Annotated in this window: 49 protein-coding genes (1 of these 49 only partly in view); 15 read left to right on the top strand and 34 right to left on the bottom strand. The window is 59.6% G+C overall.

The features are described 5' to 3' along the window. The 3 genes in view from D8U73_RS14365 to D8U73_RS14355 are tightly spaced (at most 51 nt apart) and all read left to right on the top strand, a layout consistent with a single transcriptional unit that may run on beyond the window. Nucleotides 1-276, top strand: partial view of a universal stress protein gene (locus tag D8U73_RS14365; RefSeq protein ID WP_130904845.1) — the final stretch only. It extends 648 nt beyond the left edge of the window; only the last 276 of its 924 coding nucleotides appear in the window; the start codon falls outside the window, past its left edge; it ends in the stop codon at nucleotides 274-276. A 19-nt stretch (nucleotides 277-295) separates the two neighbouring features. Continuing rightward, nucleotides 296-1,201, top strand: a complete 906-nt coding sequence (locus D8U73_RS14360) for a universal stress protein (RefSeq protein WP_056855344.1) — start codon at nucleotides 296-298, stop codon at nucleotides 1,199-1,201. 51 nt (nucleotides 1,202-1,252) lie between these two features. Further along, a complete protein-coding gene (locus tag D8U73_RS14355) occupies nucleotides 1,253-2,137 on the top strand; it encodes a universal stress protein (protein ID WP_130904844.1) in 885 nt (294 codons plus the stop codon). A gap of 37 nt (nucleotides 2,138-2,174) precedes the next feature. Here D8U73_RS14355 and D8U73_RS14350 read toward each other — a convergent pair whose 3' ends face one another. After that, complete coding sequence (locus D8U73_RS14350; protein ID WP_056855342.1) at nucleotides 2,175-2,600, bottom strand: potassium channel family protein; 426 nt, start codon at nucleotides 2,598-2,600, stop codon at nucleotides 2,175-2,177. A gap of 291 nt (nucleotides 2,601-2,891) precedes the next feature. Here D8U73_RS14350 and D8U73_RS14345 point away from each other — a divergent pair, with 291 nt between their 5' ends. From D8U73_RS14345 to D8U73_RS14335, 4 genes are all read left to right on the top strand, one after another. Next, the gene (locus tag D8U73_RS14345; RefSeq protein ID WP_130904843.1) at nucleotides 2,892-3,812 is read left to right on the top strand and encodes a universal stress protein; all 921 of its coding nucleotides are present in this window, start codon (nucleotides 2,892-2,894) and stop codon (nucleotides 3,810-3,812) included. A 99-nt stretch (nucleotides 3,813-3,911) separates the two neighbouring features. Continuing rightward, nucleotides 3,912-5,291, top strand: a complete 1,380-nt coding sequence (locus D8U73_RS14340; protein ID WP_130904842.1) for an MBL fold metallo-hydrolase — start codon at nucleotides 3,912-3,914, stop codon at nucleotides 5,289-5,291. Further along, nucleotides 5,272-5,607: a hypothetical protein gene (locus tag D8U73_RS29510; RefSeq protein WP_130907571.1), complete on the top strand. Its 336-nt coding sequence runs from the start codon at nucleotides 5,272-5,274 to the stop codon at nucleotides 5,605-5,607. The genes D8U73_RS14340 and D8U73_RS29510 overlap by 20 nt, the downstream gene beginning before the upstream one ends. Beyond that, on the top strand, nucleotides 5,558-5,896 hold the full coding sequence (locus D8U73_RS14335; protein WP_130931790.1) for a hypothetical protein: 339 nt from the start codon (nucleotides 5,558-5,560) through the stop codon (nucleotides 5,894-5,896). Before D8U73_RS29510 ends, D8U73_RS14335 begins: the two co-directional genes overlap by 50 nt. Nucleotides 5,897-6,048: 152 nt before the next feature. On the opposite strand, the gene D8U73_RS14330 is transcribed toward D8U73_RS14335, so the two are convergent. Then, nucleotides 6,049-7,032 (bottom strand): zinc-dependent alcohol dehydrogenase family protein, encoded by a 984-nt coding sequence (locus tag D8U73_RS14330; RefSeq protein ID WP_056855339.1) that lies wholly within the window; start codon nucleotides 7,030-7,032, stop codon nucleotides 6,049-6,051. Nucleotides 7,033-7,045: 13 nt separating this feature from the next. Further along, the gene (locus D8U73_RS14325) at nucleotides 7,046-7,792 is read right to left on the bottom strand and encodes a helix-turn-helix domain-containing protein (RefSeq protein ID WP_130904840.1); all 747 of its coding nucleotides are present in this window, start codon (nucleotides 7,790-7,792) and stop codon (nucleotides 7,046-7,048) included. Between the two features lie 224 nt (nucleotides 7,793-8,016). Between D8U73_RS14325 and D8U73_RS14320 the strand changes: the two genes are divergently transcribed. Beyond that, nucleotides 8,017-10,389: a phosphoketolase family protein gene (locus tag D8U73_RS14320; protein ID WP_130904839.1), complete on the top strand. Its 2,373-nt coding sequence runs from the start codon at nucleotides 8,017-8,019 to the stop codon at nucleotides 10,387-10,389. Nucleotides 10,390-10,395: 6 nt separating this feature from the next. On the opposite strand, the gene ftsH is transcribed toward D8U73_RS14320, so the two are convergent. The 3 genes from ftsH to D8U73_RS14305 form a co-directional block, all read right to left on the bottom strand. Then, entirely contained in the window at nucleotides 10,396-12,273 is a 1,878-nt protein-coding gene (gene ftsH, locus D8U73_RS14315) for an ATP-dependent zinc metalloprotease FtsH (protein ID WP_130904838.1), read from the bottom strand. 86 nt (nucleotides 12,274-12,359) lie between these two features. Next, a complete protein-coding gene (locus D8U73_RS14310) occupies nucleotides 12,360-13,007 on the bottom strand; it encodes a BON domain-containing protein (protein ID WP_056855587.1) in 648 nt (215 codons plus the stop codon). A gap of 336 nt (nucleotides 13,008-13,343) precedes the next feature. Next, nucleotides 13,344-13,886 (bottom strand): Hsp20/alpha crystallin family protein, encoded by a 543-nt coding sequence (locus D8U73_RS14305; RefSeq protein WP_056855336.1) that lies wholly within the window; start codon nucleotides 13,884-13,886, stop codon nucleotides 13,344-13,346. Nucleotides 13,887-14,302: 416 nt separating this feature from the next. Here D8U73_RS14305 and D8U73_RS14300 point away from each other — a divergent pair, with 416 nt between their 5' ends. Continuing rightward, nucleotides 14,303-16,495: a heavy metal translocating P-type ATPase gene (locus tag D8U73_RS14300; protein ID WP_130904837.1), complete on the top strand. Its 2,193-nt coding sequence runs from the start codon at nucleotides 14,303-14,305 to the stop codon at nucleotides 16,493-16,495. Between the two features lie 202 nt (nucleotides 16,496-16,697). Here the strand turns inward: D8U73_RS14300 and D8U73_RS14295 are convergent, their stop codons facing one another. The 9 genes from D8U73_RS14295 to D8U73_RS29675 all read right to left on the bottom strand — a co-directional run bounded on the left by D8U73_RS14295 (nucleotide 16,698) and on the right by D8U73_RS29675 (nucleotide 25,597). Beyond that, entirely contained in the window at nucleotides 16,698-17,051 is a 354-nt protein-coding gene (locus D8U73_RS14295; protein WP_130904836.1) for a hypothetical protein, read from the bottom strand. A gap of 110 nt (nucleotides 17,052-17,161) precedes the next feature. Next, entirely contained in the window at nucleotides 17,162-18,016 is an 855-nt protein-coding gene (locus D8U73_RS14290; protein ID WP_241668520.1) for a site-specific integrase, read from the bottom strand. 16 nt (nucleotides 18,017-18,032) lie between these two features. After that, the gene (locus D8U73_RS29505) at nucleotides 18,033-18,413 is read right to left on the bottom strand and encodes a hypothetical protein (protein WP_241668519.1); all 381 of its coding nucleotides are present in this window, start codon (nucleotides 18,411-18,413) and stop codon (nucleotides 18,033-18,035) included. An 800-nt stretch (nucleotides 18,414-19,213) separates the two neighbouring features. Next, the gene (locus D8U73_RS14285; RefSeq protein WP_130904835.1) at nucleotides 19,214-20,230 is read right to left on the bottom strand and encodes a succinylglutamate desuccinylase/aspartoacylase family protein; all 1,017 of its coding nucleotides are present in this window, start codon (nucleotides 20,228-20,230) and stop codon (nucleotides 19,214-19,216) included. A 14-nt stretch (nucleotides 20,231-20,244) separates the two neighbouring features. Then, on the bottom strand, nucleotides 20,245-21,210 hold the full coding sequence (locus tag D8U73_RS14280) for a DMT family transporter (protein ID WP_130904834.1): 966 nt from the start codon (nucleotides 21,208-21,210) through the stop codon (nucleotides 20,245-20,247). Beyond that, the gene (locus tag D8U73_RS14275) at nucleotides 21,210-21,908 is read right to left on the bottom strand and encodes an ABC transporter permease subunit (RefSeq protein ID WP_056855323.1); all 699 of its coding nucleotides are present in this window, start codon (nucleotides 21,906-21,908) and stop codon (nucleotides 21,210-21,212) included. The genes D8U73_RS14280 and D8U73_RS14275 overlap by 1 nt, the downstream gene beginning before the upstream one ends. Before the next feature lie 18 nt (nucleotides 21,909-21,926). After that, a complete protein-coding gene (locus D8U73_RS14270; protein WP_056855322.1) occupies nucleotides 21,927-22,640 on the bottom strand; it encodes an ABC transporter permease subunit in 714 nt (237 codons plus the stop codon). A 143-nt stretch (nucleotides 22,641-22,783) separates the two neighbouring features. Next, nucleotides 22,784-23,566, bottom strand: coding sequence for a transporter substrate-binding domain-containing protein (locus tag D8U73_RS14265; RefSeq protein ID WP_130904833.1), 783 nt, complete (start codon nucleotides 23,564-23,566; stop codon nucleotides 22,784-22,786). A 27-nt stretch (nucleotides 23,567-23,593) separates the two neighbouring features. Next, a complete protein-coding gene (locus D8U73_RS29675; protein WP_130904832.1) occupies nucleotides 23,594-25,597 on the bottom strand; it encodes an aminotransferase class I/II-fold pyridoxal phosphate-dependent enzyme in 2,004 nt (667 codons plus the stop codon). A 238-nt stretch (nucleotides 25,598-25,835) separates the two neighbouring features. On the opposite strand from D8U73_RS29675, the gene D8U73_RS14255 reads away from it, so the two are divergent. Genes D8U73_RS14255 through D8U73_RS14245 form a run of 3 tightly spaced genes read left to right on the top strand, consistent with a single transcriptional unit; the run spans nucleotide 25,836 to nucleotide 29,539 of the window. Further along, nucleotides 25,836-27,374, top strand: a complete 1,539-nt coding sequence (locus D8U73_RS14255; RefSeq protein ID WP_056855586.1) for a TolC family protein — start codon at nucleotides 25,836-25,838, stop codon at nucleotides 27,372-27,374. Continuing rightward, nucleotides 27,367-28,506 (top strand): HlyD family secretion protein, encoded by a 1,140-nt coding sequence (locus D8U73_RS14250; protein WP_130904831.1) that lies wholly within the window; start codon nucleotides 27,367-27,369, stop codon nucleotides 28,504-28,506. Before D8U73_RS14255 ends, D8U73_RS14250 begins: the two co-directional genes overlap by 8 nt. After that, nucleotides 28,496-29,539: a DUF2955 domain-containing protein gene (locus D8U73_RS14245; RefSeq protein ID WP_130904830.1), complete on the top strand. Its 1,044-nt coding sequence runs from the start codon at nucleotides 28,496-28,498 to the stop codon at nucleotides 29,537-29,539. Before D8U73_RS14250 ends, D8U73_RS14245 begins: the two co-directional genes overlap by 11 nt. 13 nt (nucleotides 29,540-29,552) lie before the next feature. Here the strand turns inward: D8U73_RS14245 and D8U73_RS14240 are convergent, their stop codons facing one another. The 18 genes from D8U73_RS14240 to D8U73_RS14155 all read right to left on the bottom strand — a co-directional run bounded on the left by D8U73_RS14240 (nucleotide 29,553) and on the right by D8U73_RS14155 (nucleotide 52,001). Beyond that, the gene (locus tag D8U73_RS14240) at nucleotides 29,553-30,008 is read right to left on the bottom strand and encodes a YMGG-like glycine zipper-containing protein (protein ID WP_056855317.1); all 456 of its coding nucleotides are present in this window, start codon (nucleotides 30,006-30,008) and stop codon (nucleotides 29,553-29,555) included. Between the two features lie 106 nt (nucleotides 30,009-30,114). Continuing rightward, nucleotides 30,115-30,822 carry an NAD(P)H-dependent oxidoreductase gene (locus D8U73_RS14235; RefSeq protein ID WP_130904829.1) on the bottom strand — a complete coding sequence of 236 codons (708 nt, stop codon included), beginning with the start codon at nucleotides 30,820-30,822 and terminating at the stop codon, nucleotides 30,115-30,117. 9 nt (nucleotides 30,823-30,831) lie between these two features. After that, on the bottom strand, nucleotides 30,832-32,475 hold the full coding sequence (locus D8U73_RS14230) for an ABC transporter ATP-binding protein (RefSeq protein WP_130904828.1): 1,644 nt from the start codon (nucleotides 32,473-32,475) through the stop codon (nucleotides 30,832-30,834). Between the two features lie 2 nt (nucleotides 32,476-32,477). Then, the gene (locus D8U73_RS14225) at nucleotides 32,478-33,305 is read right to left on the bottom strand and encodes an ABC transporter permease (RefSeq protein ID WP_056855313.1); all 828 of its coding nucleotides are present in this window, start codon (nucleotides 33,303-33,305) and stop codon (nucleotides 32,478-32,480) included. A gap of 3 nt (nucleotides 33,306-33,308) precedes the next feature. Beyond that, nucleotides 33,309-34,268: an ABC transporter permease gene (locus tag D8U73_RS14220; protein WP_056855312.1), complete on the bottom strand. Its 960-nt coding sequence runs from the start codon at nucleotides 34,266-34,268 to the stop codon at nucleotides 33,309-33,311. Nucleotides 34,269-34,435: 167 nt separating this feature from the next. Continuing rightward, on the bottom strand, nucleotides 34,436-36,037 hold the full coding sequence (locus D8U73_RS14215; protein WP_130904827.1) for an ABC transporter substrate-binding protein: 1,602 nt from the start codon (nucleotides 36,035-36,037) through the stop codon (nucleotides 34,436-34,438). Nucleotides 36,038-36,135: 98 nt separating this feature from the next. Continuing rightward, a complete protein-coding gene (locus D8U73_RS14210) occupies nucleotides 36,136-37,551 on the bottom strand; it encodes an aldehyde dehydrogenase family protein (protein WP_130904826.1) in 1,416 nt (471 codons plus the stop codon). Then, nucleotides 37,544-38,734 carry an aminotransferase class I/II-fold pyridoxal phosphate-dependent enzyme gene (locus D8U73_RS14205; protein WP_130904825.1) on the bottom strand — a complete coding sequence of 397 codons (1,191 nt, stop codon included), beginning with the start codon at nucleotides 38,732-38,734 and terminating at the stop codon, nucleotides 37,544-37,546. The genes D8U73_RS14210 and D8U73_RS14205 overlap by 8 nt, the downstream gene beginning before the upstream one ends. A gap of 24 nt (nucleotides 38,735-38,758) precedes the next feature. Then, nucleotides 38,759-40,366 carry a 5-guanidino-2-oxopentanoate decarboxylase gene (locus D8U73_RS14200; protein ID WP_130904923.1) on the bottom strand — a complete coding sequence of 536 codons (1,608 nt, stop codon included), beginning with the start codon at nucleotides 40,364-40,366 and terminating at the stop codon, nucleotides 38,759-38,761. Between the two features lie 10 nt (nucleotides 40,367-40,376). Then, nucleotides 40,377-42,476, bottom strand: a complete 2,100-nt coding sequence (locus tag D8U73_RS14195; RefSeq protein ID WP_056855308.1) for an acetate--CoA ligase family protein — start codon at nucleotides 42,474-42,476, stop codon at nucleotides 40,377-40,379. 18 nt (nucleotides 42,477-42,494) lie between these two features. Continuing rightward, on the bottom strand, nucleotides 42,495-43,655 hold the full coding sequence (locus tag D8U73_RS14190) for an acyl-CoA dehydrogenase family protein (RefSeq protein WP_130904824.1): 1,161 nt from the start codon (nucleotides 43,653-43,655) through the stop codon (nucleotides 42,495-42,497). A 42-nt stretch (nucleotides 43,656-43,697) separates the two neighbouring features. Continuing rightward, on the bottom strand, nucleotides 43,698-44,489 hold the full coding sequence (locus D8U73_RS14185; protein ID WP_130904823.1) for an enoyl-CoA hydratase-related protein: 792 nt from the start codon (nucleotides 44,487-44,489) through the stop codon (nucleotides 43,698-43,700). 330 nt (nucleotides 44,490-44,819) lie between these two features. After that, on the bottom strand, nucleotides 44,820-46,232 hold the full coding sequence (locus tag D8U73_RS14180; RefSeq protein ID WP_130904822.1) for an amino acid permease: 1,413 nt from the start codon (nucleotides 46,230-46,232) through the stop codon (nucleotides 44,820-44,822). Nucleotides 46,233-46,438: 206 nt separating this feature from the next. Next, nucleotides 46,439-48,700, bottom strand: coding sequence for an ATP-binding protein (locus D8U73_RS14175; protein ID WP_130904821.1), 2,262 nt, complete (start codon nucleotides 48,698-48,700; stop codon nucleotides 46,439-46,441). Next, on the bottom strand, nucleotides 48,697-49,476 hold the full coding sequence (locus D8U73_RS14170) for a transporter substrate-binding domain-containing protein (protein ID WP_130904820.1): 780 nt from the start codon (nucleotides 49,474-49,476) through the stop codon (nucleotides 48,697-48,699). The genes D8U73_RS14175 and D8U73_RS14170 overlap by 4 nt, the downstream gene beginning before the upstream one ends. Continuing rightward, on the bottom strand, nucleotides 49,476-50,192 hold the full coding sequence (locus D8U73_RS14165; protein ID WP_056855303.1) for a response regulator: 717 nt from the start codon (nucleotides 50,190-50,192) through the stop codon (nucleotides 49,476-49,478). Before D8U73_RS14165 ends, D8U73_RS14170 begins: the two co-directional genes overlap by 1 nt. A gap of 75 nt (nucleotides 50,193-50,267) precedes the next feature. Next, nucleotides 50,268-50,915, bottom strand: coding sequence for a TetR family transcriptional regulator C-terminal domain-containing protein (locus D8U73_RS14160; RefSeq protein ID WP_056855302.1), 648 nt, complete (start codon nucleotides 50,913-50,915; stop codon nucleotides 50,268-50,270). A gap of 291 nt (nucleotides 50,916-51,206) precedes the next feature. Beyond that, nucleotides 51,207-52,001, bottom strand: a complete 795-nt coding sequence (locus D8U73_RS14155) for a class II aldolase/adducin family protein (RefSeq protein ID WP_056855301.1) — start codon at nucleotides 51,999-52,001, stop codon at nucleotides 51,207-51,209. Nucleotides 52,002-52,282: 281 nt separating this feature from the next. Here D8U73_RS14155 and D8U73_RS14150 point away from each other — a divergent pair, with 281 nt between their 5' ends. Together D8U73_RS14150 and D8U73_RS14145 are read left to right on the top strand one after the other, a co-directional pair. After that, nucleotides 52,283-54,238: an FAD-dependent oxidoreductase gene (locus tag D8U73_RS14150; protein ID WP_130904819.1), complete on the top strand. Its 1,956-nt coding sequence runs from the start codon at nucleotides 52,283-52,285 to the stop codon at nucleotides 54,236-54,238. A 166-nt stretch (nucleotides 54,239-54,404) separates the two neighbouring features. Then, a complete protein-coding gene (locus D8U73_RS14145; protein ID WP_130904818.1) occupies nucleotides 54,405-55,001 on the top strand; it encodes a cupin domain-containing protein in 597 nt (198 codons plus the stop codon). Here the strand turns inward: D8U73_RS14145 and D8U73_RS14140 are convergent. Beyond that, on the bottom strand, nucleotides 54,998-55,930 hold the full coding sequence (locus tag D8U73_RS14140; RefSeq protein WP_130904817.1) for a helix-turn-helix domain-containing protein: 933 nt from the start codon (nucleotides 55,928-55,930) through the stop codon (nucleotides 54,998-55,000). The two genes, D8U73_RS14145 and D8U73_RS14140, sit on opposite strands and share 4 nt — an antisense overlap. Nucleotides 55,931-56,091: 161 nt before the next feature. Here D8U73_RS14140 and D8U73_RS14135 point away from each other — a divergent pair, with 161 nt between their 5' ends. Further along, nucleotides 56,092-57,450: a glutamine synthetase family protein gene (locus D8U73_RS14135; protein WP_056855297.1), complete on the top strand. Its 1,359-nt coding sequence runs from the start codon at nucleotides 56,092-56,094 to the stop codon at nucleotides 57,448-57,450. Nucleotides 57,451-57,671: the final 221 nt, after the last annotated feature.

The following is a 57,671-nucleotide window of genomic DNA, read 5'->3' as shown; positions in this document are numbered from 1 at the left end:
GGGATATACGAAATGTTGGGCGCGGCCCAACTTGAAGCCTTTGCAGCCATCGCTGAGCGCCACGGCGTGCCACCGCAGCGCAGGCACTTCATCGAAGGTGTTCCGGTGCCGAGCATCTGTGAATTTGTTGGCGAGAACCATACCGATGTCATCGTCATGGGTACTGTGCAGCACAAGGGCTTGAGCAAACTGCTGGGCACCACGGCTGAGCAACTTCTGCACCGGGCGCCTTGCAGTTTGCTCGCGATCAAACCACAAAAAATGCTGCAATCCTGACGCTGAACGGAGGTGTGTGATGGGAAATTACCAACGTTTTCTATTGATCGCCGATCAATCTTTGCATGAGTCACCTGCACAACAGCGCGCGGTTGCATTGGCCATGGAAGCAGGGGCTGTACTGGATGTGCGAGTCTTTGTCGAACCTGCGCCGGTGATTCATTATTTTGAAGAACAGGTCGACGATGCACAGCAACAGCGTTATGTGCGTCGCTACCGTCGCTGGGAAGCCGAAGAACTGGACCGGCTCAGCGACCTGGGTTTACAGGCAACGGTTAAAGCCGTCTTCACTACCCATCCGTTGCTGGATATTTTGAAGACGGTCGAGAATCTCAAACCCGACCTGTTGATCAAGGATGTCACCCTTGAGCCAGCGCTCAAGCGGGTATTCATTACGCCACTTGATTGTCACTTGTTGCGTGAATGCCCGATCCCCGTGCATCTGGTCAACCAGGTTCGCTACAGCTTGCCGCACAGGGTTGTTGCGGCAGTGGACCCATTCGATCCTTCGACACAAATAAGCGGATTGAACGATACGATCATTCAGACTGCGAACGCCTTGGCCCTGCAATGCGATGCGCCGTTACACCTGCTGTACGCCTATGATTTGTCGCCCGTTTTCAATAGCGACGCACCACTGGCCGGGGGAGGGTGGGGCGTGGACCTGATCGAGGAACTGCGTCAATCCTTGCACCAGGCGTTTATCGCACTGGCGCAGCGCTATAGCGTACCGCCAGAGCGTCGGCATTTCGTCATGGGGTTGCCGGTGCCGGTTATCAGTGAGTTTGTCGAGCAATACCTGGCTGATGTCGTGGTAATGGGCACGGTGCACCGTACGGGTTTTGACCGGCTGATTGGCAGCAACACAGAGCGCGCGCTGTACTCCGTGCCTGGCAGCATTCTGGCGGTCAGGGCCAAACGCTGACGTATCCATAAGCGGTTTGCGTCAAATATTTCCGTCACCCGGAGATTTATCATGAGCCTGTATCAACGCTTGTTGCTGATCATCAATCCGGTACTGCGTCATTCCCCAGCCGTGAGTCATGCAGCATCCCTGGCCAAGGCCTGCGGGGCGAGTTTGCATATCACCGCGCTGATCCCTTCGTTCAAATGGTTGTCGCTGCTTGAGGAGGGCGATCGAACATTGGCTCGCGAACGATACCTGCAGGACCATCGCGACTGGCTTGAGTCTCAGGCTGAGAGTGTGCGAGGCCGGGGAATTGAGGTGACCACGCAAGTGGCATGGGCTGAGGATCTGAAGCAAGACATTATCGATCACGTGGCGGATATGCAGCCCGACTTGTTGATCAAGGAAATTGACCATGCGTCAAGGCTCAAGCGGGCCTTTTTCACGCCTTTGGACTGGCATTTGTTGCGACACTGCTCGGCACCGGTTTATCTGATGGGTAACACCGGCTTGAACCTGCCCAGCAGAATTGTCGCGGCTGTCGAAGTATCGGATGTCGAGTCAACCGGCGACGAACTGAATGAACAAATCATCAAGCAAGCTTGCAATCTCGCCATGCAGTGCAATGCCGAATTGCATTTGCTGTACGCCTGCGATATTTCGGCCGATTTTCTGGCGGACATGGACGGTCTCACGCTCGCTGACCTGACCAAAGCGCTTCGACGAGACCTGGAAAAGTCTTTCCTTCGCCTGGCAGATCAGTTCGGCGTGCCTGCGGATCGTCGGCATTTCATAGACGGTCATCCGGTCAAGGTTTTGTGTGAGTTCGCTGATGAACACAACGTGGATGTGATCGTAATGGGCAGGGTCCAGTCCAAGGGATTAAACAAGCTCCTGGGCAGCACGACCGAGCATATTCTGTATCAAGCGCCATGCTGCGTGTTGGCGGTTTAGAGCGAGCTTGTAGAGCGCCGATGCGAACGGGTGGCAACTATTTTCGTTTCCAGTATTTCTGCATTTCCAGAAACAGGAAGGAGGCTGTCCAGGTAATGAGTACCAGCCCGGTCAGCGCTTGCAGCCCGGTCAAATACTTGATGTCGCCCACGGGTGAAATATCGCCGAAGCCGATCGTCGTGTACGTCGTGAAGGAAAAGTAGACGCAATCCATCAGTGAACCGTCGAAGCTGCCCGTCAGAGTGCCCCATTTACCAGCGTGCACCATGAGGTAGTAAACCAATGCAAAGCACCAAACCTCTGTCGCGTGGGCAACCAGGGCGCCGAATACGCCAACGACAATCCTGAAGCGGCTCCACAACTTGAGCCGGGGCAGCCAATCGTTCAGTCGTAGCAGGCATTCGTAGTGGATCACGACAACGATGATGACCACCAGCATATTGATCAGGGTGACCGCCAACATGGCAAAGCTCCAGGGAGAAGGGGCGGATAGTCGGGGGCACGCGGCATGGCATATGCGCGCTGTGTAGCGATTCCAGTGATTCCTTTCACCTAGCCGCCGCACCGGGTCCAGTGGTCAATGTATTTCTACAGCAGAAAACCGAAAAAAGGTTGAGCTGAATCAACCATGGATGGACTAGCGAGGGCGAATCGGTGCATTTCTCCGGCTGCTGATTCGTTGATAAAAGTCATGTCCCCCTCGGCGTAACGCCAAATAATCGAATGGCAACCATGACCCAGGGCGAGGTATGTGATGCTCAAGCTCAAACGCATTCTATTGATAGCTCCCAGCGAAATGAGCCATACCCCGGCGTTCGAGCGTGCACATGCGTTGGCATGTGCAACCGGTGCGTTGTTGCACATTGTAGCGTTCGATTATGTCCAGGCATTGGCCGTAGCCGGTTTGCTGGACCACGATGCGATGGCCCAGGCACGAGAAGGCTATTTACAGGTGCACCGTCATTGGCTGGAACAGCAAGCCCGTTTTTACAGGTGCGGCGGCCTTCAGGTGAGTACCGAGGCGGTTTGGGCCCGGTCGAGTCTGACCAACCTGCTGGAGTACATAAGTGACTTCCATCCGGACCTGGTAATCAAGGACGCCCATCAAGTGCCAGCACTCGACCGCGTCTTTCACCGGCCTCTTGATTGGCGGCTGTTGCGCGAATGTCCTACCCACTTGCATTTAGTGACCAGTGCCAGAAACCCCAAACCGTTGAAAATCCTGGCCTCGATCGATTTGTCCCATCTCGAGGAGCTGACTCAGGGCTTGAATGACCGAATTGTCGATCTGGCCTCAACTCTGGCGGCCAGTTGTGGCGCCGAACTGCACTTGCTTAACGTCAGTCGCTGGTCAGAGATCAGCGATGCACCGAGGAGTGTGCCGACAGTCAGCCTTGATGACAGTTTGCGGGACGCCATTGAAGATGCCCAGCAAGAGGCTTTCGACGTGCTTGCCGAACGCTATTGCATCAAGGATGCACATCGACATTTGTTGTCGGGCACACCCCACAAGGTCATCGGGTTGTTTGCTCACCAGCATGACTTCGACATGCTGGTACTGGGCACGGTCTATCACCCAGGGCCCGACCGGTTTATCGGCGACACCGTTGAACGCCTGTTAAACCGGGCACCGTGCGGTCTGGTGATCGTCAAACCGGTCACTCCATACGGGTGAACGAGACCCCCATCGAGCCCGCAGTTGATAAAAATCAACTGACCCTGGGCCAAAAGGAGCGATCAATAGCGCTCCTCTGAATGTTCAAGGGCAACGGCCATGCGAATCACATTTCTAGGTGCCGCGGGTACGGTCACGGGTAGCAAGTATCTGCTGGAACATGGCAACCAACATGTGCTGGTCGATTGCGGTCTGTTCCAGGGCTACAAGCAATTGCGACTGCACAATCGCGACCCGTTCCAGCTTCCGGTCAGCGACCTCGATGCCATTGTGCTGACCCATGCCCATCTTGATCACAGCGGCTATCTGCCCGTGCTGGTGCGCAATGGATATCGCGGCCCGGTATACGCCACGCCCGCCACCTGTGAATTGGTGAAAATCCTGCTGTTGGACAGTGGTCGCTTGCAGGAAGAAGAAGCGGAGTTTGCCAACCGGCATGGCTTCTCGAAGCACAGCCCGGCGCTGCCGCTTTACACCGAGCAAGATGCTGAGCGAGCCCTGAAACTGTTGCGGCCCGTGGAATTGCACCACAGCGTTAAAATCCTCCCGGACATGACCCTCCTGTTTCGTGGCGCCGGGCATATTTTGGGAGCCGCCACAGTAGAAGTTAAAGCCGGCGGCCTGGCCCTGGTGTTTTCAGGAGATTTGGGACGTCCGGACGATCCATTGATGTTTGCTCCCGAAAAGGTCGAGGAGGCGGATTATCTGCTGGTGGAGTCTACCTACGGTGACCGTCAACATCCGGTCGAGGCGCCACAGGCGCAATTGGCCGACATCATCACCCGCACGGCACTGCGCCGAGGGATAACCCTTGTGCCATCCTTCGCGGTCGGGCGCGCTCAACTGCTGATGTATCACCTGTATCAGTTGAAGCGCAAAAGGGCGATTCCCGATATTCCAATCTACCTCAACAGTCCGATGGCCACCGACGTCACATTGTTGTACCAGCGCTTCCGGAACGAGCACAGATTATCCCTGGAAGACTGCGAGGGCATGTGCCATGTGGCGCAATTCGTCCACACGGTCGATGAGTCGAGAGCGCTTGATCAGCAACGCACCCCGGCGGTGATTATTGCGGCCAGTGGCATGGCGACAGGAGGGCGGGTGGTCCATCACCTCAAGGCACTGGCTCCCAATCCGAATAACACATTGTTAATGCCTGGCTTCCAGGCCGGTGGCACCCGTGGTGCGCAAATTGTTGCGGGCGTCTCTTCGGTGCGTATCCACGGCAAGGACGTGCCGATCCGCGCCGAAGTGGTACCGATGCAAACATTGTCCGCACACGCCGACGCTGATGAAATCATGCAGTGGCTGCGTGGGTTCAAACGACCGCCAAAACATACCTTTGTCGTCCATGGGGAACCTAACGCGTCGGATGTGCTGCGCCGGCGCATCAGTTTGGAGTTGGGGTGGTCGGTGTCGGTGCCGGAGTATCGCGACAACGTGGAACTCTCTAGCGATGACTTCATTGCAAGTTGATCAAGTGAATCCCAAAAGCCACCGCCGTTTGCAGCAGGATCGCCAGCAAGTCAAGAAGCTGGGACTCAGCTTGGCGGAGGTTGATTCAGATCAAACGGTATTTTTCAGTGAGCGCCATTGTTTTGATAAAGATGGTGAGAGATTCAGTCATGTCAAACCACAAGCTTTTCAGCCGGTGTCAGGCAATTCAGGGCTGGAGCAAGGCAACGGCACACAAATACCTGCACCGGACGGGCACCCTTTCGTGGAAACGCGAGGCAACCCTCTTGCTGTCGGTCTCGATGGCGTTGATGGCGGGCTACTCAACAGTGTTTAACTTCGCTTCTCACGCGATGCGGGATCTGGTCGACACTTGCACCTTGCGATTAGAGATCGAGTTTGCAAATGCTGAAATAGAGTCCCTTCCAGAAGCCCTGCCTCGGTCATTGTGCGAGTGCGTGGCACATTCGCTTCTCGACAAAAACGGCATGGTGCGCCTGGCCATGCTAAATAAACACCTGCTTGATCCGATGGCCCTGGAACCGGTGACGGGAAAGGACGAGGAGGCCTGCATCAACGCCCTGTGGCTGCCTGATATCGAACTGGCAAAGGGAGAGGCGATTTGAGCCGGCGAGCCATGCAGGCTGACACCGGGACGCAAGATGTGCGAGGTGAAGTGATCTTTCGCCTTGGCTTGCCTGAGAAGGAGCATCCCAGCGTACAGCGCTTGTCATGGGACGGGGCGGCGCTCGGTGTAAAGCAATGAATGAGCGGCGAGTCACGGCACCAGCACGATCGCACCGTTGAATTGACCACTGCGCAATAGCGCCAGTGCCTGATTCGCATCCTCAAGGGAAAACCGGGTGGTGTCGCAGTGCACGTGGGTGTGTTGAAGTTCTTTGAAGAACGCTGTGCCATCGTCGCGGGTCAGATTAGCCACCGATCGTACACTGCGCTCGCCCCATAGCAGCCGATAAGGAAAGGCCGGGATGTCACTCATATGGATGCCGGCGCAAATCACGCAGCCGCCCTTGACGGTGACGGCGAGCGCCAGCGGCACCAGCGCACCGGCCGGAGCAAAAATCAGGCTGGCATCGAGCAGGTGAGGGGGAGGCTGGTCCGACGAACCGGACCATTTCGCGCCCAGGGACAGGGCATACGCCTGTCCTTGCGTGTCATCCGGACGAGTGAAGGCGTACACCTCCTGACCGCGTCCCCGTGCGACTTGAATGGCCAGATGCGCTGCAGCGCCAAAGCCATAGAACCCGAGATGGCGGGCGCCTTGTGCCATTTGCAAAGCGCGAAAGCCAATTAGCCCGGCACACAGCAGCGGTGCCGCTTCAATATTGGAAAGGGCCTCAGGGATAGAAAAACAGAAGCGTTGATCGGCCACGACGTATTCGGCGTATCCACCGTCCAGATGGCATCCGGTGAACCGGGCCTGATCGCAAAGGTTTTCCCGCCCGGCCTGACAGAACGAGCACTCCCCACACGTCCAGCCAAGCCACGGAACGCCTACCCGTTGGCCGATGCGCTCGGGGTCTGCATGGCTGCCCACAGCGACAACTTCACCGACGATTTCATGCCCCGGCACCCGGGGCAGCACCGCTTGTGGCAATTCTCCGTCCACCAGGTGCAAATCCGTGCGGCAGACACCGCAGGCCAGGACTTTGATCAACAGTTGGTTGGCACTGGGTGCCGGGATGGGGCGGTCTTGCAATTGCAGCGGCTGACCGGACGAGTGTAAAACCATGGCGCGCATAGGATGACCGGGATCAACAGGCAGGAGGGCGATGGCAGCCGGCAATCAACTGCTTGAGGCCTTCTGGATTAAGGATTTTGACCTCACGGCCTGAAATTTCTACGAGTGCCTGATCCCGCAAATGTGCGATGCCTCGGCAAATGGTTTCCAGGCGCAGCCCCAGGTAGGAGCCGATTTCCTCGCGGCGCATTTTCAACACGAACTCCGTCGATGAATAGCCACGGGTTTTCAAACGTTGCGACAGGTTCAGCAGGAAGGCTGCCAGACGCTCGTCCGAGCTCATGTTGCCCAGCATCATCAGCATGTCGTGATCACGCACGATTTCCCGACTGAGGATTTTGTTGAAGCTGTGCTGCAGCGAAGGCAGCTCATGGGCAAGCTCTTCCAGGTGAGCAAAGTGGATAGGGCAGACCTCGCTGTCTTCAAGGGCAACGGCATTGCACGCATGCAGGTCTGTGCTGATAGCGTCCAGACCGAGCATTTCGCCGGGGATCTGGAACCCGGTGACTTGTTCGCGGCCATCGACCGACAAAAAGCTGGTCTTGAACGAGCCGATGCGTACCGCATAAAGCGAGCGCAACGGATCGCCTGCCCGGTAAAGCGCCGCGCCCTTTTTGACTTTGAAGCGTTGCACGATCAATGTGTCCAGACGCTCGACTTCCTGGCTGGTCATCCCGATGGGCAGGCACAACTCCATCACACTGCAGGTCAAGCACGCAGTTTTCAGGAAATGCACTTGCAAAGCGCGAATGTCTGGCATTGAGAGGTGACGTCAGTAGGAGTGACTCCCTAAGGATAGGCGTCGAGGAAATTTAGACTCACCGGATTTGCGGATCAACCGGTGTAATCGACGAATGGACCTGCCTTTGCACCCTTTACCCGGGTACCGACGTGGGAAATTGATGTAAATCAAGTCTTAAGCTTCCCAGACTCTCAGACTCGTTCAAAGCCTACCTGGAGCCTGGTCCTTCGGCGGAGAAGTTCATGAGCGATTTCCTGAATGCTGAGCAACTGAAGGGATTGGATGCTTATTGGCGGGCATCCAATTATCTGGCCGTCGGTCAGATTTACCTCAGAGGCAACCCGCTACTCAAACACCCCCTGACCCTGGCGCACATCAAGCCGCGTCTGCTGGGTCATTGGGGGACGACGCCGGGGCTCAACCTGATCTATACCCATCTCAATCATGTGATCAACCAGTACGACCTGAACATGCTGTTCATCGCCGGCCCCGGCCATGGTGGACCAGCGGTGGTCGCTCAGACGTACTTGGAGGGCACCTACACCGAATTTTGCCCCGCCGTGGAATGTAATGAAAACGGCCTGCTTCGCCTGTTTCGCCAGTTCTCCTGGCCTTACGGCATCTCCAGCCATGTCTCGGCACAGATACCGGGATCCATCCACGAAGGTGGCGAACTGGGCTATAGCCTGGCACACGCCTACGGCGCGGCGTTTGACAATCCGGATCTGATTGTCGCTTGTGTCATCGGTGACGGCGAAGCTGAAACCGGGACACTGGCGGCCAGTTGGCACTCCAACAAGTTTCTCAATCCGGCGCGCGATGGCGCGGTATTGCCCATCCTGCACCTCAATGGCTACAAAATCGCCAATCCCACCGTACTGTCCAGAATCAGTGAGGATGAGCTTTCGGCCCTGTTGTATGGCTATGGCTACGATCCGTACTTCGTGGAAGGTGATGAACCCATGCAGGTGCATCAGGCGCTGGCGCAAACACTGGACACGATGATTCTGAAAATTCGTGACATTCAGCTTGAGGCGCGTCGGCCGGGCCGATCCACACCGCCGCAACGGCCACTGTGGCCAATGCTGGTCTTGCGTACACCCAAAGGCTGGACCGGTCCGAAATTCGTCGATGGTCAGCGCGTCGAAGGTACGTGCCGCGCACATCAAGTGCCATTGGCCGACTTTAAGCAGCCGTTACATCTGCGCCAACTGGAGGAATGGCTCAACAGCTACCGGCCGGATGAGCTGTTTGATGAAAACGGTGCGTTGTTGCCTGAGATTACGGCACTGGCACCGACCGGACACCGGCGAATGAGCGCCAACCCCCATGCCAATGGCGGTGTGTTGCTGCGCCCCCTGGATGTGCCGCGATTCAGCGATTATGCCGTGAAGTTTGAAACACCTGGCAGCCTGCGCGTGGAGGCGACACGGGTGATGGGTACGTTTTTGCGCGATGTGATGAAAAACAACCTGACCGCCGGCAATTTTCGCCTGTTCGGCCCGGATGAAACCGCCTCGAACCGGCTCGATGCGGTGTATGAGGTCAGCGCCAAGGCGTGGATGGAGCCACTGGAACCGGACGACCTCAATATGGCCGCCGATGGTCGCGTGATGGAGATTCTCAGTGAGCAGGTCTGCGAGGGCTGGCTCGAGGGTTATCTGCTGACCGGACGTCATGGTCTGTTGTCCTGTTACGAAGCCTTTATCCATATCGTCGATTCGATGGTCAACCAGCATGCCAAATGGCTGAAGACCGCCGCCGACGTGCCATGGCGTCAACCCATTGCTTCGCTTAATTTTTTGCTGACATCCCACGTCTGGCGTCAGGACCACAACGGCTTTTCACATCAAGACCCGGGATTCATTGACCTGGTAGCCAATAAAAAGTCGGACATAGCGCGGATTTATTTGCCCCCCGATGCCAATTGCCTGCTGTCAGTGACGGACCACTGCCTCAGAAGCCGCGATTACATCAACGTCATTGTCGCGGGCAAACAGCTGGAATGGCAGTGGCTGGATATCGATGCAGCCACTGCGCATTGCCAGAAGGGTATCGGTCGGTGGGACTGGGCGTGCCGCAATGATGAGGATCCCGACGTGGTGATGGCCTGCGCCGGTGATGTGCCGACCCTGGAAACGCTAGCCGCTGTCACCTTGTTGCGGGAGTACGTGCCGGATTTGCGGGTGAGGGTGGTCAACGTTGTGGATCTGATGGTGCTGCAGCCGTCGTACCAGCATCCCCATGGCCTGCCGGACAGCGAGTTCGATGAATTATTTACGCGGGACAAACCGGTGATTTTTGCTTTCCACGGCTACCCGGCGTTGATTCACCGTTTGATCTACAAACGCACGAACCATGAGAATTTCCATGTGCGAGGCTTCAAGGAGGAGGGCGCCACGACCACCCCCTTCGACATGGCGGTGATCAACAATCTGGACCGTTATCAGCTGGCACTGGACGTCATTGAGCGTGTGCCTCGTCTGCAGGATCACATGCTGCTCGCCAGGGCGCGATATTGGTCGACGATGGAGCGGCACAAGCTTTATCTGATCGAGCATGGGCAGGACATGCCCGAGGTCTTGAACTGGCAATGGACGCAAGTGGAATGTTGACCGTCGTCAGTGACGCCGCTGCGTATTGAAATCGAGAGTGTCTACACACGTCGTCAGGACCGGGGCACGATTCACCGTGGCGGCTTTGAACGGCAGGATCGGTGGAAACTCTTCAGGCGTGAGCGTTTCTTTCTCCAGTAGCAGAAGTGCACCAGCGTCCAGATCTGCCCGACGACCTTCGAGCAAGGCCGTTGCCCGATGGTAGCCTTCGTCGAGCAGGGCACGAATCTCCAGGTCGACCTCCCTGGCTGTTTGTTCCGAATAATCTTTATCCATGGCGCTCGGCATGTGTTCGCCAAGAAAGGACGCGCTTTGCCGCTCCAGCACCGACTGGCCGAGCGTGGCACTCATGCCAAACCGGGTTATCAGCTGTCGGGCGATATCAGTGGCCCGCGCCAAGTCATCAGCCGCCCCGGTGGATATCTGACCAAACACGAGGTGTTCGGCGGCGCGTCCTGCCATGAGAACGACAATCCTGTCCTTGAGCATTTGGCAACTGATGAGGAAGCGGTCTTCGGTCGGTCGCTGCAGCGTATAGCCCAGTGAACCCACAGCGCGGGGCACGATTGAGACCTTATGGACCGGGTCCATGGCTGGCAGGCCGCTCGCCGCCAGGGCGTGCCCCATCTCATGAAACGCCACCACTCGACGTTCATCGGGGCGCAGCACGCTGCTTTTGCGTTCAACCCCGGCAACGATACGCTCTACGGCAGCCGTGAAGTCGTCCAGGTTGACCGCATCAGCACCGCGACGTGTCGCCACGATGGCGGCTTCATTGACCAGGTTGGCCAGATCGGCGCCGGTAAAACCCGTGGTGATGTCAGCAATGCGGTCGTTGTCGAGGTCCGGCGAGACCGTTATTTTTTGCAGATGGACCTTGAGTATTGCCTGACGACCTTTTCGGTCCGGGCGGTCGATCAGCACCTGGCGGTCGATTCGTCCAGCACGCAGCAGTGCCGGGTCCAGAATCTCCGGTCGATTGGTCGCGGCCAGCAATACAACGCCCTCACGAGGGTCGAATCCATCGAGTTCGGACAGTAACTGATTGAGCGTTTGTTCTTTTTCGTCATTGCCACCAAAGGCACCGACGCCCCTCATCTTTCCCAGCGCATCCAGTTCATCGATGAAGATGATGCAGGGGGCGGCCTGACGTGCCTGTTCGAACAGATCGTGGACTCGAGCGGCCCCCACCCCAACGAACATTTCGACAAACTCAGATCCCGAGATCGAAAAAAACGGTACGCCGGCTTCACCGGCAATAGCTTTAGCCACCAAGGTTTTTCCGGTTCTGGGCGGCCCAACCAGCAGTGTGCCTTTAGGGATGTGCGCTCCCAGGCGCGCATATTTTGTCTTGTCTTTGAGGAACGAGACGATTTCCACCAACTCAGCCTTGGCTTCATCGATACCCGCCACATCGGCAAACGTGATGCCGGTATCGCGCTGGACGAATACCTTGGCCCTGGACTTTCCGATGCTCATCAGGCCACCGAAGCCTTGTTTTTCTGCCAGACCGCGGAACAGGAAATGCCAGATCACCATGATCAAAACGAAAGGCAGCAGCCATCCGAGTAATCCGATCAGGTGCGTATTTTCCTGTACGCCGGTAAACCCGACCCCCGAATGGGCGAGATCCGCCGCGAGTGCCGGATCTACTCGGACGGTTGAGAATTGAGTATGCCCATCAATGGGTACCTGCAGTTTGCCGCTGATCCTTTGCTGTTCCACTCGCAAATCGCTGATCTTTTGCTCGTTCAGCAGTTGCAAAAAGTCGCTGTATGGGATGGGCTGAACGACATGGCGTTCAACAAAAAGAAACTGCAGCAGACCAAACACGATGAAGGCGATCGCAAAGTAAGACAGGTTCCATTGTTGATTTTTCTTCATGGCCTTGGCTCGCGGAAAAGGCAGTGTGGAAGGGCACCCAGTGTCAGAAAAGCCCGGAGGAAACTGGATCTCTCCGGGCCATTGGTTCAAGCGATAAGCAAATGATCTTCCACCTTGTTTACGCCGGGTACCGACCAGGCGGCACGCTCCGCGATTTGACGCTCACGCCACAGATGCACCTTGCCTTCGAGTTTGACTACATTGCCTTCAACCTTGATATGAATCCCCTTGGCGTCAACTTCGGCATTGCGCTTGAGCGCTTCTTCGATGCGTTTTTGAATATCGCCCACGTCAACCCGGGGACGAAGCGTGAGACGGTTGTCCACGCCCACCACACCGGACAGTTTGCGCACGGCCCGCTCCACGATTTCCTTCTGGTACTGCCAGTCGACCTGACCTTCCAGGCTGACCCAGCCGTTTTCCACAATGACCTTGACGGCGCCCACGGGAAGATCGGAACTCCAGTCGATGATGTTCAGCGCACGATTGGCGATGGTGTCGTCCGCCGTGCCGGCTCCCTTGTCCAGTCGTACCTGAATTTCTTCGGCCAGTGCACGCACGCCTGTAACCGCCTTGACTGCTCGCTCGGCGCTGACTTTCTGAGCGTAGTTGGTGACGTGGCCGGTCAGGGTGACCACACCTTTGTCTACGGCGACGCCAATGTGGGCGGCATCAATGTCGGGCTGGAATTCGAGCTCTTCCAGAATGGTTTTTCGCAGGCTCAAGTCGTTCATGACGATGTCCTCGGTTGAAGGGCGGTATTTGCCCATTTCCCTTTTTTACGCCTGGGCACCGTCGGGGTATTGAGTTAAATCAATAAGGTGCCAACGTACGTGCCAGTCGGAAGAAGTAAGACGTTTCGCGGGTTTTGAGTCCATGCGCCTCTGCAAATCTTATCCCCGCCTATCGTATGTCCTGCGCCGACGTAACTGCTTGAATAGAGTTTGACGTGCAAGTGTTTACGAGTAGCGACAGCGTCTGATTCAGCGGTATCGAACAGCCTTGATACCGATGATGTTAACAATATAAATCCCCCGGTCAGTGTACCTGCCGGGGGCGAGTTGTCTGGTTCAACCGGCTTTGATCGGTACGACTTTGTCCGCTTTCATGGCTTCCGGCTTTTTCGGCAGCGAGAGGCTCAGCACGCCTTTGCTGAAGCTCGCCTCGATCTTATCGGCATCGACGCCTTTGGGAAGGTTGAAAACCCGCTCGAAGGAACCATAGTGACGCTCGCTGAGGTAGTAGCCTTTACGTTTTTCTTCCTTGTCTTCTTTCTTTTCCCCTTTGATGATCAGGCTGCCATTGGACAGTTTGACCTCAATATTTTTCTCATCCATGCCGGGCAGTTCGGCCGTGATTTCGAAACTCTTGTCTTTTTCGGTGATGTCCACGGCAGGCAGACTGTGACCGATGTGTTCTCGCCGCCAGAGCGGATCGACATCAAACAAGCCACGGCCAAAGGGTGACAGGCTTGAATGGTGATTGAAGTCTTCGAACAGGTGATCGACGTGTTGCCGGAGTTGTTCCAGAGGGCGCCAAAGATCAGTGACCACTGAATGCTCACGGGCTTTATCGTCGTGAGTCACGGGCATTTTTTTCGCGGAATTGCTCATGTTTACATTCCTCTTAGATGAAGGTGGCTGCCGGCATCACATCTGTCGATCCACTTTGAAAGAACAGAGCGAAGGCCCAAGGGCTGCACCTTGTAATTGCGTGGTCATGGCACTCTGCGCCTGACGCGAGGTGTGCAGGCATCGAATCTGATGACGCAACGACTGTCTCTAATTTCTCCTGAACGACCCAAGCGTGTTTGATTTAAATCAGAAAGAGGGCACACACCTGTTTTTTCCATATGCCGCCTTCACTCGGCTTGTGTTCAACTTCAATCAATGAGCCCCATCGGACACGTCAGGCATTCCAGACCTAAGCTCTGCAGAGGCGTCGCTGACTTGAGTCGTTGATGTCACCCTCACGTTCAAGCCACCGGCGGTATGTGCAACGCCAATCGTTTTTTCAGGTACTCGCTTCGATGCTCAGTAAATGGCCAGACCCAGCGCTGTTGTTGCTCACCGCCTTGACGTTGCTGGTGGGGGGCGCTGCGCACCTTGGGCAGAAACCTGACTGGGCATCACTATGCTGGGCTGCAGGAAGCGTGGTGATGGCGGTGATCCTGCTCGTCGAGTTTGCCCGGCGACTGGCTCGAGGGGAGGCAGGTGTCGACTTGATCGCATTGCTGTCGATAGTCGCTGCGCTGCTGTTCCAGCAGACATTGGTCGCGGCGGTGATCGCCTTGATGCTGGCATCCGGGCGGACGTTGGAATTTTTCACCACACAGCGCGCCGAACGCGAACTGCGAGCCCTCGTCGACCGCGCGCCACGGACGGCCTGGTTGCAGGAGGAGGGCGGCTTACGCCAGATCCCTGTCGAGCAAATCCAGCCACATCAAACAATTCTGGTACGGCTGGGAGAGGTCGTGCCAGTCGACGGCTGCCTTCTGAGTGCGGCAGCCATACTGGACGAGTCGGCACTGAGCGGGGAGTCGTTACCGGTCACCCATCAGGAGGGAGAGTTACTGCCCAGTGGGGTATCCAATGTGGGTGCACCCTTCCTGCTCGCGGCCACAAGAACGTCAGCGCAAAGCACCTATGCCGGCATTGTCCGGCTGGCCGAGGCCGCGCGCCGTTCGCGTGCTCCTTTTGTGCGATTGGCTGACCGCTATGCGTTGTATTTCATACCGCTGACGTTGCTGATTGCCGCAGTGGCCTGGCAAGTGAGTGGTGATCCCTTGCGAGCATTGGCGGTGCTGGTGGTGGCTACACCTTGCCCGTTGATCCTGGCGGTACCCATTTCCATCATGTCTGGCATTTCGAGGGCGGCACGGCGCGGGATCCTGATCAAGGATGGCGCGACGCTGGAAGCACTGGCCGGGGTAAAACAGGTATTTCTCGACAAGACCGGCACGCTGACCAGCGGCCATGCCCGCCTGCAGTCGATAGAGATCAATGGACTCGGCGATCCGCAACGCCTGCTAGGCCTGGCGGCTTCGCTGGCGCAAGCCTCGACTCATCCCATCTCCCAGGCCATTGTCGAAGCGGCGCATCAGCGCCAATTGCCCCTCTGCGTGCCGCAGGACGTAGAGGAAAACCCGGGCTCGGGGCTTTGTGGGCGCGTCGATGGCGTGCAGGTGCGTTTCGGTACGTTGTCTTTTGCTGATGACGACAACCCTGCAACCGAATGGGCCTCAGCCATGCTGCGCCACATGGATTACCTGGCGTGCAGCGGAAGCTTCATTGACGTGGATGGAAAACTCGCCGGCCTGCTCGTTTTCTCGGACAACGTTCGGCGCGAAACCCCGCAGACTTTGCGTCGACTGCGCAACAGAGGTATCGAAAAGATCGTCATGCTCACCGGCGATCGGCTGGAAACCGCGCAGATGATTGCGCTGTCTGCCGGGATTGATGAACTGCGTGCCGGGTTGACCCCAGAAGAAAAAGTGCGTGCTGTTGAGCAAGGTTGCCTGCGTGCCAGCACGCTGATGGTTGGCGACGGCATCAACGACGCTCCCGCACTGGCAGCGGCCAACGTCGGTGTGGCCATGGGGGCCGGCGGTGCCACTGCTTCTGCGCAAGCCGCTGGAATTGTGCCACTGGTGGACCTCAAGGTTGAGCTCAACGGCCAGTCGCAAAGTAAACAGGGGTTGGGCGACATCATCTTCGGACCGGCGCTGGGCTTTCATCACAGCGAAAAGCTGCACAGCATTGTCGCCCTGGATTTTATTGCGCCATCAGGTGACTACGATCGCGGAGACCTGGCCAATATCGGGCGCAATTATTGGGTGGTTGAACCGGTGGTGGCGGTGTCCTATATCGACCCGAACGGGCTCAACGTCGATGTGAAAACCATGTATGACTTCAACCTGCGCAATAAGGCTACCGACTACCGTTCGGGCCAGGAGCTGCATGCAGATTATGCAGTGGGTTGGGGCTTGGGTAATGGCTGGGTAGTCGGTGTGGGCGGTTACATACTCCAACAGACCACAGACGACCGGCAAGACGGTGATCGTGTCGAAGACAATAAAGGGAGGACGATAGCGATCGGCCCTTCTGTGAAATACACGAGCGAAAAGGGCTGGTTTTTAACAGCCAAGTGGGAGCAGGAGACCCAGGTTCGTAACCGTGCAGAAGGTAATGCGTACAGGGTGAAGCTGACGATCCCTTTTTGATCAGTTCTTAGGTTTTTAAGGACTTTTGACGGCGGGGAGCCCGATACCCACTACAGTTTCGAACTTCAACGTCGGGTGCGCCAGCACTACTCCACCATCGGCCCCGGGTATAAGCGAGACATGGACAAAATTGATTGCCCCAAAATGCAAGGGCCGGGCTGGGGCCGATAACTTCATCAGCTGGATGTTTTGATCCTGCTTGTCAAACTGGAGGCAACAGACACCGGTTTCTATCAACTCCCCAGCGATAGAGCCTGCGGAACCCGATAAGATTATGTCTTGAACGTTTGAATCCATCTAATTGCGCGATTAAATTTTGATGATCCCAAGGAAAGTGACGGGCGAGGTTGGTACCTGATAAATAGGCAAGAGACCTTACAAACATGAACGCTGTCTGGGGAGCATACTTTTCCAGCGCGTATGCCATAAAGCCTTTAGCTATTTCATTAAACTCTGGAGTTAAGTCAAGCTCGGCCCAATCAATTTTCAGTGCGACCCCACCGTCGTACCATGTCCACACATTCAACCGGGTATTTGACATAGCGTGGCTGGTCATTGGTACGTGTTCGAATGGCAACTTGGGCCGGGCCCTGAAACACATAAGCAGCTAAAGAGAAGGCGGGTGAAGGGTGACCTCGACCGGCGGATTTAGACAAGCAAACCTCCTTAATTTTCACGGCGGGTCCAGGCTGCCGAGGCTCGTTCGGCGTTATGACGATTGGCCGACTCTGCTAGATAACGACTCGCATAGCGTCGTGGAATGGTCGAGGCATCGGACCAGCCGCATACCCGCCGGAGTTCATCCGTAGCCCGCTCCAAATCATTACCGCGTGTTTCGACCAGATAGGCCAAGAAACGGTCTGCGAAGGTGTGGCGAAAGTCATGCGCAGAGAGTGTAGGCAACAACCCAGGATGAGCCAGTTCAATGGTCAGAAATAGCCGATCTAGGACGTTAGACAGTGCGCGAATCGACAACGGGCGGCCTCGGTCAGAGATGAACAAATAGCGATACAGCAATTTCATCGATTTTCCATCACGCAATGGGCGACGCTCGCTCTGGATATAGCGCTCGTAGACCTCATACAACTGTGTGGAGATACCTACAGTCCGCCCGTGTGTTTTCAGTGCAGGCTCTTCAGCGTGCGGGTCACTTGGGTCATGTTCGCGGTCATTGATGCTGAGATAAGCATGCTGAGAACCCTGATTGATGTCCGTGGCGTAGAGCTTCAGAAGCTCTACGCGGCGAATACCAGTCTCCAGCAGCAATTTAATCATTAGCCAATTGCGCAACTGCAGTCGTTCCGGAAACGGATTCTCCGCAGCGCCCGGGACAATCAATTTGCGAATGATCTGGAGTTGCGTATCTGTCAGGCTGCGGTAACGAGTGCGGTCGGGACGAACATTGATGATATGGCTCTCAAAGCGCCGCTCAATGACGTCGGCGACATCTGCAAATACAACTTCGATGTGAGCCAGGGTGGTTGAGTTATGACGGGCGCGCGGATGTAACGAGTGACGCACCAGGACAGGAACTGTTTCAGCAACCGCAGGTACTGGTCACGGGTACGCGGATCGATCTGCGGAAAGCTACCGTTTCAGCTTTGCCGATTCGCGCGACCAGATTGTCCGCTTGACGGCCGCTTTGGAGCCAGATGGCGTAGCCGTCTAGTAAAGACAGAATCGCCTCAAACTGGCAGGCCAAGATGGCCTCATCGATATCCAGATCTCGGCTTCTGGCATAGGCATAGAAAGCCTGGATAGCACGTAGGTGCGCTGCGGTAGTGTTAAATGCACGATGCCTGAGCTTGAGCTGGACATAGATGAACGGAACGAGCTTGGGCAACGGCGCCGCATCTCCGGTCTGCACGAGCAGCGGTACACGCTGACCAGAAGCGTAACGGCACTGAATCAGCTTCATCGGCAGCCACCTCATACAATGACGCGCCATGAACACGAAGTACATGGCCCGTTGAGAGAGTGGACGGCAGAACCGGGTTTGTCGAATCAGTGCCTTAAGAGTCTCATGAACATTTCTAACATAGCATCTGGTTTAACATAATATACATTATGCGCAACATGATATTTCAGAAGCAGGCTCGTTGCACAGGGATTTCAACGCTCTAATCGTCCCAAGGAATACTCATCGAATTGCCAGCGTATCAATCAACTGCAGTTGTTCTGAAAATTGCTCTACCAGTTTTTGTTGGCTGACGATTTCCATATCGGCAAAAATCAAGCCCTGGCGAAATGGCTTCGCTGGCCAGACCGAATCCTGATGAGCCCGTCATCAGCCGATGACGCTTTCCAGATTCCGCCAGCTATGTGCATTTGCAAACTCCACCCGGCAACAACGTCGTTGCGTTTTCAATGTGCCGGCTGGGAAAATCAGTGAGTACTCGATGGCGTCACCCAAATGGTAGTAATGCATCACGCCTGACTGGTTGGGGGAAAATGTCCTGTGGGCGAATCTTCAGCCATCCGCAATATCGTGAGCCGTCCCTGTTGGTCGGTATGGCTTGATTGTCGGAGCGAAACGTCGATGGTATTCGCTGCATCTGGCGTAGTGTCAGTTCGAGCGCCACGATCAATTGTCCGGCTGAGTCCGTCGCACACTCCTAACGTTTTTTTGGCTTGTATTTACGTGTTTTCGCCGACAATCGGCGATTAACTCGACTAAACAGGCATTTAGCGTAGTTATAAAATTCATCCCTTCCACGCTCAGTTCGGATCCAGCAACCCGCCGCTCCAGTTGCGTGAAACACAGCTACCGGTGAATTTGGCCACTACCGCGCCTTGCGGGATCAGGCGATCGCGATAACGCGTGACCATGCGCCCGGTTTGTTCGGCCAACAAGACGACTTGCGAAGACGGATCTCCCGGCCGGCGCAGGATTCGCGCAAACCGCTGGCCTTGCTCCACGACATCACCCAGTTCTTTTTCAAAGATCAGTACGCCCGATTGTGGCGCGAGAATGGTCTCCATCTGCGCCATGTCCCTGACCTCAACAGGCCATTCGGCCAGTGCGGTCACTTCGTCGATAATTCCGTAGCCACACAGCCAGGCGTACAGGCCATCGGCGTCTTGCGTGGCGTACCGGTCGTTGACGTCGCCCTGCCCTCGCAGCTCCAGGGTAGCGGCCATACGACCGTGCGTCGTACCTTCGCGCAACCACGGTGCGATGACGGTTTCTTCGAATGAGCCATCGCCGCCATTGTCCCAGATGATTGCCACGTCCATCTTCATCGCTGTCGCCAGTTCGTGACCTCGGGGCCAGAAACTGCGATGCACGTAGAGATAGGGAAGTGCTTCGTCATCGGTATGCAGATCAAGCACCACGTCTGCCGACGCGGCCAGTTCTACCAGTTTCTTTTGCCATTGCTGGACATTCGTAGCCGGTTGTTCCATCGCGGCTGATTGATCGAAGCCCCGGTTGAAATTATGGCCGGTAGCATCGTGAAAGCGCCCCAGAATCCGACCTTGGCGAAACTGGCCGATGCCCAGGGGATTGGCCTGTGGCACCACGGTCACGCTGCCCTTCAGTCGGCTCTCGGCCTCGGCCACTGCAAGTCGTTGCATCAATACGTGCAAGACCAGCATTCCGGCAATTTCATCGGCATGCACCCCAGCCTGCAAGTGCACCTTCGGCCCGGTATTGTCGCCTTCGAAACGCCAGGCACCGACCTGCACCGCGTCACCATTGTTGTTAAGAACGCTGAATGAAACGTCCTGCGCCATGCCCTTCCCCTCTGTCATGAACGTATTTTTTCAGCCTGGTCAACGGGTTCCACATCTGCCGCTGCTGGATAAAGGGGTTGCGACACGGAGCATTCAGCACCGACGACGTCCTGTGAGGGATGCCGGCCGAAAATCATCGCCAGGGTGCCACTGACCGCGATCAAACCGGCGCCGATCATCAACGACACATCCATCAGCGTGCCCCAGATCAGGCTCGACAGCAGGAACGCCCAGATCAATCCCGTGTACTCGAAGGGTGCCAATACCGTCGCGGTGGCGCGCTGGAAACTGGCGAACAGCAGGAACTGGCCGATGCCGCCCAACAGGCCCGCTCCCAGCATGCCTAGCCAGGCCGGGGTCGGCGCTGGCGTATGGGTCCAGGGCAATGCCACCGCCATGCAAATGACGAACACCACGTTGGTGATCAGCATCTGCTCCAGCACCGAGGTCTGGTCATCCACCTGGCGCAGCTGGATATAGGTGAATGCCCAGCACATCGCCGCCAACAGCGTCAGCACAATCGGCAGCGGATCGGCCAGATTGTTGGGGCGACAAGCAATCACCACGCCGACAAAACCGATGAGCAAGGTAAACCACTGCCAACCGCTGACGCGTTCCTTGAGTATCGTAGTCGCCAGCACCGTGACCATGATCGGCGCCGAAAAATACAACGTGGTCATTTCCGCGAGCGTCAGGTCCCGGGCTGCCGTGTAATACAGCAGCCACGCAGCGATCGACAGCAACCCGCGCACGACCAGCAAGCGGCGACTGGACGACTGCCACGCACGGCGCACCAGCGACAAACGCCCGATCAGCAAGCACGCAACCGCAACCACCAAGGCTCGCCAGAACAAAATGCTGACCACCGAATAGTCGGCCACCAGCCACTTGATGCCGGCGTCCTGCAACGACAGGAACGCGTAGCCCAAAGTGCACAGGCCGATGCCTTGCAGCGAGCGGTCAACCAACGGTTTGTTCATCATGCGGACCTGCGTACCGGCGTTCCCCGGCGCTCGAAAAAGGCAAACAAGGCTTCGATCAGGAACGTCAGACAGACGTAGACACCGGCCACCAGCAGCAACGGTTCGTAGACTTGCAGGGTTTGCGCCCGAACCACGTTGGCCGCCCCCAGCAGATCGATGACCGCGATGGTCGAGGCCAGCGCCGTGGACTTGAGCAGCATCACGGTTTCCCCGGCCAGGGTCGGCAACAGCAAACGCAAGGCCCGCGGCAGCCGCACGCGCAACAGTGCCTGGCGAGCCGTCATGCCAAACGCCGAGGCTGCTTCCATCTCACCCTTCGGGACGGCCAACAGACCGCCGCGGATCACTTCGCCGACATAGGCGCCAACCGACACCACCAGGGCAAACACGATGTACCAGTAACCATCGCGCAGGTACGGCCAGAGAAAACTGCCGCGAATCAGCGGGAACTGCGCAAACAGGCTGCCGAGTCCGTAGTAGAAGATGTAAATCTGAATCAGCAGCGGCGTGCCGCGGGTCACGCTGGTGTAAAACAGGCTGACCCTGGCGATCACTGTGTTCTTCGAGATTCGCGCCAGCGCTACCAAAATCGCCAGCAAGAAACCCAGCACACTGGCAATCAACAGAATCATGAGGGTCGTTTGCAGCCCCCTGATCAACAGCGATGCGTATTCAACTGTCCACGCTGGAATCATTTCATTTACTCAGCCGGTTTAGTCAACAAGAGGCATCCAGCGACGAATACGCCGCTCCAACCGTCCCGACAGGTAGTTCGACACCAGCGTCACCGCGTAATACAACGCCGCGGCCGTGAGGTAGAACAACAGATAGTGACGCGTCGAACCCGCCGCTTGCTTGGCGGTGTACAGCAACTCGTTGGTGCCGACCACGCTGATCAGGGCGCTGTCCTTGATCAGGTTGATCCACAGGTTGGCCATCCCCGCCATTGCGTAAGGGGCCATGATTGGCAACGTGACACGCCGGAACAGGCCAAAACCGTGCAAGCCGAAGGCTTTGCCTGCTTCGATCTGGCCATAGGGAATCGCCTGGATCGCCGCACGGAAAATCTCCGAGGCGTAGGCACCCTGCACCAGTCCCAGCACCACGATCGCCGCCAACGGGCCGCTGACATTGACCACCTCGTAACCCAGCGAGGTCATCAGCGAGTTGAGCAGCATCGAACCCATGTAGTACAGCAACAGAATCAGCAACAGCTCCGGCACCGCGCGGAACAATGTGGTGTAACCGCGAGCCAGTGCTGCAATCGGTTTCGGCGCACCCAACTTGAGGCAGGCCACCAGCAAGCCGATCCCCAGCCCGAGCACGAATGCTCCGGCCGAGATCTGCAGGGTCATCCAGAGCCCCTTGAGCAGCGCCCCGCCCCACCCTTGCTCGCTGAAATTGATCAAATCGAACATTGCAGGCATTTCAGTCTCCCGTAACAACCGTGAACGCACCGCATAGCCTTTGTGGGAGCTGGCTTGCCAGCGAAGGCGGTACGTCAGGCACACCGCGTCGCGTCAATCGCCGGCAAGCCAGCTCCCACAGGGTTCTATATGCGCCCGGTTGGTCAGAACGTCGGCTTCACGCTTGTACCGAAGTAGCGCTGGGACAAGTCGTCATAGTCCTTGCTCGCCAGCAACTCCTGGATCGCCTTGTCGAGTTTGCTCTTGAGCTCGGTGTCGTCCTTGCGCAGACCGGCGCCCACGCCTTTGCCGAAGATCGGGTCGTATGGCACCGCGCCGAGGTAGGCCAGGTCTTTGGCATCCGGGGTCTTGACGAAAGCAGCCATGGCCGTGCCGTCGGCCATCATCAGGTCGATGCGGCCAGCGAGCAGGTCGGCGTTCACCGAGTCCTGGGTGTCGTAGTACTTCACGTCAGCAATTTTTTCGTAGTAGGTCTTCAGGTAGCTCGCACTGACTGTCGAGTTCTGCACGCCGATGGTTTTTCCTTTGAGGTCATCCGGGTACTTTTTGACGACGGCGTCCTTCGGCCCCACCACCGCGACCACCGAGTCGTAATAGGCTTTGCTGAATGCGATCTGTTTTTCGCGCTCTTCGGTCACCGACATCGAGGAGAAAATCACGTCGATTTTCTTCGCCAACAACGATGGAATGATCCCGTCCCACGCCACTTCCTTGATCTCGCACTCGGCCTTCATTTCGCTGCACAGCTTGTGAATCAAGTCGACCTCAAAACCTTTCCATTCACCGTTGGCCTGTTTTTCGGTGTACGGCGGATAAGGTTCCGCGGCGACTGCAAAGCGAATGGGCTGTGCCTGAGCTGCGCTCATGCCGGCCAGCAATACGCAGGCGGCGCCAGTCAACCAGTGTGCAAAACGTCGATTTCCCATGGTGTTTTCCCGTCTTTTTATGTGGCGTTAGCGAGTTTGATGAGCGTTGACGAACTGCCGGCAACGCTCGCTGCGTGGGTGTACGAACACTTCGTCCGGCGAACCGGTTTCCTCGATCAGGCCTTGATGCAAGAAGGCGACTTTGGAAGAGACATCGCGTGCGAAGGCCATTTCATGGGTCACCAGGATCATGGTCCGGCCTTCTTCGGCGAGGGAGCGGATCACCCGCAGCACTTCCCCGACCAATTCCGGGTCGAGTGCCGAGGTAGGTTCATCGAACAGCATGACCTTGGGCCGCATGGCCAAGGCCCGGGCGATGGCCACCCGTTGTTGCTGTCCCCCGGAAAGGAACGCCGGGTACTCGTTGCGCTTGGCCGCCAGCCCTACGCGTTCGAGCAAGGCTTCGGCGCGTTCGGTGGCCTCCGCTTTGCTTTCGCGCAGGACTTGGGTCGGCGCTTCGATGAGGTTCTCCAGCACCGTACGATGGGGCCAGAGGTTGAAATTCTGGAACACCATGCCCAGGCTGGACCGAATGCGCACCAGTTGCCTGGCGTCGCAAATGAGCGGCGCGCCGGGGCGGGTGTGATTGAGGTGAATGCTTTCGCCGTCCACCAGAATGCGCCCCTGGTCCGGCACTTCGAGCATGTTGATGCAACGCAGCAAGGTACTTTTGCCCGAGCCGCTGGCGCCAATCAGTGAAATCACTTCCCCTTCACGGGCGGTCAGGGACACGCCTTTGAGCACTTCGATATTGCCGAAGCGCTTGTGCAGTTTCTCGACCTCGATCATGGTCCGCGCCGCGACGGGTTCGACCTTTGCCTCGGTCGCGACACACGTGATCACGGGTCGCGGCGCTTCGCCCTTCAATACCAGGACGAAATCCCGAATGCGCTGGCAAGCCTCGGCCAGCCGCTCTTCAGCCAAAGTGAAGGACAGGCGCACAAAGCCTTGGGCCGGTTCGCCGAAAGCCGCCGCGTCCAGCACCGATACCCTCGCCTCCCGCAACAGGCGCCAGGCAAATTCCAGCGAAGTCAGGCCAGTGCCACGCACGTCCACCAGCACGAACATGCCGGCATCGGGTTTGAGCACTGAAATGCCCGGGCAATCGGACAGCCCGTTCACCACCAGATCACGGCGGCGGCGATAGATGTCGCGCATGCCGTGGGTCACTTCAGCGTGGGCCTCGACAGCCTTGAGCGCGGCTTCCATGACGAACCCCGGCAAGCCGTAGAGCATGCTCAGGACCAGGGTTTCGGCATGCGCGATCAGGGCGGGGTCGGCAACGATCCAGCCGATCCGCCAACCGGTCATGGCGTGGGATTTCGACAGGCTGCCAATGACCACGCAACGCTCGGCCATGCCCGGCAGCGCTGCCAGGCTCAGGTGCTCGCGTTCGAAAGCCAGGCTCTCGTAGACCTCATCGACGACCACCCACAGGTCATGAGCGATCGCCAGGTCTGCGATGGCTTGCAGCTCTTCGCGATTGAGCATCACGCCGGTGGGATTGTTGGGGTTGGACAGGAAAATCGCCCGGGTTCGTGGAGTAATGGCTTTTGCCAATACGGCAGCGTCGAGACGGAAATCATCCATCGCCGAGCACGGTACCCGCACCAGGGTGGCGCCAGAAGCCTTGAGCGTAGCTTCGTAGGTCACGTACATCGGATCGAGGGCAATCACTTCGTCCCCCGCACTGAGCAGGCACATCGAGGTGACGAACAAGGCGTTCTGCGCACCGGCCACGGTGATCACATTTGCCGCCTGCAACTGACGCCCGAACAGATTGCCGTAGCGCGCGGCGATGACTTCGCGCAACGCCTGGCGGCCGGCGATTTCGGTGTAGTGGGTATCCCCTTCGCGCAACGCCTGGATGGCGGCATCGGTAATGAAATCGGGGGTTGGGAAATCCGGGTCGCCGACACTGAGAATGATCACATCCTCACCATTGCGGCGGGCTTCGAACGCCGCATTGTGAATATCCCAGGCAGCGACACCTTGACCTGAGATCCGCTCAACAAAAGGTGAAAACCGCATGCCAGTGCCTCGTTCAAATAGAAGAAACGCAAGCCCGCAACCAGCCGGGAAAGAAGGTGGAACGAACATAGACCAGGCTGAACACTCGTTCAACAGAAAAGTCGTGGCGGTTCGCGTTCAGCGTAAACAGGTCGTTTTTGCGACAGTGGTGGCGTTTTTACGCCGCGTGACGTTGAAACACAGCGGCAGGCGCCCGGGCGTCTATGCTGCTGTGATGTTCTTGGTCGGAAAACGCGTAATGCATTCAGGTACCCTCCAGCTGCTGCTGTCTGCCGTGCTTGTCCTTGGCGGTTGCGTGCGGTTGGGGCCGGACTTTCAATCGCCCGGCGAAACGTGGATCGATCACTGGAACACCCCGGCCCTTGAGCACGCCAGCCAACGTGCAGTGAATCCGGACATCCGCCAGTGGTGGCAAGTGTTCGCCGACCCGGCGCTGGACCAGTTGATTGCCGAATCCGATGCGCACAACGCCAGCCTGAAGATCGCCGGGTTGCGCGTCATGGAAGCTCGCGCACAATTGGGCATTGCCCAAAGCGGTCTCTATCCGCAACTGCAGCAGGTCAGCGTTGACAGCCTTTACGTCAACCGGCGGCAGTCCGGCGGCAATAACCCTGTCGACAGCCATTTCTGGCAGCACAGCGCCGGCTTCGATGTGGGCTGGGAATTGGATTTCTGGGGCCGTTTCAGCCGCGCCATCGAGTCTTCCGATGCCAGTTACTTCGCTGCCGAAGCCAATTATGAAGATGCGCTGGTATTGCTCCGGGCTCAGGTTGCCGATACCTATTTTTCCCTGCGCACTACCGAAGCGCGTTTGCGTGTGGCTCGGGAAAACGCCCGCCAGCAACAGCGCAATTACGAGATCACGGAAAAACTGTTCATGAGTGGCCAGACGGCTGAACTCGACTTGCAACAAGCCAAGACCCAATACCTGGGCACCTTGAGCACAATCCCCGTTCTTGAGGATCAGATCGGTCGAATCCGCAATGCCCTGGCGGTGTTGATTGGTCGTCCACCCGGGGCGCTGCCGCTGATGGCCGAGAACACTGGGTTGATTCCGTTGGTGGACCGTGCGGTGCTGCAGGACGTCCCGGCCAATCTGCTGCTGCGTCGCCCGGACATACGCGCCGCAGAACTGAATGTCGCCGCCCAATCGGCATTGATCGGCGTGGCCGAAACCGATTTCTACCCGTCGTTGACGTTGCTGGGCAGTATCGTCTGGTCTGCCGATACCTTGAGCGGGACATCCCGCAGTCTCGACCTGATTGGCGGCCCAAGCCTGCGTTGGAACGTGTTCGACTATGGCCGTATCAGCAACAACGTGCGCGTGCAGGATGCGCGGTTGCAGCAATTGATCGAGGCCTACCGCGACAAAGTCCGCCAGGCCGCGCGCGAGGCCGATGATGCGGCCAATGGACTGGTTCGCGCATTGCAGCGCGAACGCATCCTGCGTGAGGCCGAAGGCGCGGCCAAACGTTCATTGGAGCTGGCCAACGCGCTGTATCGCGAAGGCTATTCGGACTTCCAGCGCGTACTCGATGCACAGCGCGCACTGCTCGAACTCCAGGACAGTTACCTGCTCAGTCGCGGCGATGCCGTGAGCAACGTGATTGCCCTGTACAAGGCACTCGGCGGCGGTTGGTACAGCGCCCAAGCCAGAGTCGACTCCACGACGCGCAAGCAGATGGAGCAACGCACGGACTGGGGCGACTTGCTGACTGATCCCTCTGCCGACCTTCCCGTATCCCCTTTGCCCGACCAGGTGAAAAACCATGAGTGAAGCCGCGCCCGTGACGCCCGACGCGCCCTCCCCGCCGCCCGCCGAACCGGCTGCCGACCCGACTGGCAAAGGCATCAAGTGGGTTTTGTTGCTGATCGTCCTGAGCCTTGCGTGGTACCTGCTGGCAGACCGATTCACGCCCTATACGCAACAGGCACGGGTCGGTGCGTTCGTGATTCCGGTGGCGGCGGAAGTCGCGGGGCGGGTAACCCGCGTCAATGTGCGCAACAACCAGGACGTCAAGGCCGGGGAAGTGATTTTCGAGATCGATCCGCAGCCGTATCAGATTGCCGTCGACCGTGCCCGCGCCGACCTCGAATCCACCCGCCGGCAGATCGGCGCCAGTACCGCCGGCATTGCTTCGGCCCAGGCCAGCTTGCGTGCGGCGCAAGCCAACGAGCTCAAGGCGCGCCAGGACAATCAGCGCTTGGAAGGGTTGTATCGAGAGGACCCGGGAACCATTTCCGTGCGTTTGCTGGAAGTTTCCCGCGCCAACCGCGAAGCGGCGGTCAGCCAGGTGGCCGCCGCCCGCGCCGAGGTCCAGCGCGCCCGTGAAACGGAGGGTGGCAGCGCGGAAGACAACGCCCTGCTGCGTAGCGCCGCGACGGCATTGTCAAAAGCTGAACTGGATCTTTCCAACACGCAGATCCGCGCCCGTTCGGCCGGTTTGATCACTGACCTGCGCACCGATGTCGGCCAATTCGCCGCAGCCGGCAACCCGGTCATGACCCTGATAGCCATCCACGATGTATGGATCAGCGCCGACATGACTGAAAACAACCTCGGTCTGGTCAAGCCCGAAAACCCGGTGTCGATTGTGCTCGATGCCCTGCCCGGTGAAGTGTTCGAGGGGCGCATACGCAGCATCGGTTACGGCGTCAGCGTTGGCCAACCCGCCGCGCCCGGCAGCCTGCCGACCGTGCAGAACAGCCGCGACTGGCTGCGTCCCGCGCAACGCTTCCCGGTGATCATCGAGTTTTCCCCTGACGCCCTGGCGAAGCTGCGTGACAACCGCGGCATCCGCGCTGGCGGCCAGGCGGAAGTCATGGCTTTTCCCTCTGAAGATAATCTGCTGAACCCGCTGGGTCGGGTGTTCCTGCGGCTGATGAGTTGGCTGTCGTATGTTTACTAGCGCACAGCGCACGCCCAGGGCTCAGCGTGCATTGCGCCTGGCCACTGGCACGTCGGTATGCCTGGCCGCCAGTTTTGGCCTGGCACTGCCGATCCCTTTTTTAGCCCCGGTGCTCTGTGCACTGCTGCTCGCTTCCGCCAATCGGCCGCTACCGTTCAAGACAGCAGTGGTATTGGCGCTGGCTGCAATGCTGACCACCGGCACCGGCCTGTTGTTGATCCCGGTACTGCGTTACTACCCCAACACCGGGGTGCTGTTGATCGGCCTGTGCCTGTTCCTGGTTTTTCGCTTCGGCTTGCGGGGCGGCAATAACCTGATCGTCACGTTTCTGGTGATTTGCCTGACCCTGATTTCCTCGGCGGGTGTTGCCGATTTTGGCCTGGCAGTCATGGTCATCACGGCCATGGTCTCGGGACTGCTTCTGGCAGTGATCGTCGGCATGTTCAGTCACTGGCTGTTCCCCGAACCGGTCAACGCACCGGCTCAGCCCCCTTCCCCAACCCTCCCGACGAGCGAAGTGGACCGAATCGCCTTGCGCGCCACCTTGATCGTGGTTCCGGCATTCCTGCTCGCTTTGATTGATCCGGCAAGTTACCTGCCCATCGTCCTCAAGGCGGTCAACCTGGGGCAACAGAGTTCGACGACCTCGGCGCGAAACGCCGCACGCGAGCTGATCGGATCGACCCTGCTCGGGGGGCTGTTGGCCGTGATGTTCTGGTGGGCGCTCAGCCTGTTCGCCCACTTGTGGATGTTCTTCTTGTGGATGCTGTTGTTCGCCCTGATCGTCGCGCGCAAGCTCTACGGGTTGAAATCGGGCCGCTTTAGCCCGGGATTCTGGCTCAACAGCCTGCTGACCCTGATCATCCTGCTGGGCCAATCTGTTCAGGACAGTGCAGAAGGCAAGGACGTACAGACCGCATTTGCCGTGCGCATGGCGCTGTTCATCGGCGTAACGCTGTATGCGTGCTTGATGGTTCATTTACTTGAACAGCGGCAAAAACCAACCCGAGCGGATGCCGCCACTGCTCCATAGCAACCGGCGATTCTCAGGGATTGACTTGATAACCCTTGCCTTGCAGGCAACTGGTATAAGCCGTCGCCGTGTTCGCGGTGTTGGTCTTCTCCTGCGCGCGTCGCTCCTGACGCTGGCGCGAGCCACCGACCACGGCACCGGCCGCTGCGGTTTCCTTGGCGCGGTTCTGGCGGTAATCCTGTTTGGTGTCGTCGTCGACGCGATCATAAAACTCGTCGTGCTGCCGCCCGCGCACCTGCGCACCCGCAGCCCCGGCAGCCGCACCGGCCACGGCGCCCTTGACCCGACCTCCGGAGGGCGTCGATGAGGTCGACGCCGTCTGGCTGGCGGCAATGTTATTGCACTCGGTGATATCCATTTGAGTCTGCTGCGAACTCTGGCCTTTCAACGGCGTCACCGTCTGCGCCCATCCCTGGACACTGAAAAAACACAAGGCAACGCACAGGCCGATCGGTGACAAGCGTTTCATGTTGACCTCCGACAGGAGTCGGGCTGGGTGAAGTAGAAACAGTGTAGTTCACCCCCCGGCCCGCTCCTGCCCCGGACGTTGAACGGTCAGCGAGGCATCGACGGATTCAGTTGCTCGTCAACGGATAGAGCCGTTCGTCAAACTGCGCCAGTTTCGGAAACACCAGCGGCTGCTCATCATTCAAATGCTGCAACCTCTGCCCGTAATCAGCCAGAAACTGCTGGCGAGCCTCTTCGCTGATATACGGCACATGCCACGCCACGAACGGCTGCAGCACATCGAAACCCACATAAGCCAGGGTGCCGCGCAGGATCGGCCGCAACATGTCCTCCAGCGGTCCGTGAATGGCGCCATCACCGAACATGTGTTCACGCCCGCCAAGGGTCACCGCCACCAGCGCTTTCTTGCCTGCCAAACCACCCTGATCGTAGAAACGCTTGCCGCCGTAACAAATGCCCGACACCAGCACCCGGTCGATCCAGCCTTTGAGCATGGCCGGGGCGGAGAACCAGAAGATCGGGAAGTTGAGGATCAGCAGGTCGGCCCACAGCAGTTTGTCCAGCTCGGCCTGGATGTCCGGCGCCAGGGACTGGCTTTTCACGCCCAGGCGTTGTTCCAGGGCGTAGACCAGGTATTGCGGGTTTTCCCGCGACGAGAAGTCAGCGTCGCTGGCCACTGGGTTCCAGTTCATTTTGTACAGGTCGCTGACCTGCACTTCATGGCCCTGGGCTTCGAGGGTGGCCAGCGCTTGATCACGCAGGGCGGCGGTGAAGGATTTTGGCTCCGGGTGAGCGTGGACGATCAATACTTTCATGGTGGTTCCTTAGACTTTTTCCAGCGTAGGGTTTGAATTCTTGGTGCGGCTCGCCAGCAAACGGTCGAGCCAGTCCGGGTCCATTTGCGGTTCGGAAGAAAACAGCAGTCCGGTGTAGTCCTCGTGCGGCGGCGTGAAGATCTGGCTGCGCGTGCCTTGGTCGACCACCCTGCCCCGCTGCATCACCAGCACGTGATCGGCAATCGCCCGCACGGTGGCAACGTCATGGGTGATGAACAGGTAGGCGACGCCGAGTTGTTGCTGAATGCGGTTGAGCAGCTTGAGCACACCTTCGGCCACCAATTGATCGAGGGCGGACGTCACTTCATCGCAGATGATCAATTGCGGATCGGCCGCCAATGCCCTGGCAATGCAGATCCGTTGCTTCTGCCCTCCGGACAACTCCCGGGGCTGGCGCTCCATGAAGGTCGCCGGGTCCAGTTCGATCATTTCCAGCAACTCGGCGACCCGTGCGCGCATCGCTTTGCCTTTGAGCCCCAGATAAAACGTCAGGGGCCGGCCGATGATGTCGACAATGCGCTGACGTGGATTCAGTGCGGTATCCGGGATCTGATAGATCATCTGGATGCGCCGCAGTTGCTCTTTGCTGCGCTGGCGAAAGTCCGCCGGCAGTGGCTGGCCGTCATACAGCACCTCGCCATAGGTGGGCGGCAGCAAACCGGTGATCAACCGAGCCGTAGAGCTTTTGCCGCTACCGGATTCGCCGATCACCGCCAGGGTCTGGCCGCGATACAGCTGCAACGAAACGTCATGCAGCACCGGTTGATGTCCGTAACTGGCGCAACTCTTACGCAGTTCAAGCAGCGGCTGTTCCTGCTGTGGACACGCCTTGGGGTCAGTGCGGAAACTGCGCACCGCCCACAACGATTTGGTGTAGTCCTCCTGCGGGTCGCCGAGCATCTTGCGGGTCACGGCCTCTTCCACCCGTTTGCCGTGACGCAGCACCATGATGCGGTCGGCCATTTGTGCGACCACCGCAAGATCGTGGCTGATGTAGATCGCCGCGCTGCCGTAGGTCTTCACCGCATCGCGTATCGCCGCGAGCACTTCGATCTGGGTGGTGACGTCCAGCGCGGTGGTCGGTTCGTCGAAGATGATCAGGTCCGGATGGCAAGCCATGGCCATGGCGGTCATCACGCGCTGCAACTGCCCACCCGACACTTGATGCGGATAGCGCTGGCCGATGGTTTCCGGACTGGGCAGACGCAGCACGCGATACAGCTCAATAGCTTCGGCCATGGCCTGATCTCGGCTCATACCCCCGTTTGTCACGGCGGTTTCAACGTGCTGGTCAATCAGCCGATGGGCAGGATTGAACGAGGCCGCCGCACTTTGCGCTACATAAGCGATGCGCAAACCGCGCAGCTTGCGCAGGGCTTCGGGTTTGGCCTTGAGCATGTCGATGCCGTCGAAATGCACCGAGCCTCCAGTGATCCGGCAGCCGTCACGGGTGTAGCCCATGGCCGCCAGCCCGAGGGTCGACTTACCCGCGCCGGACTCACCGATCAGTCCCAGGACCTCGCCGCGTTGCAACGTCAGGTCGATGCCCTTGATCAGCGGATGCCACGCGTCTTCGTAGTGACCTTCGATCTGCAGGTCGCGGATTTCCAGCAATGGTTTGGACGTCGTCATGTTCAGCACTCCTTTAGGCCGCTGGACTTGTGCAGCATCCAGTCGACGACGAAGTTGACGCTGACCGTGATCAACGCCACGGCCAGGGCGGGCAGCAGCGGGCTGATGTCGCCGAAGGTGATCAGCACGGCGTTGTCGCGCACCATGCTGCCCCAGTCGGCGGTGGGCGGTTGAATGCCCAGGCCGAGGAACGACAAGGCACTGATGAACAGGAACACGAAACAGAAGCGCAGGCCGAACTCGGCAATCAGTGGCGCTGCGGCATTGGGTAGCACTTCACGGGTCACCAGCCAGTACAGGCCTTCCCCCCGCAAGCGTGCGGCTTCGACGAAGTCTTGCACCACCACGTTCATCGCCACCGCCCGTGACAGGCGAAACACCCGGGTCGCATCCAGCAGGGCAATCACCAGCACCAGCGAGGTCGCCGTGGTGCCGACCACGCTGAGGATCAGCAAGGCGAAGATCAATTGCGGAATCGCCATCAGGATATCCACGACCCGCGACAAACCCTGATCGATCCAGCCACCCTTGATCGCTGCAACCAACCCGCACGAACCACCAAGCAAGAACGCCAGCAGCGTGGTCAGGAAGGCAATGCCCAGGGTGTTGCGGGCGCCGTAGACCAGACGGCTGAACATGTCACGCCCCAGGTTATCGGTGCCCAACAGGAACTGCCCGCCCCAGGGTGCGAAGCCCTCGCCCACGACCTGGGTTTCACCGAACGGTGCAAGCAGCGGCGCGAACAACGCCACGAGGATGTACAGCACAATCACCAGCAGCCCGAATTTCGCGCTCAGCGGCGCCCGGATCAATTGTTTGAACAGGTTCATGAACTACCCCTTCGGATGCATCAGGCGTGGATTGCTCGCGATCGACAGCACATCGGCGCTGGTGTTGAGCAGGATGTACGTCGCGGCAAAGATCAGGCTGCAGGCCTGTACCACCGGAATGTCGCGCTTGGCCACCGAGTCCACCAATAACTGACCGAGCCCCGGATAGACAAACACCACCTCGACCACCACCACACCGACCACCAGGTACGCCAGGTTCAACGCGACGACGTTGACGATCGGCGCCAGGGCGTTGGGCAAGGCATGGCGAAAGATGATCCGCGATTGGCTGATGCCCTTGAGCCGGGCCATTTCGATGTAGGGGCTGGCCAGCAAATTGATCAGGGATGCGCGAGTCATGCGCATCATCTGCGCGATCACCACCAGGCTCAGGGTCGCCACTGGCAGCACCGAACGTTCCAGCACTGTGCCGAGGGAGGCGTCCGGCGACAGGTTGGAGATGCTCGGGAACCAGTTGAGCTTGACCGCGAACAGCAGAATCAGGATGTAGGCGACGAAGAACTCGGGGAACGACACAGCGCTCAACGCCGAGGTATTGAGCAAGCGATCAAACCAGCTATTGCGATACAACGCCGCGAGCATGCCCAGCAGCAACGCCAGTGGCACCGATACCAGCGCCGCCAGCAATGCGAGGCTGAAGGTGTTGCCCAGGCGCGAACCGACCAGGTCAGCGATGGGTCGCTGGTTGGCCAGTGACACGCCGAGATCGCCCTGCAGCAATTGCCAGATCCAATGCCCGAAACGGGTCAGCGGCGGCAGGTCCAGGCCCAATTGCGCGCGGTAAGCCGCCACGGTTTCCGGAGTGGCGGACTGGCCGAGCATGGCTTGGGCGATGTCCCCCGGGAGCAGGCCGACAGCCAGGAAGATGATCACCGATACAGCGAACAGCGATAACAGGCCCAGGGCCAAACGTTGCCCCAACAGCTTGAAAATACTTCTCATCGTGCAGTTCCTTGAATTTGGGCACGCCTGTGAAGACTGCAAATGTCCGATGTGGGAGCTGGCTTGCCAGCGATAGCGGCAGGTCATGCAACATCAATGTTGACCGTGCCAACGCCATCGCTGGCAAGCCAGCTCCCACACGGGTTTTCATCGCATCGATTATTTCGTTATGCCTGCCACCACCGCTCGATCACCCGCAAGCCATCCAGTTCGCCATACGGCGCTGTCTGCCCGCCGTGCGCGACACGGTTGGATCGCGCTGCCACCGAACTGGCGAACAACGGCACAATCGCCCCGCCCTCATCGCGGCACAGGCCCTGCATTTCGTTGTACATCTCGCGGCGCAGCGGTTCGTTCATCTCGCCACGGGCGGCATTCAGCAGTTGATTGAATCGCGGGTTGTCCCAGTGGGTTTCGTTCCACGCTGCGCCTTTGGCGTAACCGATGCTGAACATGCGGTCGGCGGTCAGGCTGCTGTACCAGAACGAGGTGGTAAACGGCTGCTTCATCCACACGTTGGTGAAAAAGCCGTCGGCCGGTTCACGCACCACATCGATGTCGATCCCGGCTGCACGGGCCTGTTCCTTGAACAACACGGATGCGTCGACAGCGCCGGTATACGCCGCGTCGGAGGCTTGCAGGCGCACCTTGAGCGAATCCAGGCCGGCCTTTTTCAGGTAGAAGCGCGACTTATCCGGATCGTAGGTGCGCTGCTCCAGTGCGGTGTTGATGAAGCGGCTACCAGGCTGGATCGGATGGTCGTTGCCGACCAGGCCGTAGCCGTACAGCACCGAGGCCAACAAGGTTTCGCGGTTGATCGCATGCTTCATTGCCAGGCGCACGTCATTGTTCTGAAACACCTGGCTGTCGGTGAGCATCGGGAAGGTGTAGTGCTGCGCGCCTTTGGTTTCCTCGATCACCAGGTTCGGGTTGCGCTTGAGCAATGCCACGGTTTTCAAGTCGACCTTGTTGATCACGTCCACTTGCCCGGTGACCAGTGCGTTGATTCGCGCCGCGCCATCGCCAATCGCAATCAGCTCGGCGCCGGCGAAGTGTGCCCGCCCTGCCTTCCAGTAATCCGGGCTGCGTTCCAGGGTCATGCGCACGCCCGGTTCGAAATCCTTCAAACGATAACCGCCGGTACCGACAGCGGCCTGCCAGTCCGGCACGCCGTCCTTGCTCGGCATGATCACCAGATGGTAATCGGCAACCACGTAGGTGAAATCGGCGTTGCCTGATTTGAGTTCGAACACCACGCTGTCGCTGCCGTTGGCACTGACCTTGGCCACATCGCCCAGCACGGTTTTGGCCGCCGAGCTGGATTTTTCCCCGAGGTGATGCTGGATCGAGGCGACCACATCGTCGGCGGTCAGGGTCTTGCCATTGTGGAAGGTCACGCCCTGGCGCAATTTGAACGTCCAGACCCGTGCGTCCGGGCTCGAGGTCCAGCTTTCGGCCAGTTCGGGGATCGCCGTGCCGTCGACGGCAATCTCGGTCAGGGTGTTATAGATCGCCGAGAACCCGACGAAGGTGAAGGTATCGACCCAGGAGCCGGGGTCTTTCGAATCGGTGGTGCTGCCACCGGCCAGGCCCAGGCGCAATACACCACCGGGTTTCGGCGTCGCCTGCGCCGCCATGGCGCCAAACGGCAGGCCCATGGAGAACGCCCCGGCTACGGCAGCCGCCGCGGCGCTGTACCTCAAGAAGTCGCGACGCGGGAAGCTGAATTCATGGTTCGCTTGAGTAATCTTGTTTTTGTTATCGCTCATTGGATTGCCCCTGATCAAAAGCTAACGGAATACCCATTCAAAACAACGCAAAACACCGGACCAAGGCCCGGTGCGTACAACGTTTGAATCGCCAACGGTCACACCTGGATCGCCTTCACTTCGACAAATTCGTTCAGTCCTTCTTCCCCCCACTCCCGACCATTGCCCGATTGTTTGTAACCGCCGAACGGCGCCTGATAGTTGAACGCCGCGCCGTTGAGGAAGCATTGGCCCGCACGCATTTGCCGCCCCAGATGCAAGGCACGCTCGGCGCTGCCGGCCCACACGCCACTGGACAGGCCGAACGGCGAGTCGTTGGCGATCTGGATGGCTTGCGCTTCATCGGCATAGGGAATCAGGCACAGCACCGGGCCGAAGATTTCTTCCTGGGCGATGCGCATGCGGTTGTCGACATCGGCGAACAGCGTCGGGCTGACGTAGAAACCCCGTTCAAATGCTGACGGCGTATCACCACTGCACAACAGCCGCGCACCTTCCTGTTGCCCGACCTTGATGTAATCGAGCACGGTGCGACGTTGCCCCGCCGAACACATCGGCCCGAGAAAACTGTACGGGTCGAGCGGATCGCCCATTTTCAGGCTCAGGGTTTCGGCCAGCGCAAGCTCCAGCGCTTCGGCGTAGCGACTGGCTGGCAGCAGCATGCGGGTCAGAGCCGTGCAGGTTTGACCGGAGTTGATCATCACGTCCTGCACGCCATAACGAACCGCTGCGGCCAGGTCGGCGTCTTCGGCGATCAGCAGCGGCGACTTGCCACCCAGCTCCAGACACACCCGTTTCACTGAAGGCGCTGCCGCCTGTGCCACACGAACGCCTGCGCCGGTAGAACCGGTGAACGACACCATGTCGACATCCGGGTGCTTGGCCAGTGCTTCACCAACCTTCGAACCCGGCCCGCTGACCAGATTGAACACCCCGGCCGGCAGGCCAATGGCTTCGATCATTTGCGCCAGCAAAAACGCGTGCAGCGGCGTTTCCTGACTCGGCTTGACCACCACCGTGCAGCCAGCAGCCAGTGCCGGGGCCAGCTTGCCGATCAGTTGATGCAGCGGGTAATTCCATGGATTGATAAAGGCGCAGACACCGACCGCCTCGCGAATCACCAGCGAGTTGCCGACTTCGCGCACTTCGTCCATCAAGTGCGTCAGCTCGATGTACTGCTCAAGGCCGATGATCGGCCCGTCCACTTGCACCGAGCGGCACCATTGCACCGGCATGCCCAGTTCGGCGGTGATGACCGCGGCCATTTCGTCGGCGCGGTTGCGCAGTTGTTCGGCCAAGGCACGGAGGTATCCGGCGCGAACGCTGGCAGGTGTACGCGACCATGACGCGAAGGCTTTGCGCGCCGCGGCCACAGCGTTGTCGACATCGCGCTCATCGCCCAACGGCACGCTGCCGGCGACTTCCTCGGTGGCCGGGTTGATGACCTCGGCCACGCCTTGCCCCGAAGGTGTTTGCCAGCGGCCATCGATAAACAATGTCTTGTGGTTAAGCATCAACCTGGGCCTCCATCAGTTCCTGGGCACAACGGGCGATGCGCTGACAGGCATCGCGCAACGGTTCGGCGCCGACCACCAGGCCGAGACGAATATGCCCGGCCGCGCTCGGGCCGAAAGCTTCACCGGCCAGCACCGAAACGCCGTGGCGATCCAGCAAGCGATCGGCAAATGCCTGGGCACTGAGCCCGGTTTCGCGGATATCCACCATCACGAACATTCCGCCATCGGGCTTCAACGCCCGTACGCCGGGGCATCTGCCGAGGATGTCGCACACCAGGTCGCGGCGCTGGCGATAGGCCTCACGCATGGCGTGCAGCTCAGGCAAGTCACTGTCGAGCGCGATCACCGCGGCGTCTTGAATAAAGTCCGGCGAACCGTAGAGCATGCACAGCGCCAAGTTTTCCAGGTGCGCGGTCAGTGACGGCGGCGCCACCACCCAGCCGACGCGCCAGCCGGTCATGGCGTGGGATTTCGACAGGCTGTTGAGGGTCGCGGTGCGCTCGGCCATGCCCGGCAGACTCGCCGGGCTGACATGCTCGCCTTCAAACAGCAGTTCGCTGTAGACCTCATCGGAAATCAGCCACAGGTCATGGCCGATGCACAGCTCGGCCAGCGCTTGCCAGGTGCTGCGCGGCAAGCTTGCGCCCGACGGGTTGTGCGGGCTGTTGAGCGCCAACGCACGGGTACGCGGGGTGATGCGTGCGGCAACGTCTTCGGGCAACACGCGAAAGCCGTTCTCCGAACGCACGGGTACGGGCACTACCACGGCGCCACAGGCACCGAACACCGCTTCGTAAGTGACGTACATCGGTTCGGCGACGATCACTTCATCGCCTGGGTTCAGTACGCATTGGGCAACGGCGAACAGCGCACACTGCGCACCGGCCAGCACCGTGACCTGATCGGCAGAAACGCGTTGCCCGCTACGTTGCTGATGGCGCCTGGCGATGGCTTCACGCAGGGCACGCTTGCCGCGCACCTCGGCGTAGTGAGTGTTGCCGTTGAGCAAACTGTCGATGGCGCCCTGCACGATGGGCTGCGGCGTGTCGAAATCCGGGTCGCCCACGGACAGCAGCAGGATGTCTTCACCCTGCTCGCGCAGTGCCAAAGCGCGATAATGAATATCCCAGGCGGCAGCGCCGTCCCCGGCGATACGTTGAGTCAGATCGGAAAAGCGCATGGCTTCATATCCTTCAAATACAGATCAATGGGCGCAGGCATGCTTGAGTTCGATCAGGGTCACGCCGTTGCGCTTGAAGCCGTGGCGCAGGTCGGTTTGCAGCTCCGCCAGGCTTTGCGGCTGGGTCACGGTGCAACCGAATGCACGTGCGAGCGCGGCGAAGTCCGGGTTGCGCGGCAGCACGCCAATCGGCTCGATATCGAGGCCGAGCATGTCATCGCGGATCTGCCCCAATGCATCGTTATTCCAGAGCAACACCACCAGTGGGCTGTCCAGTTCCTCGACAGCGGTGGCCAGTTCCTGAGCGGTGTAGAGGAAACCGCCATCGCCCACCAGCACCAGACCGGGGCGCTGCGGTGCGCCAAACTTGGCGCCAATGCCGGCCGGCAGGCCGTAACCCAACGTCCCGTAACCGGTCGGGTGCAACCAGCTGCGAATGGCGAGACTGTCGAAGGCGTAGTTGCCGGTGTAGGCCAGTTGGGTCATGTCGGTGCTGACGAACGCGTTTTCCGGCAGCTCTGCAGCAATGCGCGCCAGAATCGATTGGTGAATCTGTTGCAGCGGACCATGGCTGGCCTTGACCGCTTCGCGTAGCGCGGCAACCGAGGCAATCGCTGCGCTGGCGTCACGTACGCTGGATGGCAGGCGCTCGAGCAAACCGCTGAGGGTTTGATGCGCATCGCCATGCAAAGCCACCGCGCACGGGTAGAAGTCGTTGAACTTGCGCGGGTCGATGTCCACGCGCAGCAGTTGAGCGTTGAGCGGCAGGCGTTCGCGCCAGAAATCGGTGTCGGCCATTTCGGTGCCGACCGCCAGCACCACGTCGGCTTCGGCAATCAGCTTCCAGCCGGGTTCTACGCACAGGGACGAACCGGCGTTCAACGCTGCGTTCGGTGGCAACAGGCCTTTGCCGGCGACGCTGGTGAACAACGGCGCCGCCAGTCGTGTGCTGATCTCCAGCAGTTGCTCGGCAGCATTCAAGGCACCGCCACCGGCGATGATCATCGGCCGTTTTGCGCCGTTGAGCCTGGCTGCTGCGTCATCAAGGGCGGTGGCACAAGCCGGGCCGCGGGTCGGACGCCGCACCACGTCATTGCTCCAGTCGCGGGTAATCGGCGCCGACAACACGTCCAGCGGCACCGAAATGTGTACCGGACGCGGGCGCTCGCTGTCGAACACCGCGTAGGCCCGGGCGATCAGTTCCGGCAGGTCTTCGGCGGTCAGTGCCACGGCGGAGAACGCAGTGATCGGCGCGGTCATCGCCCGTTGGTCCTGGCATTCGTGCAGGCTGCCCCACCCCTTGCCGAGACTGGCGCTGTGGTTGACGCTGGAAATCACCAGCATCGGAATCGAGTCGGCGTAAGCCTGGCCGATGCCGGTGGCGGCGTTGGTCACGCCGGGGCCGGTGATGACGAAGCACACGCCGGGCTTGCCGCTGACCCGGGCATAACCGTCAGCCATGAAACTGGCGCCCTGTTCGTGACGGGTCAAGACGTGGCGAATGCCGCTGCCCGGCAGGCCGCGATACAGTTCCAGGGTGTGAACGCCGGGAATGCCGAATACGGTATCGACGCCGTAATTGGCCAGCAGACGCACCAGCGCCTGGCCACCGGTCAAGGTTTTGCTTTGCATGTTCATGTCCTCACTCGTGGCCGAGGCGAATCAACGCATCGACTGCGGTCGTGCCATCGGCGCCGACCAACAATGGGTTCACATCGAGTTCCAGCAACTGCGAGGCGTTTTCGCAGGCGTAATCGGCGACCGCGCGAATCGCTGCCACCAACGCCTCCAGATCCGCCGCTTCACGGCCACGGAAACCTTGCAGCAACGGTGCGCTGCGCAGGCTGAGCACGGCATGGCGGATGGCGCCGTCGGTGGTTGGCAGCAACAGGCTGCGACTGTCCTTGAGCAATTCCACCAGAATGCCGCCCGCGCCAATCACCAGCGCCAGACCAAAGTCGTTTTCGCGCTTGATGCCGACAATCAACTCGGCCAACGGCGGTTTGGCCATGGGCTCCAGCAGCAGTTGATCGAACGGTACGCCCGGTGCATACGCGGCAATGTTCGAACGCATTTTTTCCAGAGCCGCGCTTAATGCGACGCCATCCTTGAGGTTCAGCGCCACGGCGCCGGCTTCAGTCTTGTGCGGCAACTGTGCGCTGACGGCTTTGAGTACCAGCGGATAGCCCAATGCTTCGGCGTCTTTCAACGCATTGGCCGGTGAGCTGAGAACACCGTTGGGTGTCGGCAGGCCGAAGACTCTTAACGCTTGTTTGGAATCCCATTCATTGAGCAATTCGCCTTCGCCTGTCAGCGCTTGCGGGCACAGCGGCACCAACGCCGATTCACCCAGCTCCAGCAAAGCCCGGCGATTGCGCTGGTAACCGGCAATGCGCCCCCACGCCGCGAGGCCATCCTCGACACCTTGCAACGCCGCCACGCCCTGGGCATGCAGACGAATGCGGGCGTGGGCCGGCAGTAACTCAGGGAACGCCGAAGTGACAAAACCGGTCTTGCCATGCCGTACCAGCGCCTTGCAGAACAGGTCCAGCAGCAGGTCGCATTCCTTGCGCTCGCCAGTGAACTCGGCCGGATAATCGAGCACCAGCATCGCCGCATCGGCTTCAGTACGCAGGGCACTGTCGAGCATGCGGTTCAAGGCTTCGCCGTCGCCCCAGATCGCCGTGGTGAAATCCAGCGGATTGACCAGGTTGGCGTAACTCGGCAGCACTTGGGCCAGTTCACCGACCTGGCCGTCATCGAGCTTTGGCAAGCCCAGATCGTTGCGTTCGGCGTAGTCGGCAATCAGCCCCGCATCACCGCCGGAGCACGCCAGCGCGATCACGCTGTTTCCCGCCGGCAAGTTGCCGCAGGCCGCGGCTTTCAGGGTTTCGACGAAACTCACCGGGCCACTGACGCGAATAACCCCAAGGCGATCGAACAGCGCGTCATACAGCGCATCGGAGCCGGACAGCGAACTGGTGTGACTCAGGGCCAGTTCGGCGCCGATCTGCGACACGCCGGTTTTCAAAGCGATGATCGGGATGCCCTTCTCCAGCGCCTTGTGCGCGGCGCGGGCGAAACCCGGGACGTTTTTCAGGCCTTCGAGGTGCAGGCCGATAGCAGTGACCCGCGGCTCGTCGAGTAACACGTCCATCAACTCAGCGACGCCCAGTTGCGCCTGATTGCCAACCGAAGCCATGTAGGCCACTGGCAGCGAGCGGTCGCTCATCGACAGGTTGTAAGCGAAGTTGCCGCTTTGGGTCAGCACCGCCACGCCCTTCTCCACCGCTTTGCCGCCGTGGGCCACCGGCCAGAGTGCGCAGCTGTGCAGATAGTCGAGCAGGCCGTAGCAGTTGGGGCCGAGCAAGGCCATGTCACCGGCGGCTTCGAGCAGTTGTTGTTGCAGCGCCTGGCCTTCGGCACCGGTTTCGGCAAAACCCGAGGCATAGCAAATCGCGCCGCCCGCACCGATGGCGGCGAGTTCAGCGATACAGGTCAGGGTCAAGTCGCGGTTGGTGGCGATGAATACCGCGTCAGGGCCGCAGGGCAAGTCAGCAATACTGCGTACGCAGGGCACGCCTTCAAGGCTGTCGTTCTGCGGATTGACCAGCCACATCTGCCCTTGGTAGCCACCTTCGGCGCAGCGCTTGAGGGCACGCGCCATACTGCGCCCGCCCACGAACGCCACATGCTGTGGCGCGAGCATGCGTTTGAGGTTGTCACGAATGGTTTGCGACATGGAAATTCTCCGGGCGGATCAGCGCAACAGTGGCCGCAGCAGTTCGCGGGAAATGATGTGGCGCTGGATTTCCGAAGTGCCTTCCCAGATCCGCTCGATCCGCGCGTTGCGCCAAATGCGCTCCACCGGACTCTCGTCCATCAGGCCCATGCCGCCAAAGATCTGCACCGCCTCGTCAGCCGCACGTCCGAGCACTTCGCTGGCGAACAATTTGGCCATGCCGGCCTCGCCATCGGTCATGGTGCCCTGGTCCATTTTCCACGCGGTGTGCAGGGTCAGCAGTTCGGCAGCGCGAATCTGCGTGGCCATGTCGGCCAACTTGAACGACACGCCCTGATAGGTGCCGATCGGCTGGCCGAATTGCTTGCGATCCGCCGCCCATTGCAACGAAACATCGAGTGCGCGCTGGGCCTGGCCGACACAGTTGGCCGCCACCATTACCCGCCCGGCAGTCAGCCAGGCGTTGGCCACTTCCCATCCCTTGCCGACTTCGCCCAGCACTTTGTTGGCAGGAACGCGGCAATCGTCGAAGAACATTTCGAAAGTGTGGTAACCACGGTTACTCACACATTTCGGTCCACGGCGAATGGTCATGCCCGGTGTGTTGCGGTCGACCAGGAACGAGGTCACGGCGTTACGCTTTTTACCGTTGTGTTCGTAGCTGTCGGTCACGGCGAACACGATGGCGAAATCGGCATGCCCGGCATGGCTGATGAAGTGTTTGCTGCCATTGAGGATGAAGTCATCGCCCTCGCGCACGGCGCGGGTCTTGATCGCATTGGCGTCGGAGCCGGCACCCGGCTCAGTGAGGGCGAAGCAATCGATTTTCTCGCCCTGGATGCACGGCAGCAGGTAATCGTTGATCTGCTCGCCGGTGCAAGCCATGAGGATTTTCGACGGTCGCGCAACGAACACATGCAGCGCCCAGGAGACTTTCGACAGTTCCCGCTCGATCAGCGCCTGGGACAGGTAATCAAGACCGCCACCGCCGACCTCTTCCGGCATGTTGAAAGCGTAGAAACCGGCCGCAATCGCCTTGCCGCGAATCTGTGCCGCCAGTTCCGGCGAAACCTCGTCGGCACGGTCGACTTCGGTCTCATAGGGCAGCAGCTCCTTCTCGACGAAGCTGCGTACCGAGTCCACCAACATTTCTTGTTCTTGGGTCAGTTGGAAATTCATGCTGCTACCTGTTGTTCGTGTGCTGATAAAGGGGGGCGAGGCTTAGCGGCCGATGAAGCGTGGCGGACGTTTATCCATGGCGGCGCGCAAGGCTTCGCCACCGTCTTCGCTGCGACCGCAAAGCAGTCCGGCGGCGAGTTCGGCTTGCAGTTGTTCGGGCAGGCTGCGCTCGGCGCCTTCACGGATGAGTTTTTTGGTCTGGGCGAAAGCGAATGTCGGCCCGGCCGCCAGCCGCGCGGCCAGCTCGCTGGCAACGGTCAGCAGTTGATCGTCGGCGCAGACTTCGCCGACCAGCCCGGCTGCAAGAGCACGGTCAGCGCCCCACAATTCGTCGAGAAACAGCAGGCGTTTGGCTTGTTCGCTGCCAATCAGGCGTGGCAAATGCCAACTGGCGCCGGCATCCGGCGAGTAGGCCATGCTGGTGTAGCCGGCCTTGAACCGCGCGGACTGCCCGGCGATGCGCAGATCGCAGCACAGGGTCAAATCCATCCCGGCGCCGACGGCGGTGCCGTTAATAGCGGCAATGGTGGGTTTTTCCAGGCTGTGCAGACGCGTCATCAAGGCGTGGGCGGTTTCGGTCCAGCCGTAGGTTTCCAATGCGCCGCGGGCTTCGGCGTCGGCCCACTCATCGAGGTCGGCGCCAGCACAGAAACTGCGACCGCTGCCAGTCAACACCACCACGCGCACCGCTGGATCGGTGTTGAAGCGATCGAGCAACGCCTGCAGGTTTTTCAGGGTCGGGATGTCCAGCGCGTTGCGCTGTGCGCTGCGATTGAGCGTGATCCAGGCAACGCCCGCTTCGACCTGGCTGAGCAGCGAATCATGAGTAGTCATGCGAATCCTCGAATTATTTTGATGAGTCTGAGGTGATGCGACTTGAAGCCATACTAAACGAGTGTTCAGCAAGGCGGCAATTGTTGGTGGAATGAGCTGTAACAAGCTCTATGAATCTCTAAAGCATTGGTTTTGTTGAATTGTTTCTGATGGCGCGAGCGCAAGCCGGTGGCGCTGTTACAACTTCGAACAACTCGCTACGGCCTCCCCAAAACCAATGTGGGAGCAAGCCTGCTGGCGATAGCGTCATCACATTCAACATCTCTGTTGACTGATGCTCCGCTATCGCCAGCAGGCTGGCTCCCACAGGGGATGTACGGATTGAAGGGATTACACCGTGGGCAAGCTCGGCGCCAACACGCCCTGGCGCTTGCGGTGAATCAGGAAGTACGCGCCGTAGCACAGCGCAATGAAACCAAAGCCCCAGTACAGCGATGGCCGTTGGGTTTCATCCAATGCGAGGAACACGAACAGCGAGCAGCACAGCGTGATGCACATCAGTGGCAGTACCGGGAACCACGGTGCGCGATATTTCAGATCGCTGAGTTTGCCGCCTTCGCGCAGGTAGGCCTTGCGGAATTTGTATTGCGCCAGCGCGATGACAATCCAGGTCACAGTGCCCGACATCCCGCTCACTGCCATCAACACCATGAACAAAGTGTCGGCCGCGATGAAGCTGGTCATCAGCGACACCAACGCGAAACACAAGGTGATACTCAAGGCGCGCAGCGGCACCCCGCGTTTGCTCAGTGGCGACAGGCTCTTGGGCGCCATTCCGGTTTTCGACATCGCCCACAGGATGCGCGTCGAGGCATACAGGCCAGAGTTGCCCACCGACAGGATCGCGGTGAGGATCACGAAGTTCATCAGGTCGGCGGCGTAAGGAATGCCGACCATGTCGAACACCTGCACGAATGGGCTTTCCATCAGCCCCGCTTGCTGCCACGGCACGATGGCGGACAGCACGATGATCGCCAGCACATAGAAAATCAGCACGCGGAACACCACGTTGCGCACCGCACGCGGGATGCTTTTTTCCGGCTGATCGGTTTCGCCGGCGGCCACGCCCATGATTTCGCAACCCTGGAAGGCGTAGACCACGGTCATCATCACCGCGAACACTGCCGACAAGCCGTTAGGGAACAACGAATCGCCAATCAGGTTGCTCGCCATCGGCGCCGGAGCACCGCTGCTCAGCGGCATCACCCCGAAGATCACCAGCACGCCAACCACGATAAAACCGAGAATCGCCGCCACCTTGATCCCCGAAAACCAATACTCGGCTTCACCGAACGCCCGGGTCGCCAGCGCGTTGATACCGAACAGCACCACCACGAACAGCGCCGACCAGTACCAGATCGGCACATCCGGAAACCAGCGTGTCATCAACATCCCGGCGGCCGTGAATTCAAGGCCGACGGTGGTCGCCCAGCTCATCCAGTACACCCAACCGATCATGAACCCGGTCGCCGGGCCGATGTATTTGGTGGCGTGGGTCTGGAACGATCCCGATACCGGCATCTGCACCGACAGTTCCCCCAGGCAGACCATCACCAGGTACATCAGGAAACCGGCCACCAGATACGCCAGAATCGCCCCCACCGGGCCACCCTGATTGATGGTCACGCCGGAGCCCATGAACAGCCCGGTGCCGATCACCCCGCCCAGGGACAGCATGAAGATGTGCCGGCTTTTCAGGGCGCGGGTCAGGTGAATGCCTTTGCGATCAGTATTTTCGTTCATGTCAGCACCCCAAGTCGGTGAGGTGCGCAGTGCATGACAGGACGTCAGGGCACGGGGAGAAATCAGCTTTACGGCCATTCATTATTATTATCTCCAATAAGCTTCGAAGACCGCGCTGCGGCGGTTGCGTCGATTATTGGAAAGCCATGTAAGCTCGCGTTGTACGTAAAGATCGAAGTTGTGAAAAGTCGTAACAAACTTGTACGTCAGCGCTGCAACAGCTGTTCCAGCGTGCCCAGCGCCCGTTGGCATTGCCCGTCGATCTGCTGTGCCAGCAGGCGCACGGCCGCCTCATCGTTGATGCGTGCGGCGTCCTCCAGCGAACGCAACGCATTGGCCAACGCACGAAACCCCAACGAATCGCAGCTTCCCGCCAGGCGATGAGCCAGGTGCGCGACTTCGGTCCCGTCTTCGGCGCCAATGGCTTCGCGCAACGCCTCACGATGCTGCAGGATCGATTCGCGCAGTACTGCCAGCAGCCCCTGCACTTTCTGTTCGCCCAGCAAGTCGCGATGGGTTTGCAGCAGCGGCCAGTCCATCGCGCTGTCTTCGTGCATCGGTGGCGGAGTCGATCGTTGCTCCCTCAGGGCTTTGCGCAGATTGTCCAGTTTCAACGGTTTGGCGAGCACCCCGTCCATGCCGGCATCGAGATAGCCGCGCACCAGTGCCGGTTGCACACTGGCGGTCAGGGCAAAAATACGTGCGGTGCGGTTCGGTCCGTCGAGGCTGCGCAGGCTTTTGCACAGTTCCACACCGCTCATGCCCGGCAGATGCACGTCCAACAGAATCAGGTCGAATGCCTGCGCAGCACATTGGCGCAGCGCCTGTTCGCCCTCTTCGGCCAGCCAGACCCGATGGCCGTCGCGCTCCAGCAAACCCGAAACCACTTCCCGATTGAGCGCCACGTCCTCCACCACCAGAACCTTCAACGCCGGCCCCGGCACGTCCACCGGCACCGGACTCGTCACGCCAACAGCAGGTTGCAGCGTCAGTTCAAACCAGAAACAACTGCCCCGCGCGACTTCACTGGTGACACCGATGCTCCCGCCCATCTGGTCCACCAGGTGTTTGCAGATCGCCAGTCCCAACCCGGTGCCGCCGAAACGCTGCGCCACTTCATCGCTGGCCTGGGTGAAACGCTCGAAGATCTTTGCCTGCATCGGCGGCGCGATGCCGATGCCGTTGTCGGTGACACTCACCCGCAAGCGATCTGCGCGAGTGCCTTCAGGCTGCGCGAGCAACGCCACGTCGACACTGACCTCGCCGTTCTCGGTGAACTTGATCGCGTTGGCCAACAGATTGCTCAAGACCTGGCGCAAGAACTGTTCGGCGCCGTGATAACGCTCGGCCACCCGCTGATCTATTCGACACTGCAGCACCGTGTCATTGGCCAACGCCTTCGGTTCCAGCAAGGTCAACACTTCGTCGAGCAATTGCCGAACCGAGAAATCCACCGGCTCCGGCAGGCTCGCGCCCTCCTCCAGTTTGGCGAAGAACAGCACTTCGTTAAGGATGGTCAGCAAACCTTCGCCGGCCTTGTGCAGTGCATCGAGCCGTTTGCCATCGCGCTCGTCCAGCCGGGCATCGCGCAGCAACTCAGCCATGCCGAGAATGCCGTTGAGCGGTGTGCGCAACTCATGGCTCATGGTCGCCAGGAACCGTGACTTGGCAAGGTTGGCCGCTTCGGCTTCATCCTTGGCGCGCATCAGGCTGGCGGTACGCCGCTCGACCATTTTCAACAATTCGTCGCGGTTGTCCTGCAAGGCCAGTCGATCGGATTCGCGGCGTTCGATGTCGCTGAGGATTGCCCGGCGCATGTCGTCGAGGGCGTGGGCGACTGTGTCGACTTCATCTTCGTTGGCGCTACGGCTCTTGCCCAGGCGCAGGGGTTCCTGCCACTGACCGGCGGCAATGCGCCGGGCAAATTCGGCCATGACCTGCAAGTGGCGGGTCACCAGGCGATAAAACAGGCCGGACAACGCCACCGCCAGGCCACACAGGAAGGCGCCCATCCACAACAGGCTGGTCAAGCCGCTGGCATACAGGCGCTGATACACCGCCCCCAGATCGGTGCTGACTTCCAGCTCACCCAGTTGGCGCAACGGGCCGGACGGTGGTTGATAGTCCAGTACAAAACGCTCGATACGCAGCGGCCCGATCGGACGCGGGTTGCCCTGCACCAGATCGAAATCGTTGCTGATCAGATGCACCCGTGCCACGTCGGAAAAGTCCACCAGCCCGCGCAATTGCACGTTCAACTGTTCCTGGTTCAGATCCCACAGGCTGCGCTCCAGGCTTGCCAGGTACCCGGCGCGGATCAGCTCCATGCGCGAATCGATCTCGCGCATCTCGCGCCGGTACTCGATATACAGCTGTACGCTACTGGCAAGCACGGTAAAGCACAGGCTGAACAACAGAATGAACAGCAGCAGACGCCGCAATAAACCACCGGATCTGCCGCGGATCATGGGGTGTTCGCCGGCAGATTGATCATGTCACGGTAGGTGACTTCGCTTTCATTGAGCAGGCGCTCGATGTCACCGGCATCGACCATGCGCTGCAGTTGCGCATCGATGTCCGCCATGCGCCCGGCCAGTGGCGAGCGGCGGGATACGGCGACCCGCAGATAATCGACGCTCAGGGCGGTGGGCAACGCGACGATGTCTTGCGCGCCGGCCAGGCTTTCGACGTAGAGCTGGCCGGTGCGGCGTTCCTGGGTGATGAAATCGATGCGCCCGCGAATCAGCTTGCCGAAGTTCTGGCGACTATCGGAGACCCACTCGATGTTGTTGTTTTGCGCGACCATGCGATCGAACTCCACGCCGTAGCTTTCGCCGAACAACAGCCCGCCCCGGTAATGCGCCAGGTCTTGCAGGTGTTCGAACTGCACCGGGTGCTGCCGGTTGACGAACAGCGCGACTTCTTCGCGCAGCACCGGGACAGTAGAAAACAGCATGCTTTGCTCGCGCTGCGCGGTGCTGTACGCCAGGACCACATCGACCCGGCCTTCGGCGGCATCGAGCAGGCAACGCTTCCAATTGCCCAGCACCACCACTTCAACCTCGTAGCCCAGTTGGCCGAACAGTTTTTTCACCACGCTCGGCGCCAGCCCACGGACGTGCTTGCCATCGCTCCAGGAAATCGGCGGGTACACCGGGTAATCGCAATAGCGCACCGTCTGCGCCGCGGACGTACTGCCCGCCACCAGTGCCAATATCAGGCAGAGCAGCCTGACTGCAGCCATCACGCCGCCAGGCTGGCAGTGAACAGATAACCGGCGCCGTGAATGGTGATGATCAACTGCGGTTCCGCCGGATCGTCATGCAACTTGCGGCGCAAACGCCCCACCAGCACGTCGATGGAACGGTCATTGGGCACCCATTCGCGGTTGCGGATCTGGTCCATCAACTGGTCGCGACTGAGCGTGTGACCGCTGTTGCGCAGGAACACGCTGAGCAACTGATACTCGCCGTGGGTCAGCAGGGTTTCACTGCCGGACGCATCGATCAGTCGGCGGCGGTCGGTGTCCAACGCCCAATCGGCGAACTGTTTGACCGGTTTGGACACAGCGGCCACCGGTGGCGGCGTCTGCGCGTGGCGGACCCGACGAATCAGGTTTTTCGCCCGGGATACCAGCTCACGTGGGTTGAGCGGTTTGATCACGTAGTCATCGGCGCCGCATTCGAGGCCGACGATGCGGTCGATTTCATCGTTGCGCCCGGTGATCAGGATGATGCCCACTTCCGAACGCACCCGCAGCTCGCGGGTCAGGGTCAGGCCGTCCTTGCCCGGCAGGCGAATATCAAGCATGACCAGGTCGACGCTCTGGCTGGCCAGAAAGGTTTCGGCCAGTTCCGCCGTGGCGGCGCTATGCACCTCATAGCCCTCCTGGGAAAGGTAGGCATGCAACAGTTCGCGAATCAGCGGATCGTCATCGACGACCAGTACCCGAGGAGTCATTGCTGGTGTCCTGCTTGTTTCTTATTAGAAGGGTGTTGCATCAGCGCCAGAGAGTAGCCACTGCTGAACGGGTGATCAACAGCTACTCGTCTGTATGCAGAAACGCTGGCGGCCACCGGCCTGCAAACCGTCGACCCAGGCTTCGCAAATCTGAATGCCTTGCTCCGGGGTAAAGGTGCCAGGGTTGAGGCCGGACTCCAGCCACAAGCCATCGAGCAATGCGCTGAGACTGATCGCCGCGAGATCGGCGTCAAAGTTTTCCCAGTTTTCTTCTTGTGCCAGTTCCATCAGCACCTTGCGCAGGATGCCGCGATACTCGCCGTAGGAGTGATCGTGGGCCTTGTTGATCGCCTCGGCGGTTTTCACCGCGCCCCAGAATGCCAGCCAGGCGTCGATCAGTTGCGGGTCGAGCAGTTCGGCGGAGAACGACCCACGGAAAAACGCCGACAGACGTTCGCGGGCATTGGGCGCCGCTTGCTCCATGGCGTCACGCAACAGGGTCATGACCCGGCCGGTGATCGCCATGTAGGCCTCGGCCACCAGTTCGTCCTTGCCGGAATAGTGATGGCTGATCAAGCCCACCGACACACCGGCCTCGGCGGAAATCTTGCGGATCGAGGCGCCCTGAAAGCCGTGGCGCTTGAGGCACGTCAACGTGGCCTCGATCAGGTTGGCCTTGCGCAACTCCGGTTCCATGCGGGAAAAACGGGCTTCCTGATTCATCGGCAACACGCTCCTGGATTCAATCATGGGGACTCGCGATTGGCCCGCGAGTTGAACGACTGTACAGCAAGAACAGGAAAAACCTCCAGTCAGTTACCAGCCTGAAAGACTTCGGAGCATGACCGGGCCCCATCGCTGGCAAGCCAGCTCCCACAGGGTTAGTGGGTGTACGCAAAATCTGTGCACACCAGAGAAACATTGTGGGTGTACGCAAAATTTGTGCACACCTGAAAACATTGTGGGAGCTGGCTTGCCAGCGATGAGGCCCGCCTCAACAGCCGAGAATCCAGATCAGTCCCGATAACCCGGCGCCACCCGCTCCAGCAACCGCAACATCGCCGCCCAGGCCAGTTGCATCGCATCCGGATCGCTCAGTTCGCCCTCTTCCAACGGCCGCCCCGGATCATTGAACTGGCGCTCGGTGTGCGCGCAGACTTCGGCGGATGGAAGTACCAGCTCACCGGCGGCCTGAGCAGCCAACTGAATCTCACAGGCCTTTTCCAGGTAATACATGCGTAAAAACGCCTGGCTGACGGTTTCACCGACAGTCAGCAAACCATGGTTACGCAGCATCAACACCGGCTTGTCGCCAAGGTCCTGCACCAAGCGCTGTTGCTCGCTCATGTCCAGCGCCACGCCTTCATATTCGTGATAAGCAACGCGGCCATAGAACTCCATGGAAATCTGGTTCACCGGCAACAAACCACACTTGAGTGCCGCCACCGCGCAGCCGGACCGGGTGTGGGTGTGCAATACGCATTGCGCATCTTCGCGGGCACCGTGAATCGCGCTGTGAATCACGAAACCGGCCGGGTTTACCGGGTACGGCGACGATTCGACGGCTCGGCCATCCAGACCGATCTTCACCAGATTCGACGCCGTGATCTCATCGAACATCAGCCCGTAGGGGTTGATCAGAAAATGATGGTCCGGCCCCGGAATGCGCACCGAGATGTGGGTGAAGATCAGGTCAGTCATGCGAAAGTGCGCGATCAGGCGATAACACGCGGCCAGTTCCTCGCGCAGTCGCTGTTCGATGGCGCTGCGCCCCGGGGCGGCAGTCAGATGGCTCGCGATCTCAATCATTTTTATGGTTCTCCAGGTTGATCGGCTGGGGCAGACAGTAAGGCTGGACGTGTTGAACGTCCAGTCGCTTTCCGTGCACCCAAGTAAAGAAATAGATTGATTTTTTACTACAGGTAAATTTCTATAGAAAAAAACAACATCAACTGACAATTTTGTAGGAGCGAGCCGCTCGCGATGGACGTCAACGATGACACCGTGAACCTGATACCCCGCGGCGTGTTTGAATCCATCGCGAGCAGGCTCGCTCCTACAAAGTCAGCCTGCCTGGAGTAGTCCGCACCATGCCGACACCTGCTTTCGCGCACCTGTTCGAACCCTTGCAGATCCGTGGCAAGCGCCTGAAAAACCGCATCATGTCCAGCGGTCATGACACGTCGATGCCCACCGACAACCTGGTCAACGAGCAACTGATCGCCTATCACCGGGCGCGTGCCGAAGGCGGTGTCGGGTTGATCGTGCTGCAAGTGGCCGGCGTGCATGACAGCGCGCGGTATACCTCCCATGTGCTGATGGCCACCGACGATGCCTGTATCGAGGGTTATCGCAAACTCGCGCAAACCTGCCACGCCCACGGCACCGTGGTGTTGTCCCAGGTGTTCCATCCGGGCCGGGAAATCATGGAGTCCAGCGACGGCTTGCTGGCGGTGGCCTACTCGGCCTCGGCGGTGCCCAACGAGCGCTTCCGGGTGATGCCACGAGCTCTGGACCAGGCGATGATCGACGAGATTGTCACCGGCTATGCCGCCGCCGCCCGCCGCTTGCATCAGGCCGGCATCGATGGCGTGGAAGTGGTCGCCAGCCACGGTTACCTGCCGGCGCAATTCATCAATCCCCGGGTCAACCGCCGAACCGATGGCTACAACGGCGAACTCGAACAGCGCCTGCGTTTTCTTCGCGAAGTCATCGCTGCGATACGCGCCGCCACTGACGAGCAGTTCATCATCGGCCTGCGCATCTCTGCCGATGAGCGCGATCCCGAAGGCCTGACCGAAGACGAATCCCTGGCCGCCGTGCAGTCGCTGCAAACTCAGCTCGATTACGTGCACATCGTCGCCGGCACCTCGGCGTCGCTGGGCGGTGCCGTGCACATCGTGCCGCCGATGGCGATCGAGGCGGCTTACCTGGCCAGGGAAGCCGGGACGTTCAAGGCCAGTCTGGCTATTGCGCTGTTCGTCACCGGGCGCATCAACCAGCCCCAGGAGGCCGAGCTGATTCTGGCTCGGGGCCAGGCCGATGTCTGCGGCATGACCCGGGCGTTGATTTGCGACCCGCAGATGCCCAACAAAACCGATACTGGCCGCGCTGAAGACGTGCGCGCGTGCATCGCTTGCAATCAGGCGTGTATCGGGCATTTCCACAAGGGCTTGCCGATCTCCTGCATCCAGCATCCGGAAACCGGTCGTGAGCTGATCTTTGGCGAACGGCAAACAGCTAAAACACGCAAACGGATCATGATCGCCGGTGGCGGCCCGGCCGGGATGAAAGCGGCCGCCGTCGCCGCACAACGTGGGCATGAAGTGACGCTGTACGAAGCCAGTCCGCAACTCGGTGGTCAGGTATTGCTCGCGCAATTGCTGCCACGGCGCAGCGAGTTCGGTGGGGCCAGCACCAACCTGCAACGGGAGATGGAATTGGCCGGTGTGCGCGTGGTGCGTAATACCCGCGTCAACCGCGCCTTGGTGGAGCAGGAAAAACCGGACATGGTGATCGTCGCCACCGGCGCCGAACCTTATTGGCCCATGTTCGAACGCGGTGGCGAATTGCAGGTGGTGGACGCCTGGCAAGTGCTGCGCGAAGAGGTGCAGATTGGCCGCTCGGTAGTGGTGGTCGACTGGCGCTGCGACTGGATCGGCCCCGGCATCGCCGAGCGCCTGACCCGCGCCGGGCATCAGGTGCAACTGGCGGTCAACGGCACTCATTGCGGGGAAAACCTGCCGTTGTATGTCCGCGATCAACTGGCCGGTGAATTGCACAAACTGGGCATCCCGATCATTCCGTACGCCCGGTTGTACGGTTGTGATGACAACACCGTGTATCTGCAACACACCGCCAGTGGTGAGCCGATGCTGCTGGAAAATATCGACACGCTGGTACTCTGCCAGGGCCATCAACCGGTCGACACGCTGGGTGCCGAACTGCAAGGTTTGGTGGAGTTTCGCCGTATCGGCGACTGCCTCGCGCCGCGAACGGCTGAAGAAGCGATTTATGAAGGTCTGAAAGTCGCGTGGGAGCTTTAAGCCTGTTTATACTCCGGGCCATCAACGGCTAACACCGACCCTGTAGGAGCGAGCCTGCTCGCGATAGCGTCACTGCATTCAACACTAAGTTGGCTGAGCCACCGCTATCGCGAGCAGGCTCGCTCCTACAGGGGTTTGCGCCACTCCTTCCGGTTCGGATTTGACCATGAGCAACAGCAACACCACACAGCCCGCAACCGGCGCCGCAGAGCCGCACTTTCTCGGCACGCGAATTCGCGGCCTGCGCAAACGTCGGGGCATGACCCTGGCAGCGTTGGCGCAACAGAGCGAACTGACCGCCGGCTACATCAGCCAGCTGGAACGCAACCTGGCCTATCCGTCGATCCCGGCGCTGTTCAATATTGCCCGCAGCCTCGGCGTGACCATCCAGTGGTTCTTCGCCAGCGAAGCCAATACCGCCCCCGAAGATGACGGCATCGTGGTGCGCAAGAACAGCCGACTGAGCGTGCATTACGAGGATGGCATCGTCGACCAGTTGCTCACGCCGCAACCCAATCAACAGCTGGAAATGCTCCACTCGCGTTTTCCGCCCGGCACCTACAGCCAGCAAAGCTACAGCCACGAAGGCGAGGAAGCCGGGTATGTGCTGTCGGGGCGCTTCGAGTTGTGGGTTGGCGAGCGCCATTTCCAGCTCTGTGAAGGCGACAGCTTCAGCTTTTCCAGCCGGGAACCGCACCGCTACGGCAACCCTGGTGAAGTCGATGCGGTAGTGATCTGGGTGATTACCCCGCCGACGTTTTAACGCCGGCCACGTCCAATGGGTTGAGTGGCACTTGCCCGCTTGAGCGTGTCGCTCGGCAACTCCTTGAACAGTGCACGGTAGCTGCTGGAAAACCGCCCCAAATGCCAGAACGACCAATGCATGGCCACTTCTGCCACGGTGGTTTGCGTCGGCGTGCGGCTGAGCAATTCACGGCGGGCACTGTTCAGGCGCCGCAGTCGCAGCCACTGGGTTGGCGCCATGCCCGTATAGGCCTTGAACGCATGCTGCAACTGGCGCAGTGAAACACCGGCAACCCGGGACAGCTCCAGCAGGTTGAGGTGTTCTTCCGGAGTGTCTGCTGCCCATTCCCCTACCCGCTTCATGATCGCCCGCTCTCCGGCCCGGCGCTGCAACGCGCCTTGATCGAGACAGACGCAGGCGTTGTCGAGAATAAACAGACAGTCATCCAGCAATTGCTGAGTCAGCGCTTCCCGGGTCGGCGGATCGAACGTCTGCGACAGCCGCGTCAGCGTGCTGCTCAGCCAACGGCAGAACAACGCGTTCTGCTGTGAGTTGAGCGGCGCCATGAACAACCCTTCGAGCCGGGCGACATCGAGGCGATTGCGTTGCACGAACTCCGGACCGAACACCACGGCGATTTCCTGGTAGTTCTCCGGGGTGATCCAGATGTTGCGGCTTTCACCATTCAACACGTACAGCGCGTTGTCACTGCGGTCGAAACAGAACGCCAGCGCCCCCTGCGGTGCACTGAAATTCTGCTCGACCCGGGTGTTCATGTGCTCTTCGTAGATCTCCACGCCCTGTAAATCCAGATAGCGCACCAGACCGGCGAAATGCCCCGGTGACATCTGTTGGTAATGCTGAGTCCAGCCCGGCGTGACACGGATTTGCTCGGCCACATCGACGGTGCTGAACGCTTGAACCTGGAGTGAATTGCCGTTTGTCATGGGTGACCTTGCGCACTCTTTTGGTGCGCTTTGTGCTGCTTAAAGTGGATAGATGGAACCGCGAGGCTCGCCCAAGATAGACGTCAACGCGCTACAGGGGAAGTGTCCGGCGGATGAAACCGGCCTCTCCTGGCGTTAATAAAACCAATAACGAGGTCTTTATGAATGTCCCTTTCGATCAGCTGTTCACTTGGCTGAAAGATCACAAGATTACCGAAGTCGAGTGCGTCGTCAGCGACCTGACCGGCATTGCACGCGGCAAAATTGCACCCACCAACAAGTTCCTACATGAGCGAGGCATGCGCCTGCCGGAAAGTGTGCTTTTGCAAACGGTAACCGGGGACTTTGTCGACGACGACATCTACTACGACCTGCTCGACCCCGCCGACATCGACATGGTCTGCAAGCCGGACGCCGATGCAGTCTACGTGGTGCCATGGGCCATCGAGCCTACCGCGATCGTGATCCACGACACCTTCGACAAGTTCGGCAACCCGATCGAACTGTCGCCGCGCAACGTGCTGAAGAAAGTCTTGCAGCTGTACACCGACAAAGGCTGGCGGCCGATTGTCGCACCGGAAATGGAGTTCTACCTGACCCAGCGCTGTGAAGACCCGGATTTGCCGCTCAAGGCACCGATGGGCCGTTCGGGTCGTGCTGAAAGCGGTCGTCAGTCGTTCTCCATTGATGCCGCCAACGAGTTCGACCCGCTGTTCGAAGACGTCTATGACTGGTGCGAATTGCAGGGCCTGGACCTCGATACGCTGATCCACGAAGACGGCCCGGCGCAGATGGAAATCAACTTCCGCCATGGCAATGCGCTGGACCTGGCCGACCAGATCACCGTGTTCAAGCGCACCATGCGTGAAGCGGCGCTCAAGCACAACGTGGCGGCGACCTTCATGGCCAAACCGGTCGGCGACGAGCCGGGCAGCGCCATGCACATTCACCAGAGCGTGGTGGATATCGCCACCGGCAAGCCGATCTTTGCCGACGCCGATGGCAACATGAGCGAGCTGTTCCTGCACCACATCGGCGGCTTGCAGAAATACATCCCGAAAGTGCTGCCGATGTTTGCGCCGAACGTCAACTCGTTCCGCCGCTTCCTGCCGGATACCTCGGCGCCAGTGAACGTCGAATGGGGCGAAGAAAACCGCACCGTCGGCCTGCGCGTACCGACCTCCAGCCCGGACGCCATGCGCGTGGAAAACCGCTTGCCGGGCGCCGATGCCAACCCGTACCTGGCCATCGCGGCCAGCTTGTTGTGCGGTTACCTGGGCATGGTCGAGCGCGTCGAACCGAGCGCCGCCGTCCAGGGTCGGGCTTATGAACGCCGTAACCTGCGTTTGCCGATCACCATCGAAGACGCCCTGACCAAAATGGAAGAGTGCGAAACCATCGGCCGTTACCTGGGCGACAAGTTCGTGCGCGGATACGTCGCGGTCAAACGCGCCGAGCACGAGAACTTCAAACGGGTGATCAGTTCGTGGGAGCGTGAGTTCCTGATGCTCAGCGTCTAACCAGTTCTCATGATCGTTGATCGTTCCCACGCTCTGCGTGGGAACACAGCCCGGGACGCTCCGCGTCCCTGCAACAGCCGAACGCGGAGCGTCCGTGGAGGCATTCCCACGCGGAACGTGGGAACGATCAACATTCCCCTGTGGGAGCTGGCTTGCCAGCGATAAATGATCGTTCCCACGCTCTGCGTGGGAACACAGCCCGGGACGCTCCGCGTCCCTGC

This window comes from Pseudomonas sp. Sample_22, assembly GCF_004307635.1.
Lineage (GTDB): Bacteria > Pseudomonadota > Gammaproteobacteria > Pseudomonadales > Pseudomonadaceae > Aquipseudomonas.
The sequence above is the reverse complement of the archived record's forward strand: the minus strand, read 5'-3'. Positions and strand labels throughout refer to the sequence as shown.

Coding starts and splice junctions, on each gene's coding strand:
- D8U73_RS14165 (WP_056855303.1), bottom strand. CDS start 50,192: ATGACTCCTCGGGTACTGGTCGTCGATGACGATCCGCTGATTCGCGAA.
- D8U73_RS14280 (WP_130904834.1), bottom strand. CDS start 21,210: ATGAACAAACCGTTGGTTGACCGCTCGCTGCAAGGCATCGGCCTGTGC.
- D8U73_RS14200 (WP_130904923.1), bottom strand. CDS start 40,366: ATGCAAAGCAAAACCTTGACCGGTGGCCAGGCGCTGGTGCGTCTGCTG.
- D8U73_RS14270 (WP_056855322.1), bottom strand. CDS start 22,640: ATGCCTGCAATGTTCGATTTGATCAATTTCAGCGAGCAAGGGTGGGGC.
- D8U73_RS29510 (WP_130907571.1), top strand. CDS start 5,272: ATGACTTCATTGCAAGTTGATCAAGTGAATCCCAAAAGCCACCGCCGT.
- D8U73_RS14175 (WP_130904821.1), bottom strand. CDS start 48,700: ATGATCCGCGGCAGATCCGGTGGTTTATTGCGGCGTCTGCTGCTGTTC.
- D8U73_RS14150 (WP_130904819.1), top strand. CDS start 52,283: ATGCCGACACCTGCTTTCGCGCACCTGTTCGAACCCTTGCAGATCCGT.
- D8U73_RS14325 (WP_130904840.1), bottom strand. CDS start 7,792: ATGCCAGACATTCGCGCTTTGCAAGTGCATTTCCTGAAAACTGCGTGC.
- D8U73_RS14275 (WP_056855323.1), bottom strand. CDS start 21,908: ATGATTCCAGCGTGGACAGTTGAATACGCATCGCTGTTGATCAGGGGG.
- D8U73_RS14295 (WP_130904836.1), bottom strand. CDS start 17,051: ATGACCAGCCACGCTATGTCAAATACCCGGTTGAATGTGTGGACATGG.
- D8U73_RS14240 (WP_056855317.1), bottom strand. CDS start 30,008: ATGAAACGCTTGTCACCGATCGGCCTGTGCGTTGCCTTGTGTTTTTTC.
- D8U73_RS14310 (WP_056855587.1), bottom strand. CDS start 13,007: ATGAACGACTTGAGCCTGCGAAAAACCATTCTGGAAGAGCTCGAATTC.
- D8U73_RS14135 (WP_056855297.1), top strand. CDS start 56,092: ATGAATGTCCCTTTCGATCAGCTGTTCACTTGGCTGAAAGATCACAAG.
- D8U73_RS14155 (WP_056855301.1), bottom strand. CDS start 52,001: ATGATTGAGATCGCGAGCCATCTGACTGCCGCCCCGGGGCGCAGCGCC.
- D8U73_RS14360 (WP_056855344.1), top strand. CDS start 296: ATGGGAAATTACCAACGTTTTCTATTGATCGCCGATCAATCTTTGCAT.
- D8U73_RS14320 (WP_130904839.1), top strand. CDS start 8,017: ATGAGCGATTTCCTGAATGCTGAGCAACTGAAGGGATTGGATGCTTAT.
- D8U73_RS14255 (WP_056855586.1), top strand. CDS start 25,836: ATGCATTCAGGTACCCTCCAGCTGCTGCTGTCTGCCGTGCTTGTCCTT.
- D8U73_RS14235 (WP_130904829.1), bottom strand. CDS start 30,822: ATGAAAGTATTGATCGTCCACGCTCACCCGGAGCCAAAATCCTTCACC.
- D8U73_RS14180 (WP_130904822.1), bottom strand. CDS start 46,232: ATGAACGAAAATACTGATCGCAAAGGCATTCACCTGACCCGCGCCCTG.
- D8U73_RS29505 (WP_241668519.1), bottom strand. CDS start 18,413: ATGAAGCTGATTCAGTGCCGTTACGCTTCTGGTCAGCGTGTACCGCTG.
- D8U73_RS14140 (WP_130904817.1), bottom strand. CDS start 55,930: ATGACAAACGGCAATTCACTCCAGGTTCAAGCGTTCAGCACCGTCGAT.
- D8U73_RS14185 (WP_130904823.1), bottom strand. CDS start 44,489: ATGACTACTCATGATTCGCTGCTCAGCCAGGTCGAAGCGGGCGTTGCC.
- D8U73_RS14355 (WP_130904844.1), top strand. CDS start 1,253: ATGAGCCTGTATCAACGCTTGTTGCTGATCATCAATCCGGTACTGCGT.
- D8U73_RS14230 (WP_130904828.1), bottom strand. CDS start 32,475: ATGACGACGTCCAAACCATTGCTGGAAATCCGCGACCTGCAGATCGAA.
- D8U73_RS14225 (WP_056855313.1), bottom strand. CDS start 33,305: ATGAACCTGTTCAAACAATTGATCCGGGCGCCGCTGAGCGCGAAATTC.
- D8U73_RS14330 (WP_056855339.1), bottom strand. CDS start 7,032: ATGCGCGCCATGGTTTTACACTCGTCCGGTCAGCCGCTGCAATTGCAA.
- D8U73_RS14250 (WP_130904831.1), top strand. CDS start 27,367: ATGAGTGAAGCCGCGCCCGTGACGCCCGACGCGCCCTCCCCGCCGCCC.
- D8U73_RS14210 (WP_130904826.1), bottom strand. CDS start 37,551: ATGCTTAACCACAAGACATTGTTTATCGATGGCCGCTGGCAAACACCT.
- D8U73_RS14190 (WP_130904824.1), bottom strand. CDS start 43,655: ATGAATTTCCAACTGACCCAAGAACAAGAAATGTTGGTGGACTCGGTA.
- D8U73_RS14340 (WP_130904842.1), top strand. CDS start 3,912: ATGCGAATCACATTTCTAGGTGCCGCGGGTACGGTCACGGGTAGCAAG.
- D8U73_RS14170 (WP_130904820.1), bottom strand. CDS start 49,476: ATGGCTGCAGTCAGGCTGCTCTGCCTGATATTGGCACTGGTGGCGGGC.
- D8U73_RS14305 (WP_056855336.1), bottom strand. CDS start 13,886: ATGAGCAATTCCGCGAAAAAAATGCCCGTGACTCACGACGATAAAGCC.
- D8U73_RS14345 (WP_130904843.1), top strand. CDS start 2,892: ATGCTCAAGCTCAAACGCATTCTATTGATAGCTCCCAGCGAAATGAGC.
- D8U73_RS14245 (WP_130904830.1), top strand. CDS start 28,496: ATGTTTACTAGCGCACAGCGCACGCCCAGGGCTCAGCGTGCATTGCGC.
- D8U73_RS14300 (WP_130904837.1), top strand. CDS start 14,303: ATGCTCAGTAAATGGCCAGACCCAGCGCTGTTGTTGCTCACCGCCTTG.
- D8U73_RS14195 (WP_056855308.1), bottom strand. CDS start 42,476: ATGTCGCAAACCATTCGTGACAACCTCAAACGCATGCTCGCGCCACAG.
- D8U73_RS14220 (WP_056855312.1), bottom strand. CDS start 34,268: ATGAGAAGTATTTTCAAGCTGTTGGGGCAACGTTTGGCCCTGGGCCTG.
- D8U73_RS14205 (WP_130904825.1), bottom strand. CDS start 38,734: ATGCGCTTTTCCGATCTGACTCAACGTATCGCCGGGGACGGCGCTGCC.
- D8U73_RS14285 (WP_130904835.1), bottom strand. CDS start 20,230: ATGGCGCAGGACGTTTCATTCAGCGTTCTTAACAACAATGGTGACGCG.
- D8U73_RS29675 (WP_130904832.1), bottom strand. CDS start 25,597: ATGCGGTTTTCACCTTTTGTTGAGCGGATCTCAGGTCAAGGTGTCGCT.
- D8U73_RS14215 (WP_130904827.1), bottom strand. CDS start 36,037: ATGAGCGATAACAAAAACAAGATTACTCAAGCGAACCATGAATTCAGC.
- D8U73_RS14160 (WP_056855302.1), bottom strand. CDS start 50,915: ATGAATCAGGAAGCCCGTTTTTCCCGCATGGAACCGGAGTTGCGCAAG.
- ftsH (WP_130904838.1), bottom strand. CDS start 12,273: ATGAAGAAAAATCAACAATGGAACCTGTCTTACTTTGCGATCGCCTTC.
- D8U73_RS14350 (WP_056855342.1), bottom strand. CDS start 2,600: ATGTTGGCGGTCACCCTGATCAATATGCTGGTGGTCATCATCGTTGTC.
- D8U73_RS14265 (WP_130904833.1), bottom strand. CDS start 23,566: ATGGGAAATCGACGTTTTGCACACTGGTTGACTGGCGCCGCCTGCGTA.
- D8U73_RS14145 (WP_130904818.1), top strand. CDS start 54,405: ATGAGCAACAGCAACACCACACAGCCCGCAACCGGCGCCGCAGAGCCG.